This is a genomic window from Pseudomonas sp. PS01270 (assembly GCF_029959775.1).
GTDB lineage: Bacteria > Pseudomonadota > Gammaproteobacteria > Pseudomonadales > Pseudomonadaceae > Aquipseudomonas > Aquipseudomonas atacamensis.
In genome coordinates this window covers 54,136-108,922 of record NZ_JASCPT010000005.1, presented here as the reverse complement: position 1 = coordinate 108,922, position 54,787 = coordinate 54,136, and the positions used below count along the sequence as shown (strand labels likewise).

Annotated in this window: 61 protein-coding genes and 1 tRNA gene (2 of these 62 running past the window's edge); 11 read left to right on the top strand and 51 right to left on the bottom strand. The window is 57.1% G+C overall.

The window, feature by feature from the left end; translation table 11 throughout:
* On the bottom strand, positions 1-585 hold the 5' end (the start) of the coding sequence (locus QMX86_RS03700) for an RtcB family protein (RefSeq protein WP_282381836.1). It extends 642 nt beyond the left edge of the window; 585 of the gene's 1,227 nt are visible here — the first part of the coding sequence; it begins with the start codon at positions 583-585; its stop codon lies off the left edge, out of view.
* Positions 586-781: 196 nt separating this feature from the next.
* Between QMX86_RS03700 and rtcR the strand changes: the two genes are divergently transcribed.
* Complete coding sequence (rtcR, locus tag QMX86_RS03695) at positions 782-2,386, top strand: RNA repair transcriptional activator RtcR (RefSeq protein WP_282381839.1); 1,605 nt, start codon at positions 782-784, stop codon at positions 2,384-2,386.
* 848 nt (positions 2,387-3,234) lie between these two features.
* Here rtcR and QMX86_RS03690 read toward each other — a convergent pair.
* The 9 genes from QMX86_RS03690 to thrS form a co-directional block, all read right to left on the bottom strand.
* Positions 3,235-3,311, bottom strand: a tRNA-Pro gene (locus tag QMX86_RS03690).
* 89 nt (positions 3,312-3,400) lie between these two features.
* On the bottom strand, positions 3,401-3,757 hold the full coding sequence (locus QMX86_RS03685) for a MerR family transcriptional regulator (RefSeq protein WP_282390382.1): 357 nt from the start codon (positions 3,755-3,757) through the stop codon (positions 3,401-3,403).
* Positions 3,738-4,040, bottom strand: coding sequence for an integration host factor subunit alpha (ihfA, locus tag QMX86_RS03680; RefSeq protein WP_002553164.1), 303 nt, complete (start codon positions 4,038-4,040; stop codon positions 3,738-3,740). The genes QMX86_RS03685 and ihfA overlap by 20 nt, the downstream gene beginning before the upstream one ends.
* Before the next feature lie 3 nt (positions 4,041-4,043).
* The gene (gene pheT, locus QMX86_RS03675; RefSeq protein WP_056784444.1) at positions 4,044-6,422 is read right to left on the bottom strand and encodes a phenylalanine--tRNA ligase subunit beta; all 2,379 of its coding nucleotides are present in this window, start codon (positions 6,420-6,422) and stop codon (positions 4,044-4,046) included.
* 26 nt (positions 6,423-6,448) lie between these two features.
* Complete coding sequence (pheS, locus tag QMX86_RS03670) at positions 6,449-7,465, bottom strand: phenylalanine--tRNA ligase subunit alpha (protein WP_003226365.1); 1,017 nt, start codon at positions 7,463-7,465, stop codon at positions 6,449-6,451.
* Positions 7,466-7,574: 109 nt separating this feature from the next.
* Positions 7,575-7,931 (bottom strand): 50S ribosomal protein L20, encoded by a 357-nt coding sequence (gene rplT, locus QMX86_RS03665; RefSeq protein ID WP_002553161.1) that lies wholly within the window; start codon positions 7,929-7,931, stop codon positions 7,575-7,577.
* 27 nt (positions 7,932-7,958) lie between these two features.
* Positions 7,959-8,153: a 50S ribosomal protein L35 gene (gene rpmI, locus QMX86_RS03660; RefSeq protein WP_002553160.1), complete on the bottom strand. Its 195-nt coding sequence runs from the start codon at positions 8,151-8,153 to the stop codon at positions 7,959-7,961.
* Positions 8,154-8,213: 60 nt separating this feature from the next.
* Complete coding sequence (gene infC, locus QMX86_RS03655; protein ID WP_169432615.1) at positions 8,214-8,765, bottom strand: translation initiation factor IF-3; 552 nt, start codon at positions 8,763-8,765, stop codon at positions 8,214-8,216.
* Complete coding sequence (gene thrS, locus QMX86_RS03650; RefSeq protein ID WP_024012407.1) at positions 8,765-10,687, bottom strand: threonine--tRNA ligase; 1,923 nt, start codon at positions 10,685-10,687, stop codon at positions 8,765-8,767. The genes infC and thrS overlap by 1 nt, the downstream gene beginning before the upstream one ends.
* A gap of 370 nt (positions 10,688-11,057) precedes the next feature.
* Between thrS and QMX86_RS03645 the strand changes: the two genes are divergently transcribed.
* Positions 11,058-11,360 carry a hypothetical protein gene (locus tag QMX86_RS03645; protein ID WP_016774048.1) on the top strand — a complete coding sequence of 101 codons (303 nt, stop codon included), beginning with the start codon at positions 11,058-11,060 and terminating at the stop codon, positions 11,358-11,360.
* Between the two features lie 289 nt (positions 11,361-11,649).
* Positions 11,650-11,862, top strand: a complete 213-nt coding sequence (locus QMX86_RS03640; RefSeq protein ID WP_003179963.1) for a cold-shock protein — start codon at positions 11,650-11,652, stop codon at positions 11,860-11,862.
* A 64-nt stretch (positions 11,863-11,926) separates the two neighbouring features.
* Here the strand turns inward: QMX86_RS03640 and QMX86_RS03635 are convergent, their stop codons facing one another.
* Both QMX86_RS03635 and QMX86_RS03630 read right to left on the bottom strand, forming a co-directional pair.
* The gene (locus tag QMX86_RS03635) at positions 11,927-12,244 is read right to left on the bottom strand and encodes an I78 family peptidase inhibitor (RefSeq protein ID WP_016774047.1); all 318 of its coding nucleotides are present in this window, start codon (positions 12,242-12,244) and stop codon (positions 11,927-11,929) included.
* A 166-nt stretch (positions 12,245-12,410) separates the two neighbouring features.
* The gene (locus QMX86_RS03630) at positions 12,411-12,713 is read right to left on the bottom strand and encodes a hypothetical protein (RefSeq protein WP_122751116.1); all 303 of its coding nucleotides are present in this window, start codon (positions 12,711-12,713) and stop codon (positions 12,411-12,413) included.
* A gap of 130 nt (positions 12,714-12,843) precedes the next feature.
* On the opposite strand from QMX86_RS03630, the gene QMX86_RS03625 reads away from it, so the two are divergent.
* Positions 12,844-13,044, top strand: coding sequence for a hypothetical protein (locus QMX86_RS03625; RefSeq protein ID WP_016774045.1), 201 nt, complete (start codon positions 12,844-12,846; stop codon positions 13,042-13,044).
* A 34-nt stretch (positions 13,045-13,078) separates the two neighbouring features.
* Here QMX86_RS03625 and QMX86_RS03620 read toward each other — a convergent pair whose 3' ends face one another.
* The 8 genes from QMX86_RS03620 to QMX86_RS03585 all read right to left on the bottom strand — a co-directional run bounded on the left by QMX86_RS03620 (position 13,079) and on the right by QMX86_RS03585 (position 20,692).
* Positions 13,079-14,107: a nucleoside hydrolase gene (locus tag QMX86_RS03620; RefSeq protein ID WP_282381848.1), complete on the bottom strand. Its 1,029-nt coding sequence runs from the start codon at positions 14,105-14,107 to the stop codon at positions 13,079-13,081.
* A gap of 31 nt (positions 14,108-14,138) precedes the next feature.
* Positions 14,139-14,543: a D-ribose pyranase gene (gene rbsD, locus QMX86_RS03615; RefSeq protein ID WP_122751118.1), complete on the bottom strand. Its 405-nt coding sequence runs from the start codon at positions 14,541-14,543 to the stop codon at positions 14,139-14,141.
* The gene (gene rbsK / locus QMX86_RS03610; protein ID WP_282381860.1) at positions 14,540-15,457 is read right to left on the bottom strand and encodes a ribokinase; all 918 of its coding nucleotides are present in this window, start codon (positions 15,455-15,457) and stop codon (positions 14,540-14,542) included. The genes rbsD and rbsK overlap by 4 nt, the downstream gene beginning before the upstream one ends.
* A 24-nt stretch (positions 15,458-15,481) precedes the next feature.
* A complete protein-coding gene (locus QMX86_RS03605) occupies positions 15,482-16,501 on the bottom strand; it encodes a LacI family DNA-binding transcriptional regulator (RefSeq protein ID WP_282381862.1) in 1,020 nt (339 codons plus the stop codon).
* 3 nt (positions 16,502-16,504) lie between these two features.
* Positions 16,505-17,482, bottom strand: coding sequence for an ABC transporter permease (locus QMX86_RS03600; RefSeq protein ID WP_016774040.1), 978 nt, complete (start codon positions 17,480-17,482; stop codon positions 16,505-16,507).
* Positions 17,479-19,032 (bottom strand): sugar ABC transporter ATP-binding protein, encoded by a 1,554-nt coding sequence (locus QMX86_RS03595; protein ID WP_039762077.1) that lies wholly within the window; start codon positions 19,030-19,032, stop codon positions 17,479-17,481. The genes QMX86_RS03600 and QMX86_RS03595 overlap by 4 nt, the downstream gene beginning before the upstream one ends.
* A 55-nt stretch (positions 19,033-19,087) precedes the next feature.
* Positions 19,088-20,044 carry a sugar ABC transporter substrate-binding protein gene (locus QMX86_RS03590; protein WP_024012403.1) on the bottom strand — a complete coding sequence of 319 codons (957 nt, stop codon included), beginning with the start codon at positions 20,042-20,044 and terminating at the stop codon, positions 19,088-19,090.
* A gap of 198 nt (positions 20,045-20,242) precedes the next feature.
* Complete coding sequence (locus QMX86_RS03585; protein WP_016774037.1) at positions 20,243-20,692, bottom strand: hypothetical protein; 450 nt, start codon at positions 20,690-20,692, stop codon at positions 20,243-20,245.
* A gap of 336 nt (positions 20,693-21,028) precedes the next feature.
* Here QMX86_RS03585 and QMX86_RS03580 point away from each other — a divergent pair, with 336 nt between their 5' ends.
* From QMX86_RS03580 to QMX86_RS03570, 3 genes are all read left to right on the top strand, one after another.
* Complete coding sequence (locus QMX86_RS03580; protein ID WP_122747214.1) at positions 21,029-22,117, top strand: asparaginase; 1,089 nt, start codon at positions 21,029-21,031, stop codon at positions 22,115-22,117.
* A 196-nt stretch (positions 22,118-22,313) separates the two neighbouring features.
* Positions 22,314-22,583 carry a DUF1654 domain-containing protein gene (locus QMX86_RS03575; protein WP_016774035.1) on the top strand — a complete coding sequence of 90 codons (270 nt, stop codon included), beginning with the start codon at positions 22,314-22,316 and terminating at the stop codon, positions 22,581-22,583.
* Between the two features lie 4 nt (positions 22,584-22,587).
* A complete protein-coding gene (locus QMX86_RS03570; RefSeq protein WP_282381867.1) occupies positions 22,588-23,277 on the top strand; it encodes an endonuclease I family protein in 690 nt (229 codons plus the stop codon).
* A gap of 82 nt (positions 23,278-23,359) precedes the next feature.
* On the opposite strand, the gene QMX86_RS03565 is transcribed toward QMX86_RS03570, so the two are convergent.
* On the bottom strand, positions 23,360-23,725 hold the full coding sequence (locus QMX86_RS03565; protein ID WP_024012401.1) for an SPOR domain-containing protein: 366 nt from the start codon (positions 23,723-23,725) through the stop codon (positions 23,360-23,362).
* 250 nt (positions 23,726-23,975) lie between these two features.
* On the opposite strand from QMX86_RS03565, the gene csrA reads away from it, so the two are divergent.
* Positions 23,976-24,170, top strand: a complete 195-nt coding sequence (gene csrA, locus QMX86_RS03560; protein WP_003179932.1) for a carbon storage regulator CsrA — start codon at positions 23,976-23,978, stop codon at positions 24,168-24,170.
* 219 nt (positions 24,171-24,389) lie between these two features.
* On the opposite strand, the gene QMX86_RS03555 is transcribed toward csrA, so the two are convergent.
* Positions 24,390-24,845, bottom strand: a complete 456-nt coding sequence (locus QMX86_RS03555; RefSeq protein WP_282381872.1) for a DUF2214 family protein — start codon at positions 24,843-24,845, stop codon at positions 24,390-24,392.
* A gap of 707 nt (positions 24,846-25,552) precedes the next feature.
* Between QMX86_RS03555 and QMX86_RS03550 the strand changes: the two genes are divergently transcribed.
* The gene (locus QMX86_RS03550) at positions 25,553-25,762 is read left to right on the top strand and encodes a hypothetical protein (RefSeq protein WP_282381874.1); all 210 of its coding nucleotides are present in this window, start codon (positions 25,553-25,555) and stop codon (positions 25,760-25,762) included.
* Positions 25,763-25,955: 193 nt separating this feature from the next.
* On the top strand, positions 25,956-26,570 hold the full coding sequence (locus tag QMX86_RS03545; protein WP_282381878.1) for a hypothetical protein: 615 nt from the start codon (positions 25,956-25,958) through the stop codon (positions 26,568-26,570).
* A 43-nt stretch (positions 26,571-26,613) separates the two neighbouring features.
* Here QMX86_RS03545 and QMX86_RS03540 read toward each other — a convergent pair whose 3' ends face one another.
* From QMX86_RS03540 to QMX86_RS03410, 27 genes are all read right to left on the bottom strand, one after another.
* Positions 26,614-26,766, bottom strand: coding sequence for a hypothetical protein (locus tag QMX86_RS03540; RefSeq protein WP_282381881.1), 153 nt, complete (start codon positions 26,764-26,766; stop codon positions 26,614-26,616).
* A 328-nt stretch (positions 26,767-27,094) separates the two neighbouring features.
* Positions 27,095-28,072, bottom strand: a complete 978-nt coding sequence (locus tag QMX86_RS03535; RefSeq protein WP_282381883.1) for a class I SAM-dependent methyltransferase — start codon at positions 28,070-28,072, stop codon at positions 27,095-27,097.
* Positions 28,073-28,102: 30 nt separating this feature from the next.
* Positions 28,103-32,041, bottom strand: coding sequence for a glycosyltransferase (locus QMX86_RS03530; RefSeq protein WP_282381885.1), 3,939 nt, complete (start codon positions 32,039-32,041; stop codon positions 28,103-28,105).
* A 515-nt stretch (positions 32,042-32,556) separates the two neighbouring features.
* Complete coding sequence (locus QMX86_RS03525) at positions 32,557-32,979, bottom strand: cell wall hydrolase (protein WP_282381888.1); 423 nt, start codon at positions 32,977-32,979, stop codon at positions 32,557-32,559.
* Positions 32,980-33,037: 58 nt separating this feature from the next.
* Positions 33,038-33,376 carry a hypothetical protein gene (locus QMX86_RS03520; protein ID WP_282381890.1) on the bottom strand — a complete coding sequence of 113 codons (339 nt, stop codon included), beginning with the start codon at positions 33,374-33,376 and terminating at the stop codon, positions 33,038-33,040.
* 11 nt (positions 33,377-33,387) lie between these two features.
* Positions 33,388-34,602, bottom strand: a complete 1,215-nt coding sequence (locus tag QMX86_RS03515; RefSeq protein ID WP_282381893.1) for a hypothetical protein — start codon at positions 34,600-34,602, stop codon at positions 33,388-33,390.
* A gap of 24 nt (positions 34,603-34,626) precedes the next feature.
* A complete protein-coding gene (locus QMX86_RS03510) occupies positions 34,627-35,289 on the bottom strand; it encodes a hypothetical protein (protein ID WP_282381897.1) in 663 nt (220 codons plus the stop codon).
* Positions 35,286-35,594 carry a hypothetical protein gene (locus tag QMX86_RS03505; RefSeq protein ID WP_282381899.1) on the bottom strand — a complete coding sequence of 103 codons (309 nt, stop codon included), beginning with the start codon at positions 35,592-35,594 and terminating at the stop codon, positions 35,286-35,288. The genes QMX86_RS03510 and QMX86_RS03505 overlap by 4 nt, the downstream gene beginning before the upstream one ends.
* A gap of 51 nt (positions 35,595-35,645) precedes the next feature.
* On the bottom strand, positions 35,646-39,209 hold the full coding sequence (locus QMX86_RS03500; protein WP_282381901.1) for a phage tail protein: 3,564 nt from the start codon (positions 39,207-39,209) through the stop codon (positions 35,646-35,648).
* Positions 39,210-39,630: 421 nt separating this feature from the next.
* Positions 39,631-40,239 (bottom strand): tail assembly protein, encoded by a 609-nt coding sequence (locus QMX86_RS03495; protein WP_282381902.1) that lies wholly within the window; start codon positions 40,237-40,239, stop codon positions 39,631-39,633.
* Positions 40,240-40,280: 41 nt separating this feature from the next.
* Complete coding sequence (locus QMX86_RS03490) at positions 40,281-40,703, bottom strand: hypothetical protein (RefSeq protein WP_282381904.1); 423 nt, start codon at positions 40,701-40,703, stop codon at positions 40,281-40,283.
* 299 nt (positions 40,704-41,002) lie between these two features.
* Positions 41,003-41,140, bottom strand: coding sequence for a hypothetical protein (locus QMX86_RS03485; protein WP_282381906.1), 138 nt, complete (start codon positions 41,138-41,140; stop codon positions 41,003-41,005).
* Positions 41,141-41,277: 137 nt separating this feature from the next.
* Complete coding sequence (locus QMX86_RS03480) at positions 41,278-42,033, bottom strand: C40 family peptidase (RefSeq protein ID WP_282381908.1); 756 nt, start codon at positions 42,031-42,033, stop codon at positions 41,278-41,280.
* A gap of 1 nt (position 42,034) precedes the next feature.
* On the bottom strand, positions 42,035-42,784 hold the full coding sequence (locus QMX86_RS03475; RefSeq protein WP_282381911.1) for a phage minor tail protein L: 750 nt from the start codon (positions 42,782-42,784) through the stop codon (positions 42,035-42,037).
* Between the two features lie 9 nt (positions 42,785-42,793).
* Positions 42,794-43,132 carry a phage tail protein gene (locus QMX86_RS03470; protein WP_282381914.1) on the bottom strand — a complete coding sequence of 113 codons (339 nt, stop codon included), beginning with the start codon at positions 43,130-43,132 and terminating at the stop codon, positions 42,794-42,796.
* A complete protein-coding gene (locus QMX86_RS03465; protein ID WP_282381917.1) occupies positions 43,132-46,182 on the bottom strand; it encodes a phage tail tape measure protein in 3,051 nt (1,016 codons plus the stop codon). The genes QMX86_RS03470 and QMX86_RS03465 overlap by 1 nt, the downstream gene beginning before the upstream one ends.
* A 27-nt stretch (positions 46,183-46,209) precedes the next feature.
* A complete protein-coding gene (locus QMX86_RS03460; protein WP_282381920.1) occupies positions 46,210-46,512 on the bottom strand; it encodes a DUF1799 domain-containing protein in 303 nt (100 codons plus the stop codon).
* A gap of 17 nt (positions 46,513-46,529) precedes the next feature.
* The gene (locus QMX86_RS03455) at positions 46,530-46,910 is read right to left on the bottom strand and encodes a phage tail assembly chaperone (protein WP_282381923.1); all 381 of its coding nucleotides are present in this window, start codon (positions 46,908-46,910) and stop codon (positions 46,530-46,532) included.
* Positions 46,911-46,912: 2 nt separating this feature from the next.
* Entirely contained in the window at positions 46,913-47,584 is a 672-nt protein-coding gene (locus QMX86_RS03450) for a phage tail protein (protein WP_282381926.1), read from the bottom strand.
* A 69-nt stretch (positions 47,585-47,653) separates the two neighbouring features.
* Positions 47,654-48,073 carry a phage tail terminator-like protein gene (locus QMX86_RS03445; protein WP_282381929.1) on the bottom strand — a complete coding sequence of 140 codons (420 nt, stop codon included), beginning with the start codon at positions 48,071-48,073 and terminating at the stop codon, positions 47,654-47,656.
* Positions 48,070-48,666 (bottom strand): hypothetical protein, encoded by a 597-nt coding sequence (locus tag QMX86_RS03440; protein ID WP_282381931.1) that lies wholly within the window; start codon positions 48,664-48,666, stop codon positions 48,070-48,072. The genes QMX86_RS03445 and QMX86_RS03440 overlap by 4 nt, the downstream gene beginning before the upstream one ends.
* Complete coding sequence (locus QMX86_RS03435) at positions 48,663-49,031, bottom strand: hypothetical protein (RefSeq protein WP_282381934.1); 369 nt, start codon at positions 49,029-49,031, stop codon at positions 48,663-48,665. Before QMX86_RS03435 ends, QMX86_RS03440 begins: the two co-directional genes overlap by 4 nt.
* A gap of 51 nt (positions 49,032-49,082) precedes the next feature.
* A complete protein-coding gene (locus tag QMX86_RS03430) occupies positions 49,083-49,409 on the bottom strand; it encodes a helix-turn-helix transcriptional regulator (protein ID WP_223630346.1) in 327 nt (108 codons plus the stop codon).
* 90 nt (positions 49,410-49,499) lie between these two features.
* Positions 49,500-50,003 carry a DnaT-like ssDNA-binding protein gene (locus QMX86_RS03425; protein WP_223630209.1) on the bottom strand — a complete coding sequence of 168 codons (504 nt, stop codon included), beginning with the start codon at positions 50,001-50,003 and terminating at the stop codon, positions 49,500-49,502.
* Positions 50,004-50,060: 57 nt separating this feature from the next.
* Complete coding sequence (locus QMX86_RS03420; protein WP_282381941.1) at positions 50,061-50,651, bottom strand: hypothetical protein; 591 nt, start codon at positions 50,649-50,651, stop codon at positions 50,061-50,063.
* Between the two features lie 44 nt (positions 50,652-50,695).
* The gene (locus QMX86_RS03415) at positions 50,696-51,658 is read right to left on the bottom strand and encodes a major capsid protein (protein WP_003225242.1); all 963 of its coding nucleotides are present in this window, start codon (positions 51,656-51,658) and stop codon (positions 50,696-50,698) included.
* Between the two features lie 12 nt (positions 51,659-51,670).
* Entirely contained in the window at positions 51,671-52,399 is a 729-nt protein-coding gene (locus QMX86_RS03410) for a hypothetical protein (RefSeq protein ID WP_282381943.1), read from the bottom strand.
* A gap of 137 nt (positions 52,400-52,536) precedes the next feature.
* Between QMX86_RS03410 and QMX86_RS03405 the strand changes: the two genes are divergently transcribed.
* Positions 52,537-53,061, top strand: coding sequence for a hypothetical protein (locus QMX86_RS03405; RefSeq protein ID WP_264365115.1), 525 nt, complete (start codon positions 52,537-52,539; stop codon positions 53,059-53,061).
* A gap of 5 nt (positions 53,062-53,066) precedes the next feature.
* Here the strand turns inward: QMX86_RS03405 and QMX86_RS03400 are convergent, their stop codons facing one another.
* Both QMX86_RS03400 and QMX86_RS03395 read right to left on the bottom strand, forming a co-directional pair.
* Positions 53,067-54,155, bottom strand: a complete 1,089-nt coding sequence (locus QMX86_RS03400) for a minor capsid protein (protein ID WP_282381947.1) — start codon at positions 54,153-54,155, stop codon at positions 53,067-53,069.
* On the bottom strand, positions 54,130-54,787 hold the 3' portion of the coding sequence (locus QMX86_RS03395; protein WP_282381950.1) for a DUF4055 domain-containing protein. It continues 761 nt past the right edge of the window; the window shows 658 of its 1,419 coding nt (coding positions 762-1,419); the start codon falls outside the window, past its right edge — the gene reads right to left on this strand; its stop codon occupies positions 54,130-54,132. Before QMX86_RS03395 ends, QMX86_RS03400 begins: the two co-directional genes overlap by 26 nt.

The following is a 54,787-nucleotide window of genomic DNA, read 5'->3' as shown; positions in this document are numbered from 1 at the left end:
GACGCCACGCGAACCGCTGTGCAACATGAACCAGACACGGTTGGCTTCATCCAGGCACACTTCGACGAAGTGGTTGCCACTGCCGAGCGTCCCCAAATGTGCCCGGTTGTTGGTATTGGCCAGTTTCGGATACTTGTCGGTGATCAATTTGAAGCGCGGCTGCAACCCCGCCCAGGCCTGATCGGCTTGCTGCGGAACCTCGTCCCAGGCGCCTTTGTCTCGCCGCGAACGATTCGAACTGCGGCCGTGCGGCACCGCTTGTTCGATTGCAGTACGCAATCCATGCAGGTTGTCTGGCAGATCTGCAGCCGTCAGCGACGTATGCGCAGCGATCATGCCGCAACCGATGTCGACGCCCACCGCTGCGGGAATGATCGCGCCGACCGTTGGAATCACGCTGCCAATTGTCGAGCCCTTGCCCAAGTGCACATCGGGCATGACCGCCAGATGCTTGAAGATGAACGGCATTTTTGCCGTGTTCATCAACTGTGCGCGGGCTTCGTTTTCAACCGGGACACCTTCGGTCCAGAGTTTGATGGGCTTGCCGTTGGCGACTTCGAGAAGCTGGTAGGTTTGGTCTTTCATATCTTGGTGTCCATGTTCGTTTCCATCAGCATTGCAGCCGCTGTGCCAGCTTTGGATGCGGCAATGGTTCTTTCTGCTATGTTTTTGATTTTATTAGCTTTTATTCTCTGATGCGACGAGTCTCGGTAATCCATGGAAGACAAATCAGACCAGCAAAATTATCATTGCATATCGTCATTTATCTTATGGGATAAGCATGCCCAACAAACGCACGGTCGCCATCGGATTTATCGGAGCCACCCTGGATCGTGTCGGCAAAGGCGCCAGCCGGTGGAATTATTGGCGACCAAGCGTAGGTCTGTGCCAACAAACAGACCTCCCTATCCATCGGCTTGAATTGATTCACGGCCTCGACGCGCGCGACGTCAGCCTCGCCGAGCGCGTCCGAGCGGACATCCAGCAGATTTCTCCAAGCACCGAAGTACGCCTGCATCCAATGTCGCTGCGCAACCCTTGGGATTTCGAAGAGGTGTACGGCGCCCTGCACGACTTCACCACTGCTTACAACTTTGACACCGAGCACGAGGATTACCTCGTCCACATCACCACCGGCACCCACGTCGCACAGATCTGCTGGTTTCTGCTCGCCGAGGCGCGCTACCTGCCGGCCCGACTGATCCAGACCTCCCCCGCCAAGCGCAAGAGCGAGAACGAGCCCGCCTGTGGCACTCACGCGCTGATCGATCTCGATCTGTCGCGCTATGATCGGATTGCTTCACGCTTCGCCAGCAAACGTCTGGAAGGCCTGGAATTTCTCAAGTCCGGCATCGCCACGCGCAACCCGGCCTTCAACCGCTCCATTGAACAGATCGAGCGCGTTGCGCTGCGCTCCAAAGCCCCCATGCTGCTGATCGGCCCGACCGGCGCCGGCAAATCCTTCCTGGCGCGGCGCATCTACGAACTCAAACGCAATCGCCATCAGATGCAGGGCCGCTTTGTCGAAGTCAACTGCGCCACTTTGCGTGGCGACGGCGCGATGTCGGCCTTGTTCGGCCACGTCAAAGGCGCCTTCACCGGCGCGCAAAACGCTCGCGATGGCCTGCTGCGCGCCGCCGATGGTGGCATGTTGTTTCTCGATGAAATCGGTGAGCTCGGCGCAGACGAACAAGCGATGCTGTTAAAAGCAATCGAAGAGAAACGCTTCTTCCCGCTGGGCTCGGACAAGGAAGTCGAGAGTGATTTTTTGATCATTGCTGGCACCCACCGCGACCTGCGCAGCCGGGTCGCCGAAGGCGCGTTTCGCGAGGACCTGTACGCTCGGATCAATCTATGGACGTTCGACCTGCCCGGCCTCGCCGGGCGCCGCGAAGACATCGAGCCGAACATCGACTTCGAACTGGAACGCCATGCTCGAGAACAGGGTGAACGGGTGCGCTTCAATCTCGAAGCACGCCGACGCTACCTGGCCTTCGCCAGCTCACCTGCAGCAGCCTGGCTGGGCAACTTTCGCGAGCTGTCCGCATCGATTACGCGGATGGCGACTTTGGCCGACAGCGGGCGCATCGATGAAGCGCAGGTCGATGATGAGATCGAACGATTGCGATATGCGTGGGGCTTGGCGCATCCCTCTGCGCTATCGACTGAGTTGCCAGGAGATGGCGAGAGCATGGACTTGTTCGATCGCTTGCAATTGAAGGCTGTCATTGAGGTGTGCCAGCAGGCGGACAGCCTGTCGGATGCCGGCCGACAGTTATTCGGGGTTTCCCGGCAGGCCAAGGCGCAACCTAATGATGCCGATCGCTTGAGGAAGTATCTGGGGCGGTTCGGGCTTGAATGGGGTGAGGTAGTTGGCGCGAAGTAACGCTGTGTTCCTGCTTATGCGGCGCTAATGACTACTGTAGAAAAAATGAATTAGCCGCCTGATCTCTCGGTCAAGAATTATGAACGCAGTAAATCTGACGAGGTGACAGCAATGACTATCCAGGCAGAGACACTCGTACAACTGACCGAAGCGCTTCAAGAGCGCGGCATGAAGATGGTTTCAGATGTTCATTTCACTCGCGCGCCGTACCGATACAACCACCGTTGGATCTGCATAGTCGAGTAAACACGCTTGTTGCCGGCGCCTGGATTGATCATTCAGGTGCCGGCGCCGCTCGGCTTCGCCCTTAAAACCCAGATAACCGTCCCCACATAAATCTCGGCTACGTTGGGAGAGGATTCGGTGGCAATAAAAAACCCGGCGCGATGGCCGGGTCTCGTACACGATATGAATTCCATGCGCCTATTTTGCGCCGCCGTTATCGCGACCGGTCTGGGCATCTTGATCTGAACCAGGATTGCCGGGTGGCGGATTCCAGTCCTCTGGTCGTTCGTCGGTACCTTGCTTTGGCTCAGAGTCAGCTTGCTCCAGGCCGGAGTCATGACCCTCGCCAGAATCATGGGCTTGCTCGCTTGGTCCCGGGTATGGGGCTTCAGGGCCATTGTTGTCGTCGATCATCATTCTCTCCCATCAGTGGCGCAGGGGCTGCGCTTAATAAGTGAGAGGAGGCCGGCGCACAGAGAGTGCTATTGGCTCGACGAGCGGACATTCTGACTAACCCAAACACTTGGTGATGCGAGTCGCAGGCGTGATCGAGTAGCCCCGCAAATCTCACACACATGAAAAAGGCCAATGCTGTGAACATTGGCCTAAGTCATTGAAAAATATGGTCGGGACGGAGTGATTCGAACACTCGACCCCTAGCACCCCATGCTAGTGCGCTACCGGACTGCGCTACGCCCCGACTGATACTGCATCTCGCTCTTCACCTCGAAGAGCGCTCAAGAATATATCGCAAGCGTTTGAAAACTGGAAGTATTCAAACGCCGCTTTTTATTTCTTGAGCACCACCAGGACATCTTCCAATTCGGCAATCATCTGCCGAATCATCTGTTTGTACTGGGTGGTATCGTCTTTGGCTTCGTCGCCGGACAGACGCAGACGTGCGCCGCCGATGGTGAAACCCTGATCGTAAAGGAGCACGCGGATCTGCCGGATCATCAGCACGTCCTGGCGCTGATAATACCGGCGGTTCCCGCGGCGTTTGACGGGGTTGAGCTGAGGAAACTCCTGCTCCCAATAGCGCAGCACGTGTGGCTTTACGGCACACAGCTCGCTGACTTCACCAATGGTGAAGTAGCGTTTGCCCGGGATGACGGGTAGTTCGTCGTTATGACTTGGTTCCAGCATAAGCCTCAACTCGGGCCTTCAACTTCTGCCCTGGACGAAAGGTGACCACACGGCGAGCCGTGATCGGGATTTCTTCCCCCGTTTTCGGGTTGCGGCCAGGCCGCTGGCGTTTGTCCCGAAGGTCGAAATTGCCGAAACCGGACAATTTGACCTGCTCGTTGTCTTCAAGAGCGTGCCTGATTTCCTCGAAAAACAGTTCTACCAATTCCTTGGCTTCCCGCTTGTTCAGGCCCAGCTCTTCATACAGACGTTCCGCCATCTCAGCTTTCGTCAAAGCCCCCATACGTCACTTCCTTAACGTGGCGTTCAACCTTTGTTCGAGCGAGGTGAGGATATTTTGCGTCGTCGAATTCACCTCATCGTCATTAAGAGTGCGCGATGGATGCTGCCAGGTCAAGCCAACTGCAAGGCTTTTTCTATCAGGATCAATACCTTTACCCTGATACACGTCAAACAGCCTGAGCTCTGTGAGCCATTCGCCTGCATTTTCACGGATTACGTCCAGTACAGCCGAGGCCGCGACGTCTTTGTGCGCGATCAGTGCAAGGTCACGACGCACTTCAGGAAAGCGCGACAACTCGTGGAATTTCGGCATTTTACCGAGCGCCACTTCCGCCAAAACCAGTTCGAAGACGAACACCGGACGATCCAGCCCCAAGGCTTTCGACAATTCTGGGTGGATCGCACCAATGAAGCCTACTTCGCGACCTTCACGCTCGATGCGCGCGGTCTGCCCCGGATGCAGCGCCGGGTGTTTGCCTGGAGCAAAGGTGAACGAATCCAAGGCACCAGCGAAACCCAGTACCGCTTCCACGTCAGCCTTTACGTCGAAGAAGTCGACGGTATCCCGACCCTGCGCCCAGCCTTCCGGCAAGCGACTCCCGCAAACAACCCCGGACAGCATAGGCTCTTGCTTCAAGCCCTCAAGCTGACCAACGAAGCGCAGGCCGCTCTCGAACAGACGCACGCGATCCTGCTGACGGTTGAGGTTGTGCTGCAACGCCTTGACCAGACCTGGCCACAACGACGAGCGCATGGCGGCCATATCGTTGGAGATCGGATTGGCCAGCAACAGCGGCTCGACACCTGGATTGAACAGTTCGAACTGACGCGGATCGATGAAGCTGTAAGTGATCGCTTCCTGATAACCACGAGCAACCAGCAGACGACGCAGCTCAGGCAGATCACTACGCGCTTCGGCCTTGGCTTGCGGCGCCAGACGCGCTTGCGGGTAGCGAACCGGCAAACGGTTGTAACCGTACAGGCGAGCCAGCTCTTCGATCAGGTCGACTTCCAGGCTGATATCGAAGCGGTGGCTTGGCACTTCAACTCGCCATTGGCCTTCGCCATCAGCGGTAATGCTCAGGCCCAATGCACTGAGCAGACGCTCGACCTGTGCCGAATCCATTTCCATGCCAAGCATCTGGGTGATGCGCTGCGCACGCAGAGTGATCGGTGCAATCGATGGCAGATGTTGCTCGCTGACGGTCTCGATGATCGGACCAGCTTCGCCGCCAGTGATTTCCAGCAGCAGGCCAGTGGCGCGCTCCATGGCTTCACGGGCCAGCTGCCAGTCAACGCCACGCTCGTAGCGATGCGAAGCATCGGTATGCAAGCCGTAAGAACGTGCCTTGCCGGCAACCGCAATCTGATCAAAGAACGCAGATTCGAGGAACACATCACGGGTGGTCGCGGAAACACCGCTGTGCTCGCCACCCATGACGCCAGCGATCGCCAGTGCACGAGTGTGGTCAGCGATGACCAGCGTATCGCTACGCAGGCTGACTTCCTGACCGTCGAGCAGAACCAGCTTCTCGCCCTCTTCAGCCATGCGCACACGAATGCCGCCATTGATTTCGGCGAGATCGAAAGCGTGCAGCGGTTGGCCGAGCTCAAGCATCACGTAGTTGGTGATGTCGACCGCAGCGTCGATGCTGCGCACGTCAGCGCGACGCAGACGTTCAACCATCCACAGCGGGGTTGGCTTGGACAGGTCGACGTTACGGATGACTCGCCCCAAGTAACGTGGGCAGGCCGCCGGGGCCAGCACCTCGACCGAACGGACTTCGTCGTGTACCGCTGCAACCGCAGCGACCACAGGACGGGTTACCGGCACGGCGTACAGCGCGCCGACTTCACGGGCCAGACCGGCCAGGGACAGGCAGTCGCCACGGTTCGGGGTCAGGTCGACCTCGATGCTGGCGTCTTCCAGATCCAGATACACACGGAAATCTTCGCCCACCGGCGCATCGGCCGGCAGCTCCATCAGACCGTCGTTGCCCTCACCGACCTGCAGCTCTGCCTGCGAGCACAGCATGCCGTTGGACTCGACGCCACGCAGCTTGGCCTTCTTGATCTTGAAGTCGCCCGGCAGCTCTGCGCCAATCATGGCGAACGGAATCTTCAGGCCCGGGCGCACGTTTGGCGCTCCGCACACGACCTGGAAGGTTTCCGCGCCATTGCTGACCTGGCATACGCGCAACTTGTCGGCGTCCGGATGCTGCTCGGTGCTCAGCACCTCACCCACCACAACACCACTGAAGACACCGGCGGCCGGAGTAACGCTATCGACCTCAAGACCGGCCATCGACAGACGGGCAACCAGCTCGTCGCGATCTACCTGCGGGCTGACCCAGCCACGCAGCCATTGTTCACTGAATTTCATCCTGCTCTCCTAAGAATTCGTTACGACTAGCGAAATTGCGCGAGAAACCGCAAGTCGTTGTCGAAGAACAGACGCAAGTCGTTCACGCCGTAACGGAGCATGGCCAGACGCTCGACACCCATACCGAAGGCAAATCCGGAGAACTCTTCCGGATCGATGCCGGACATGCGCAGCACGTTCGGGTGAACCATGCCGCAGCCCATCACTTCCAGCCAGCCAGTCTGCTTGCAGACGCGGCAGCCTTTGCCACTGCACATCACGCATTCCATATCGACTTCAGCGGATGGCTCGGTGAACGGGAAGTACGAAGGACGGAAACGCACGGCCAGTTCTTTCTCGAAGAACACCCGCAGGAATTCTTCGATGGTGCCTTTGAGATCGGCAAAATTGATATCGCGATCAACCAGCAGGCCTTCGACCTGGTGGAACATCGGCGAATGGGTGATATCGGAGTCGCTGCGATAGACGCGGCCCGGGCAGACGATGCGGATCGGCGGCTGCTTCGATTCCATGGTGCGGACCTGTACCGGCGAGGTATGGGTGCGCAGCAACATGTTGGCATTGAAATAGAAGGTGTCATGCATCGACCGGGCCGGGTGATGGCCTGGGATGTTGAGCGCTTCAAAGTTGTGGTAGTCGTCTTCGACCTCTGGGCCTTCGGCAATGCCGTAGCCAATGCGGGTGAAGAACTGCTCAACGCGCTCCAGAGTCCGGGTGACCGGGTGCAGACCGCCAGAGGTCTGGCCACGGCCCGGCAATGTCACGTCGATGGATTCGGCAGACAGTTTGGCAGCCAGCTCGGCTTCTTCAAACAATGCCATGCGCGCATTGAGAACGCCTGTAACACGTTCCTTGGCAACGTTGATCAGCGCACCGACTTGCGGACGCTCTTCGGCCGGCAGATTCCCCAGGGTCTTCATCACCTGAGTCAATTCGCCCTTCTTGCCAAGGTATTGAACCCGGATTTGCTCCAGGGCATTGATATCTTCAGCGCTTTGCACAGCCTCTAGTGCTTGAGAGACCAGCGCATCCAGGTTTTCCATGTACAGACTCCAGATACAAAATAGGGGAAGAGCTTGAAGGCTCTTCCCCTATTTATGACGTTTAACACCTGACCCCACAGAGGTGAGGCCGGGTGACTGTCGGGGGTACTTAAGCCAAGGTGGCTTTAGCTTTCTCGACAATCGCAGCAAACGCCGCTTTTTCGTTCACTGCCAGATCAGCCAGAACCTTACGGTCGATCTCAATGGACGCTTTTTTCAGGCCAGCGATGAAACGGCTGTAGGACAGACCGTTAACACGAGCACCAGCGTTGATACGAGCGATCCACAGAGCGCGGAACTGACGTTTTTTCTGACGACGGTCACGGTAGGCGTACTGGCCTGCCTTGATTACCGCTTGCTTGGCAACACGGAATACGCGGGAGCGTGCGCCGTAGTAGCCTTTAGCAAGTTTCAGAATTTTTTTGTGACGCTTACGGGCAATGACGCCACGCTTTACACGAGCCATGAGTTACTTCCTCTATTCTTGACTAAATTAACGAAGGCGCAGCATGCGCTCGACTTTTGCCACGTCAGACGGATGCAGCAAGCTGCTACCGCGCAGTTGACGCTTACGCTTGGTCGACATTTTAGTCAGGATGTGGCTCTTGAAAGCGTGCTTGTGCTTGATGCCGTTAGCAGTTTTCAGAAACCGCTTGGCAGCACCACTTTTGGTTTTCATTTTTGGCATGTTCGGATACTCCGCATTCAGTTGATAAACATAATCAGAAGGCCTGCCGTGCCCTGTTGATTACTTCTTCTTTTTCGGGGCGATGACCATGATCAGCTGGCGTCCTTCCATCTTAGGATGCTGTTCGACCGAACCGTACTCGAGCAGGTCTTGTTCAACCCGCTTGAGGAGTTCCATCCCCAGCTCCTGGTGGGCCATCTCACGGCCGCGGAATCGCAAGGATACCTTGGCCCTGTCCCCGTCACTCAGGAAACGTACCAGGTTGCGCAGTTTTACCTGGTAATCCCCTTCCTCCGTCCCTGGACGAAACTTGATTTCTTTAACCTGAATCTGCTTCTGGTTTTTCTTCGCCGCGGCAATCTGCTTCTTCTTCTCGAAGATCGACTTGCCGTAGTCCATCACCCGGCAAACAGGCGGGACTGCATCGGCGGAGATTTCCACCAGATCAAGCTTTGCTTCTTCAGCGATACGAAGCGCTTCATCAATCGAGACGATGCCAATCTGCTCGCCATCAGCGCCAATTAACCGAACCTCGCGTGCCGAGATATTCTCGTTGATCGGGGCTTTCGGTGCAGCTCGTTTATCTTGTCTCATTTCACGCTTAATAATAATTACTCCGAATCTGGGCGACCACGCCGGGAAACCGCTTGCGCGAGAAACTCAGCGAACTGGGCGACGGGCATCGAGCCCAGGTCAGCACCTTCACGAGTACGCACAGCGACAGTCTGCATCTCGACTTCCTTATCTCCGATAACCAAAAGATAGGGAACCTTGAGCAAAGTATGCTCGCGGATTTTAAAGCCGATCTTTTCATTTCTCAAGTCGGACTTGGCACGAAATCCGCTTTCGTTGAGAGTTTTTTCAACCTCTGCAACAAAATCTGCCTGTTTATCAGTGATATTCATGATCACCGCCTGGGTTGGCGCGAGCCACGCAGGGAAGGCACCTTCGTAGTGCTCGATCAGAATCCCGACGAAACGCTCGAACGAACCGAGGATCGCGCGGTGCAACATCACCGGGTGTTTGCGGCTGTTGTCTTCGGAGACGTATTCAGCGCCCAAACGGACAGGCAGGTTAAAATCGAGCTGCAAGGTACCACACTGCCAGACGCGACCGAGACAATCTTTCAGCGAGAACTCGATCTTCGGCCCGTAGAAAGCACCCTCGCCCGGCTGCAGATCGTACGGCAGGCCAGCAGAATCAAGGGCTGCAGCCAATGCTGCTTCAGCGCGATCCCACAGCTCATCGGAGCCGACACGTTTTTCCGGACGAGTGGACAGCTTCATCTCGACTTCGGTAAAGCCGAAATCGCGATAGACGTCCATGGTCAGCTTGATGAACGCAGCGGACTCGGCCTGCATCTGCTCTTCGGTGCAGAAGATGTGCGCGTCGTCCTGAGTGAACGCTCGCACGCGCATGATGCCGTGCAACGCACCCGACGGCTCGTTACGGTGGCAGGCACCGAACTCGGCCAGACGCATCGGCAACTCACGGTAGCTTTTCAGGCCCTGATTGAACACCTGCACGTGGCACGGGCAGTTCATCGGCTTGATGGCGTAGTCGCGGTTTTCCGACTGAGTGGTGAACATGTTGTCGGCATAGTTGGCCCAGTGCCCGGATTTCTCCCACAGGCTGCGGTCGACGACTTGAGGAGTCTTGATCTCAAGGTAGCCGTTGTCGCGCTGGATCTTGCGCATGTACTGCTCGAGCACCTGATACAGAGTCCAGCCATTCGGGTGCCAGAACACCATGCCCGGCGACTCTTCCTGAGTGTGGAACAGGCCCAGGCGCTTGCCGATCTTGCGGTGATCGCGCTTCTCGGCTTCTTCGATGCGCTGGATGTATGCTGCCAGTTGCTTCTTGTCGGCCCAGGCAGTGCCGTAAACGCGCTGCAACTGCTCGTTCTTGGCGTCGCCACGCCAGTAGGCGCCCGACAGCTTGGTCAGCTTGAAGGATTTCAGGAAACGCGTGTTCGGCACGTGCGGACCGCGGCACATGTCAACGTATTCTTCGTGATAGTACAGACCCATGGCCTGCTCGTTCGGCATGTCTTCGACCAGGCGCAGCTTGTAGTCTTCGCCACGGGCCTTGAACACTTCGATCACTTCGGCGCGCGGAGTGACTTTCTTGATGACGTCGTAATCCTTCTCGATCAGCTGCTGCATGCGCTGTTCGATGGCCGCCATGTCTTCCGGCGTGAAAGGACGCTCGTAGGCGATGTCGTAATAGAAGCCTTCATCGATGACCGGGCCGATTACCATCTTCGCGGTCGGGTACAGCTGTTTGACCGCGTGGCCAACCAGGTGCGCGCAAGAGTGGCGAATGATCTCCAGCCCCTCTTCATCCTTTGGCGTAATGATTTGCAGGGTCGCGTCGCTGCTGATGATGTCGCTGGCGTCGACCAGTTGGCCATTGACCTTGCCGGCGAGCGTGGCCTTGGCCAGACCTGCACCAATGGATGCGGCGACCTCGGCTACGGAAACCGGGTGATCGAATGAACGTTGACTGCCGTCGGGAAGAGTAATAGTTGGCATGGCGCCTCCTCTCCTAGTGGTGACCCCTACCAAAGGTCACGTGGGTTGGGATGAGCCAGTACAAGATCCGATCCAGGCCATTCAATGACGAACGCCTGCCTTACAGCGGCAGGAGCCTTGCGGCCAACCGGAAAACCGAACCAGAGTGACTGGGATTCAAATCGGAAAAATTCGCACGCCGACCGCTTCGGGACTGAAGGTCATCCGAAGCCTGAGAACGCTTGAGCCCGGCATGCTAGCACAGATGAGCGGTCGCTCACGCCCTGATTTGGCAGAAGGCGAAATGTCCGATTTTATGCCAGAGTGCTGAACTTGATCGGCCCTTGCGCCCTCAGATAACAAGACATTGACCCACAAGGAGCATCCTCGCATGCGTCTGAAAAGCTTATTCGCCGTCGTCGCCCCCGTCGTCCTGCTGCTGCCACTGAGCGCCCATGCCGACTGGCCGAAAGGCGAGCGCGAAAAGTACATGGCCCAGTGCACTCAGGCTGCGACCCAGCAAATCGGTGCTGCAGCGGCGAAATCCCACTGCGCTTGCGGAGCTGACGCCATCAAGTCCTATCCGGCCAGCGACATTCAGGCGCTGATGGACAACAAGGCGACTCCTGAATTGCAACAGAAAGCCCTTGGCCAGATCGCCAAATGCAAGGCAAATACCGCCCCGAAAAAATAAGAAAACCGGGTATTAACATCGGCTGAAAGGCGGAAAAAAGTGCTGGAAATGAGCCTTTTCAGACGATTTATGCAGGTTTTACAGGTTTTTTTATCGTCTTTACGTTTCGCTGAAAGCCTTTCAAACCGGGGCTTTCAGCAGAAACGGGTGGTAAAGAAAACACGACTGATTGGCAAACAGCACGTCCGGGGGGCTCCCAAAGCGAACATTTCGACTATGATACCCGGGTGTGCCCAGTTGGCCTGAGCAGCACAGTACACTGAAAATATATGTTTCTTGGAGATACACCATGTCTAATCGCCAAACCGGCACCGTTAAATGGTTCAACGATGAAAAAGGCTTCGGCTTCATCACTCCTCAAGGTGGCGGTGACGACCTGTTCGTACACTTCAAAGCTATCGAATCCGACGGTTTCAAAAGCCTGAAAGAAGGCCAGACCGTCTCTTTCGTGGCTGAGAAAGGCCAAAAGGGTATGCAAGCTGCACAGGTTCGCCCAGAGTAATTTCTCGGCGCACTAAAAAAACCCCGTCCAAGTGACGGGGTTTTTTATGCCTTGAACAAAGTGTTCAGCCGCAATTGACGCGGGTAACCACCAGGTTGTTGTCGGTGTTCAGATTCAGGCGATCGGAGCGGTATTCCAGGGTGATCATGTCGTTTGGCTTGAGGAAGCGCGCATTTTGCGCCCCAGCCTTGGCACGCGCCTGATCCAGCAATTCAGGGGATGCCTTCTTGCCGATGGCGAATTGCGCTGCCGATGCTTCGCAGCGGCTGTTTCCCGATTCAGCAGCCACGGGTTCCTTTGCCGACTCGCTGGAGGTTGTGCTGCAACCAGCCAACAGCGCAGCGGCCATCAGTGCACCCAGTGTCGCGAACTTCAAAGGCATGAAGCCTCCTTGTTTTCAAATGTTTAAGCAGAGATCGTGCGACCGCCAATGCGGCGTTTGGTTTCAAGGCTCAAGCCATGCCCTGCCCCACGAGCGGAAAAATGCCGAGTGTGCCTGAGCTGCGCGCGGCGACTCAGCAAACAATCGTGACTGAATATTAACGACATCAATAAACGTCGATGTAGTCATACGGCGGATTCGGCCAGTTGTCCTTGAGCGCGTTGAAAATCTGCATCACCCAGACTTCATCGCTGGCTGCGACGTTACCCACGTAGCCGGAGCCCTTTGCCCAGGTTTCCAGGCGAAACAGCAGACCGTCGATATCCTGCCCACCGGTCACGGTTGACAAATAGGCGATGCCGTCTTTGGTCACGCGCAATTGGTTGTGTACGTCGTCACTGCCCGAGGCGAGCAATTGGCGCACTGCTTCGAGTGTGAGGCCGTCAGGGCTATTCAGATCGATCTGCACAACAGGGTCCTTGGTAAGCCGGAAAAGACCAAGTGTCGCATAGCGCTCCGCTCATGCCTAAGTCGCAGTGCCAAACGCCGCGCAAAATGGTTAACTCGAAAAACAGACATCCTGACCTTTCGAGCCTCCCATGACCAGTGTAAGCATCGACGCCGCCATCAACGCCAAATGGGCCGAAGGACACAGCTCTTACAGCCCCGGCACGACGGAAGAACTGGCGCTGATCGGCATCGATCTACTGGTCAAGGAGTTGGGAATAGAAGCGGCACAGCATTTTATCAATCAGGTATTCGAACGCTATCCGATCGGCCAGGCCGAACAGCCGCAGTGAAAACCCGCAGGCAAACTGCCTGCGGGTCGACGACTTATTTCAGACGCTTCAAGCGCTCGGTCAGCAGATCAAAGAACCCCTGGGCGTCGCCATTTTCGACCCAGAACGCATTCTTCGGTGCTTTCAAACCGTCATACCAGTCAACGATGGTCTGGCCGAATGTCGGTCCTTCACGACTATCCACCACGACGTTGACCGACCGACCGGTAAACAGCTCAGGCTTGAGCAGATACGCCACAACGGTGGCGTCATGCACCGGGCCGCCGGGAATGCCGTAGTGCTCCATATCGCCCTTGATGTATTCGTTGAGAATGTCGCCGACGATCTTGCTCGCATTGTTGTTCAGCGCGGCGATCTGCTTCAGGCGCGCGTCACTGGTCAAGATCTTGTGGGTCACGTCCAGCGGCAGATAGGTGAGTTTCACCCCGCTCTTGAGCACTACCTCGGCAGCCTGCGGATCGGCGAACAGGTTGAATTCAGCCACAGGAGTGATGTTGCCACCGTTGAAATGCGCCCCGCCCATGATCACCACTTCCTTGATGCCCTGAACGATTTCCGGTTCCTGGATCAACGCCAGAGCCAGGTTGGTCTGCGGGCCGAGCATGGCGATGGTGATGCTGTGAGGTTTGGCCGATTTAAGAGTGTCGATCAGATAATTGACCGCATTGCCTTTCGCCAAGCCTTTCTTCGGTTCGTGAACCGTGACGCCTGACAAACCTTCCTTGCCATGAATGTTCTCGGCGTAGATCGGCGTGCGCATCAGCGGCTTCGGTGCGCCAGCGTAAACCGGCACGTCTTCGCGCCCTGCCCATTCGCGAGCCAGGCGTGCGTTACGCGAAGTCTTGTCCAGGCGCACGTTGCCGGCGACAGTCGTTAACGCGCGGATATTCAATTCATCCGGCGACGCCAGCGCGAAGAGCAAAGCGACAACGTCGTCAGCGCCTGGATCGGTGTCGATGATCAAATCGATTTTTTCAGCGGCCTGAACGCCGGTCGCAGTTATCACAGACAAAAGCAGCAGACCCCGAAGCAGTTGATGGATTTTTTCAGCATAGCGTTGCATAGCGCATTCCTTGTGCAGGTGATATCGGAAATCAGAATGTAACCCCGGCGACCAGAACGATGTTGCAGTACGGCTGACATTCTCCTGTACGAATGATCGCCCTGGCTTGTCGGCTCAGTACCTTGAACTGCTCGTGAGTGAGCAGATCCCTACGGCCCAGCGCGCTCTCTTCGTTCATCGCGTCCAGATCGGCCAGCGCCGAGGGCTGCTTATCGAAGATCTCTCTGGCCAGCACATGGCTTTCCACCTGCATCTCGCTGAGTACGACTTTCAGCGTGCTGACGAAATCAGGGATGCCATGGGTCAGCGCCAGATCAATCAGCTCGACACCCGGCGGCACGGGCAAACCGGCGTCGCCGATCACGACCATGTCACCGTGGCCAAGCGAAGCGATCAGTCGCGACAGCGCGACGTTGAGTAATGGAGTCTTTTTCATGCGGGTCTGAACGCCTGTACTTCGGACATGGTTGGAATCGACGGTTGTGCACCGGCGCGGGTAACCGACAGCGCAGCGGCGATCTGACCGTAGCGGATCGCCTCGGCCTCGGATTTGCCATCGGCCAGCGCTGCGGCGAAACCGCCGACAAAGGTGTCGCCTGCGGCCGTGGTATCGACCGCCTTCACGGTCGGCGCGGGGAAGTGTTCAAAGCCCTTGCCATTGGCGAACAACGACCCCTGCGCGCCCAACGTGACGATGACTTTGCCCGCGCCCATGGCAATCAACTGAGTGGCAGCCGTTTCTGCCGACTGCAGCGAGTCGACAGCGAGCCCGCTCAATGCGGCGGCTTCGCTTTCGTTGGGAATCAGATAGTCGATGGCGGCAAACCAGTCTGCCGGCAAAGGACGGCTGGCCGGCGCCGGATTGAGGATGACGGTCTTGCCCAGTTCACGTGCACGCTTGAGCGCATGCCCGACCGTCGCATCGGGAATCTCGAGCTGACAGATCACCACATCGGCGGCTTGCAAAACCGCATCAAAACGGTCAATTACTGCTTCCGTCATTGCGCCGTTGGCTCCGGCGACAATCACGATGGCGTTCTGGCTGTTGTCATCCACCACAATCAGCGCCACGCCACTGGAATCCTCTACGACGCTGACAGCCTCGCAGTCGATGTGCTCGGCGAGCAAGGCATCGCGCAATCGCACACCGTAGTCGTCATTTCCCACGCAACCGACCATCGCCACCTGCGCGCCCAGACGAGCAGCGGCAACTGCCTGATTGGCGCCCTTGCCGCCCGACACAGTGGCAAAGGAATGACCGATCAGCGTTTCACCGCCGCGCGGCAGCCGTGGCGCCCGGGTGACCAGGTCCATGTTCAGGCTGCCTATTACCACTACATTTGCTGGCATACATCACTACTCATCAATTCGGTTTCAGCGATATTCGGTGAACACGCCGGACAGCGGCGCGGTCGATTCGCGCAGGACGATACTCGGGGTCACGATGCGTTGATCAGTGCCCGATTCCGGCGCAGCAATTCTGCGCAACAGCACTTCGGCGGCCATCTCGCCCAGTTGCAGGATCGACTGGCCGACCGTGGTCAGCGCCGGATAGACATAACGACTCATCTGAATGTCATCGAAGCCGATCACCGACAGCTCGGCCGGCACTTGCACGTTACGTTCGGCCGCCGCACGCAGCACACCGATACCAATCATGTCGTTGCCGGCAAAAATCGCGCTCGGCGGATTGCTCTCGAGCAGCCGGGCAGCAGCGTTGTAACCGCCGGTGCTGGTGAAGTCGCTTTCCAGCATGCGCTCTTCGCGCACCTCGATTCCCGCCTCTTGCAGCGCTCGGCAATAACCGGCCTGACGCATTTGCGCCACGCTGGTACTGGCCGGACCGCCGATCGTGGCGATGTCGCGATGCCCCAACTCGAGCAGGTGACGGGTTGCCAGATAAGCGCCGTATTCGTGGTCGATGCGCACCAGATCGGCATTTACACCCTCCAGGCCCCGGTCGACGATGACCATCGGCGTCTTCACGCCCGCCAGCCCTTGCGCCAGACCACTGTCACCGCCGGCGGAGGCGACGATCAAACCGTCGATGCGCTTTTCCAGCAACACACGCAAATAGCTGCGCTGCTTGTCCGGGTTGTCGTCGGAGTTACAGAGGATCACGCAATAGCCGTTGCGCTCGCAGTAATCCTCGATTCCGCGCGCCAATTCAGCGAAGTACGGGTTGAGGCTGTTAGGCACCAGCAGGCCGATGGTCGCCGTGGTTTTGGCTTTCAGCGAGCGCGCCACGGCACTGGGAACGTAGTCGAGGCTCTTGATCGCCGCCTCGACTTTGCGCCGCACTTCCTGACTGACCGGGCGGGTGTTGTTCACCACGTGCGACACGGTCGTGTAGGAAATGCCCGCGAGCGCCGCTACATCCTTGATCGTTGCCATGGTTCAGCCCCGGCGACTGGCGCGTTGACTGCGATAGGTGTCGAGCACCACAGCGATAACGATTACCGCACCGGTGATGATGCGCTTGGTCGGCTCCGTCGCACCAATCTGCGCGAGACCGGCCGCGAGCACGGAAATGATCAACACACCAAAGAAAGTGCTGATCACCGAACCGCGCCCGCCCATCAGGCTGGTACCGCCGATAACCACCGCCGCGATCACTTGCAGTTCCAGGCCCGAACCTGCGTTCGGGTCAGCCGCCTCCAGACGCGAAATCTGAAACAGAGCGGCAATGCCCGCCAGCAGGCCCATAAGGCTGAACACCAGAATCTTGTAGGGCTTGGGATTGATCCCGGCCAGCCGAACCGCCTCTTCGTTGGTGCCGATGCCGATCAGGTAGCGGCCGAAAACAGTGCGGGTCAAAACTGCCTGCGCGATGAAGATCACCAGCAAAGCGATGATGAACGAGGGTGAAATACCGAACGCGATCGGATTCGACAGCCAGGCGAACGCATCGCCAATGTAGGCAGTGCGCGACCCGGTCATCTGATACGCCACACCGCGGGCCATTTCCAGCACGCCGAGGGAGACGATGAACGACGGAATCCGCCAGGCCACGGTGATCGAGCCAGTGATCGTCCCGGCCAGAGCCGCCACCGCCATGCCGAGCAGCGCCGCGGGCAAAACGCTCCAGCCCCAGCCGAGAATCGCAACGCTGACCGTCGATGCGGCCAGCGCGAGGACCGAGCCGACGGACAAATCGATGCCGCCGATGATCAGCACAAAGGTCATGCCCACCGCCAGCACCATCAGGTCGGGAATCTGGTTGGCCAGGGTGCTGAAGGTGTTGTACGAGAGGAAATGGCTGCTCAGGACCGAGAACAGCGCAATCATCGCCAGCAAGGCACCGGCCAGGCCCAGATAAGTACCCAGGCCAAAGAAATTGCCACTACGTTTACTGGCAGAAGATGCAGTTTTCATGGGAGATCCCTAGGCGCTGCCTCATTGAGCAACGCATCACGTTTCTGGTAGCCGGCGAATGCGGCGGCAAGCAAATCATCCTGGGTCCAGCTGTCGCGCTCGAAGGTGTCGATCAGACGTCCCGCCGAGAGCACGCCGATCCGGTCGCAGATCAGCATCAACTCACGCAAGTCACTGGACACCACGACCAATGCCTTGCCCTGGCGGGTCAACTCGCCGAGCAAACCGTAAATGTCGAACTTGGCGCCGACATCAATCCCGCGAGTCGGCTCGTCGAACAGCAGCACCGAACAGTCGCGCTCCAGCCAGCGGCCGATCACGACCTTCTGCTGATTGCCGCCGGACAGTTCCGAGACCAGCTGCGTCGGGCTAGAACTACGGATACGCATGGCTTCGATCTGACGCTGCGCCAGTGAGATTTCGTCGCCGTTGTTGACGAAACCACCACTGGAGATTTCCGGCATGTTGCCCAAGGCGATGTTGGCGCTGATCGACTGACTGAGCAGCAGCCCTTCGCCCTTGCGATCCTCGGTGATCAGCGCAATGCCGTTGCGCACGGCATCGACTGGCGAGCGAACACTCACGACTTTGGCCGGCGAGCCGAGCGCGATGGTGCCGCTGTCGGCAGCATCGGCACCGAATATCAGCCGCAGCAATTCCGTGCGCCCAGCCCCGATCAATCCGGAAATGCCGAAGATCTCCCCGGCACGCACCTCGAAAGAGACGTCGCGGACTTTGTCCGAACGCGTCAGGCCTTTGACCGTCAACGCCGGAGCGCCGATCTTGCGCGGCCCCATGTCGATGTGTTCGCCCAGTTCGCGACCGACCATCAAGGTGACCAGTTGCTCGCTGTTGTAGTTGGCCATCGGCTCGACGCAGACCAGATTGCCGTCACGCAGCACAGCAATACGCTGCGCCACCCGCGCCAGTTCTTCGAGACGGTGAGAGATATAGATGATGGAAACGCCGCGAGCCTGCAATCGGGTGATCTGCTCGAAGAGCATTTCGACTTCGCGCGCCGTGAGCATCGCGGTCGGCTCATCGAGGATCAGCACGTGGCAATCGCCAATCAGGTTGCGCGCGATTTCGACCATCTGTTGATGACCGATACCCAACTCGCCAACCAGTGTGTCCGGGTCGATCGCATCGAGGCCGACTTGCGCCATGGCTTCGATCGCCGCCTTGCGCAACTGCTTGCGGCTGATCCAGCCAGCGCTGCTCGGCAGATTATCCAGAAAGAGGTTTTCCGCCACCGACAGCGTCGGCAACAGATTGAGTTCTTGCATGACCATGCGCACGCCAAGCTCTTCAGCCTGGGTACGGCTGCCCGGACGGTAGTCCTTGCCGTGGAATTGCATCTGGCCGGTAGTGGGTGTGACCAGACCACCAATGATCTTCGACAGGGTACTTTTGCCGGCACCATTTTCGCCGGTCAGCGCCAGTACTTCACCGCGCATCAGCGTCAGATCGATGCCGGTGAGCACCGGTTGCGCATAGGTCTTGCCGATACCGCTGACCGAGAGGACAGCGTTCGGGGCGGAAACTGACATAGAAATCTCCATGCGCTCGCCCGGACGGACGAGCGCCGTTGTGTCGCCAGATGACTTACTGGGTGACCAGCTCGACCGGTGTTTCGATCACGCCGTTGGCACCGCTGTCGACTTTCTCGCCCTTGATGATCTTCAGTGCGGTTTCGATGCCGAACACGGCCTGCTTGGCTGCAAACTGGTCAGCCGTCGCCAGCACGCGGCCGTCCTTGAGCATTGGCTTGATCGCGTTGATATTGTCGTAACCGACGACTTTCACCTGCCCTGCCTTGCCAGCGGCACGGACTGCGGAAACGGCACCGACCGCCATGCTGTCGTTACCGGCCAGCAGCGCTTTGACATCCGGGTATTCACTGAGGATCGAAGCCGCAACCTTGTTGCCCTTGTCGATTTCCCAGTCACCGGATTGCAGCGAGACCACTTTGATCTGTGCGGCTTCCATCGCGTCCTTGAAACCGGCCGTGCGCGCCTGCGCGTTGGTGGTGGTGGACACGCCTTCGATGATGCCGACCTCGTCGCCCGCCTTCAGTTGCTTGGCCAGATATTCGCCAACCAGACGTGCACCCTTGCGGTTGTCCGGACCTACGAACGGCACGTTGATGTTTTTGCTTTTGACCACGGCGGGATCGAGCTGGTTGTCGATGTTGATCACCGTGATACCGGCGTCTACGGCCTTCTTGATCACCGGCACCATGGCCTTGGAGTCAGAAGGCGCGATCACCAGTGCATTCACCTTGGCCAGGATCATCTGTTCGACGATGCGAGTCTGGCCGGCAGTGTCGGTTTCGTCCTTGATACCGTTGGAGATCAGATCGAAATCGGCGGAGTGTTCTTTCTGGTAGGCCTTGGCGCCGTCTTCCATGGTCAGGAAGAATTCGTTGGCCAAAGATTTCATGACCAGGGCGACTTTGGGCTTTTCTGCAGATTCGGCGAACGCCGACGAGACAGGTAGTGCGGCGGCTGTGGCAGCCAGCATAGCGACAGCAAGAAGACGTGCGGCGAATGGCAGCTTCATGGGTTCACTCCGATCTTATGATTATTGTGAGCAACGTTTGCGCTGACGTAAGCTACGTCACGACTCCGGGAGCAGATGCTCTTCCAAGTCGCGCAAACGTTTGCGTAGACCGAACTATGAGAATCCCGCTGACATTTGTCAACAATCAGAAATCGTCTTTTGTTGTAGGCCGAATCGCTGAATTGGCAATTTGACGCTTCAGGCAGTCGTGTTGACCAGGCCACCGCTGGGAGCGCTTTTCGACATCTCCTTGACCAACGCACCCGCCACCTCTGCCAGTGCGGCGCTGGTTTGCGCGATCTGGCCCTGAATCGACATCACTGCCTGGGATTTCGCTTCGGGAGTCGGATAGCTTGCGGCCTGAGCCGCAGCCAGTTGCTGCTGCTGCTCCTGAAGTTGTTTTTGCAACTCCTTCATCCGCTTGAGCAGTGTCTTGACGGTAATGCTGAGATTGCTGTCAGCCTCGGTTTCACTGTTTTCCTGCACAGGACCACCACCGGTTCTGACCTGATTCTTCTCAGTCTTCTCGGTACCCAGCGCCTGCGCCGATGCCTCATTGGTCGCGTCATTCAGGGTGTTGATCGTGGCTGCTGTTTTACCGCCGATGGTGACTGCAGCGGGATTGGCAAAACCGACCGTCAATGACATGTGAACTCCTAAGATTTGGTTTCCTTGAGGACGCATCGGCCTGGGAGCACATTTCTTTAGCAGGGATTTGTCTCCCGCCTGGCTTTTCAGAGATTGCCTATCGGCGAGCCGAACAAGAATCCCGCTGTCGTTCGGAATCCCGGATGGATGGGTCCTCAACGATGCTCCAGCCACCGACAAATATTGATTTAAATCATCGGGTTAAACATTTTCCGCCAGCACATTACGCATGGTATGAATCCTGCTCCCGTCCTTGCACCTCAAGCATTCAGATCGGCTTGGGGCGCATCTAGATGAACCTGCATCAGCACCGTCTCACGACTAGAGAGAAAAATAATGAAATCTGCTTTCAATACCTTGATTCCGGGCGCATTGGCCCTCCTCCTGCTCCTGCCTACTGCCCTTCAGGCAAAAGAAGTCGAAACCCAGACCAAACTGGCCAACGTCGTTGTTCTCGCCACCGGCGGTACCATCGCCGGCGCTGGCGCCAGTGCCGCCAACAGTGCCACTTACCAGGCAGCGAAAGTCGGTATCGAGCAACTGATAGCCGGCATTCCCGAGCTGAGCAAACTGGCTAACGTGCGTGGCGAACAAGTCATGCAGATCGCTTCGGAAAGCATCACCAATGACAACCTGCTGCAATTGGGTCGTCGCGTTTCCGAACTGGCTGACAGCAAGGACGTCGACGGCATCGTTATCACCCACGGCACCGACACCCTCGAAGAAACCGCGTACTTCCTGAACCTGGTCGAGAAAACCGACAAGCCGATCATCGTCGTCGGTTCGATGCGTCCGGGCACTGCCATGTCGGCAGACGGCATGCTCAACCTGTATAACGCCGTCGCCGTGGCGAGCAGCAAAGAAGCGCGCGGCAAAGGCGTGCTGGTGACCATGAACGACGAGATCCAGTCCGGTCGCGACGTCAGCAAAATGATCAACATCAAGACCGAAGCATTCAAAAGTGCCTGGGGCCCGCTGGGCATGGTGGTCGAAGGCAAATCCTACTGGTTCCGCCTGCCGGCCAAGCGTCACACCATGGATTCGGAATTCGACATCAAAAACATCAAGAGCCTGCCTGACGTAGAAATTGCCTACTCCTACGGCAACGTCAGCGATACCGCCTACAAGGCACTGGCGCAAGCCGGCGCCAAAGCCATCATCCACGCCGGCACTGGCAACGGTTCGGTATCCTCTCGTGTGGTTCCATCCCTGCAAGCCCTGCGCAAGGATGGCGTGCAGATCATTCGCTCGTCCCACGTCAACGCCGGCGGCTTTGTCCTGCGTAACGCCGAACAGCCTGACGACAAATACGACTGGGTTGTCGCCCACGATCTGAACCCGCAAAAAGCCCGCATCCTGGCGATGGTCGCACTGACCAAGACCAACGACAGCAAAGAGCTGCAACGGATGTTCTGGGAATACTGATTGAACATCGCCTGATCACGTCTCGATCGGGCATTGCGCATCACCTGCCAGCTTGGCAGGTGGTGCCCCGCTTACACCCTTCCAATACTTTTCCCACAAAAATCTCGACAAGCCCTACACCAAAATCGGAAACCCGCTGTCAGAGGATTTTCTTGAATTTTAAGCAGTTGCGAAATCGCTTACAGTTAAATACTGTATGCACGTACAGCTTAATAAGGATAACCTCGTGGCCACCTCTCCTGCTGCTCCTGACGCTTACGAACGCATGGGTATGCGCGTTCAGAAAATCATCAATTCCCCCACCGCACAAAAAGCCAAAGCCGCACTAATTTTCCGTCTGCCGGATGAGCCGATGGACGACTGGGAGCGCTTGCTCGAGGAAATCGACGAGAACGACAACGTTACCCTCGCTTATCGCGATGACGGTGGCGTGCAGATTTTTTGGGTTGTGCCGAAGGAAGATTGATTCAATGAGTGTCCGCTGTGTTGCTTTGCTGTTGTTGTTTTTCGCCATGGGTGCCCAGGCTGGCGCCCCACGTACATTTTCCGAAGCCAAGAAAGCCGCGTGGAAACTTTATGCGCCGCAATCCACCGAGTTTTACTGCGGCTGCAAGTACACCGGCAACAAGGTCGACCTGAAGGCTTGCGGCTATGTGCCGCGCAAGAACGCCAAGCGTGCATCGAGAATCGAGTGGGAGCACATCGTGCCGGCCTGGCAGATCGGACATCAGCGACAGTGCTGGCAGCAAGGCGGACGCAAGAATTGCACGCGTTACGATCCTGTTTATCAAAAGGCCGAAGCCGACTTGCACAATCTGGTGCCGAGCATTGGCGAGGTCAACGGTGACCGCAGCAACTTCAGCTACGGCTGGTTGCCGGTGCAGTCCGGCCAATATGGCTCCTGCCTGACGCAGATCGACTTCAAGGCCAAGAAGGTCATGCCCCGCCCTTCGATTCGCGGCATGATCGCCCGCACGTATTTTTATATGAGCAAACAATACGGACTGCGTCTGTCCAAGCAGGATCGGCAGTTGTACGAAGCGTGGGACAAGACCTATCCAGTGCAGGACTGGGAACGTCAGCGCAACCAGAGCGTGGCGTGCGTGATGGGGCGTGGCAACGAGTTTGTCGGCTCGGTAAATCTGAAAGCCTGCGGCTGATTGCAGCGGAAATAAAAAGGCCTCGAGCGTTATGCTCGAGGCCGTTTTAATGTCTGTTCAGCGTGTTTTGAAGGCGCTTCGCTTATGGCGTGAGCGGATGCTCGATCACCACCGATTCGATATTTTGTTTCTTGGCTTTTACCAGCGCTGCATCGACCTGCACCTTGCGCGCCTCGGCGTCAGCCTGGGAATTGAACGGACCGATCAGAATTCGTGTTTTACCGCTGCCGTCCTTGACGACCGTCGGAACGAAAGCATGCTCGATCAACCAGCCGCTCAGGTCACTGACGGCCTGAGGAGTCTCGCCACGCACTTCCAGATCCCACTGTGGCGCGGCGGCCGCCGGCGCTGCCGCGACCTTCGTCTCAGGCTTCGGCGCATCTACATTCTTGCCTTCACCGCAGCCTGCCAATGCCAGTGCCGCTACCAGCCAAACCAATTTGCGCACAACGCTTCCCTCGGAATTCGTAAAGCGGCGATCTTATCATTCAAAAATACTTCGCGAGCCCCGCAAAATGGGCACAAAACAACGAGAATGATGATTGCAGCCTCTGTATAGTTACGCCCTGGGAATTAATGCCGCTTCTGCGCGTCAGAAAGAGGCACCCAAACCGTGAGACTTCGCACTAATCTATAGATACCACCGACCTCTGCACTGTCTGAATCAGGTGCCCTACAAAGCAATCAAGGAGAAGACCATGCTGATACTCACCCGCAAAGTCGGTGAAAGCATAAACATTGGTGATGACATCACGATCACCATCCTCGGAGTCAGCGGCCAACAAGTCCGCATCGGTATCAACGCTCCGAAAAACGTGGCAGTGCACCGTGAAGAAATTTACCAACGCATCCAGGCCGGCCTGACCGCTCCGGACAAGCCGCAAACGCCCTGAGCCACTTAGCATTACGCAGCCAGTCCTATTGCCGTCGCGCAAGACTGGCTAAAGATTCACGCGCCGTTTAGCCATCCGCATTTCACCCCGCTGGGCACGGCGCCTGAAGCATGCTGACGCTCTTCACTTGCCCCCTCCTTCTCTCCTGCGCCGATATTACCTTTCACTCCTGGAGCTGGCTGTCGGACGTTTCCGATAGAGCACGGAGAATTTCGCCTTCTAAGCGAATATCACGCCACGCGCCATGCCTGTCGCCGCGACCACCATCAGGATCAGCAGCAGCGCTTCAACATGACTGATTCGCGCGTACAACTTCGCACGTCCGCTATCAAGCGCCACCCCGCGCGACGATGCGATGCGCCATTTGATCAGCGTGATCATGGGTGCAAGCTCTATCAGCAGGATCAGCACTAACAACGTCATCTTCAGATGAAACAGCGGCTGATGGAGGTAATAGTCAGAGCCTTTCTCGTAACCACCAAACGCACGCATCGCTCCGGTAATAAGCAGCGTCAAAGCTGAAAGCCCCCAGAGGTTATCCGCGAGCAGCACGCGCTTGAGCTCTCCCGTGCCCGCCGAGAGCTGGCTGAACGCTGTGCCGCGCGTCAGTACCGCCCAGAAAGCCAAGGCAAACGCGAATAGATGAATAGCGGCAAGGAACCACTGACTCAGCATCGACGCACTCCCTTATAAAGAGTTGAAAATCGGCCAGTCAGTAGTAGACGAAAAAACCGCGCCTCGCTTGGAGGTGATGGAGGGACAGGCGCTCAAACGCCAAATCGCAGGCAAAAAAAATCCCAAGCAGCTGATGGAAGCTTGGGATTTAAAAATGCATAAACCGTGGTGGTGAACGCGGAACGGATGTTACTTAAATTCCCAACATGCAACAAGGCTTTTTCGATAACCGGTTGGAGAAAAAGAGCTGTAAGCCTTTGGATATTCAGGTGTTTTCAACAACAAAACGGAAGAAGAATGCACCAAAATGGCGCTTGATCATTTTGCGCAAACAGTAATGAATGGAGAGCTGATCAGAGCGAAGCGGAAATGACCGGTAACAGGCGTTGCGCAAATCGCAGCCAACAAAAAAGGGCCCACCTTTCGGTGAGCCCTTCTAGACCGCCCAGCAGAGCGGATTTTGTTTGGTAGGCGCGATTGGACTCGAACCAACGACCCCCACCATGTCAAGGTGACCTCGAAATAACCGTAAGCTACTGATATAAAAGGGAAACCACCCTAAATTTACTTGGTAAAAAATCGCCGTTACACGCTATAAGAATCAACAACTTAGCGCTGTATTTTCCTACAGTGCTTTGCCCTTCCCCGGCGTTCTGCCGACATTGAATCTCCCTGCCACTCTGGTTTCGTCCACGGAGGAAACCAAAATGCCAAACTCAGACCTACTCCCTTCCCTGCTCTTCAAGATCAACGAAAATCAACTCGCTTTAGAAGCCGCCATCATGGAGCTGTCCAACTGGGGCGAGCAGCGCGGATCGGCCGATGTGGCCGAGAATGTCCGCGGCGCGCTCTGGGCGATCGATAAGAACGAAGAGTTCATCAAGATGACCTTGGCAGTTTTAATGACGCCCGACTGACAGCTCGTCGCCTCCCCCTCGCCCACCAGTCTCGCCTCGATTACTGTACATGCATACAGCATTTGTACAGCGAACCCAGCAGCATGAATTTCGACCAGGCAAAAACCCTACGGCTCCAGCGATGGCGCGCAACTCTCGATGACCAGGACTTCCGCATGCAGAACCCGGAGGGGCAAGGGAAACCCTCCATGAGATGGCAGCCACGCTCCGCGACGAGGGCCTGATCAACCAGCTTGAGCAGTTCGACATGAACGAGATGGCAGACGCCGCATACTGGCACGCAGTCGAGGAGTTGCAGAACTCGCCCGGGCACTACCGTGGTGCCTCGACCTATAACGTCGTTCAGATCGACAACGGGAATCTGCTGGGCACTATCAGCCGGTCAATCTTTAACTTCGAAAGTGATGAACCGCGCGGCGCTTCCTTCGCCTACGACGGCAAGGTCTACTCTGACGCGAATGGTGTGCGGTTGACTTTGGGTCTTTCTTCGAAGATTGGGCGGATTTCAGGCCTAGTGCTGGAAATGAGTGGCCGCCGATATCAATTGGTAGAGACCGAGCGGATGATCGCCGGCGTAAACCACCGACCACTATCTGATGCCGATGCTTACCGGGCGCTTATAGATGCAGCACAGGTCGCTCAGGAGGAGCGGGATCTACGCGCTTTTGAAAAAGTGCGACCTCACATTGAATCGGCAGCTTTCTGTATTTGCCCGGATTGTCTCGATAACTTTGGTGCGCGTGAAGATTGTTCGACCTGCACCGGAAAAGGTTTTGTGACAAAGATAGCGCCTGCGGGCCCACGCTAAGAGATCGTGCGAAGAACTGGCGACCGGATCAATACGGCACTGATTAACTACGCGCCAGTGTTTTCAGACGCTCCACCAGAGCGGCCTCAAAGATGATGTAGAGTTTTTCAGCATCACCGGCGCGCAAGGCCCCGCTGGTTTCCAGTCCAAGCACGAAACCATCCGCACGCGCCCCCGCCTTTACCGCGATGACCATCGAGTCCGTCCGGACGATTTGCGCCAGGAGACGATCGGCCTCTCGCTGCTTCTGTCGCCCATCACTACGCCTTCCACAACCATTCACCCTTTGTATTCAGTGCGACATGCAATACATCAGTCACAGGGCGGTCGTAATCCAAACGAGGGTCATCAGAAAGAAAGCCCGGCGAGTCGCTTGTCCACGTACATAACACCATCATCAAAAAAGGAATGATGGCTCAGGAGCCTTCGCCTGCGCAAGTTTGGCGGCAAGTCATTAATGTTGTATGGCACACAGTCCTGACATGCCTACAGTGCTACCAATTTCGCTCCCCTTGAGACATCAATTAAAACTTTGTGAACAGCACCATACCTTCGATTAGTACGTCTTCCTTGCAATCATCGGACATTGAATCGTCTATGTTGCGGATTATGTTCCATGCCCATATCGGCAACGCACTGCTGTCGAGAGATAAACCCAGAGACAGCAACATAGCCATCTGATTCTCGAATAACTTAGTTGGTGAATGTAAGGAGCGAATCTGCAATGAACCTTGGGCGGAAGGAAAACTTTCGAGCAGATAATTACGCGTAAACATCCACTTATCGTCGAGATTTTTAAAGCATTCAGCTGTCTTGTCTCTCCCGATTCGGGATTTTCTGTCAGCAATGATGTTTCGCAAGAATTCCTGGACATTTTCGGCAATCTGCTGCTTACGGTCGTCCGCTAGAATGATCCCCATCGCTGCCGACAAAATCACGTTGCCATTTTCGAAGGGTTCCATGAAGATCGCGTTGCCGCCAGGCTTGAGTACGCGAGCGACATGCCTAAACATCTCATCCGGTCTATATAGATGATGCGCAATTGCGTAGCCAACAACCAGATCCACGGATGCGTCATGAAAATCAAGTTGCTCGGCATTGAGCTGAAGCACATCAATTTTGCAGTTGAATTGAAGGTCGACCATTCCCTGTCGCAAGAGCGCAAGCATTTCCATAGAAAGATCGGAGCAAATGATGCGCACGTTTGGCAGGTGGCCAAACATTTTTATGAGGGTAAATACCGATCCGCCGGCGCCGGAACCAACGTCCAAGATAGTGAAATCTCCAGTCGTTGGTGGAGCGCCAACTCCCAATACCCGCAAAGCCTGCCCGATTATACCATCGCAGTGATCCGAGTTGTAATGCGTTTTGACATACTCTTGCGCTCGGCTTTTGAACTGTTCCGTCATATACGAATCGACGAAGCCGCTATCGTATCCAGGAGTTAATACTCCAAACTGCTCAATTAATTCGCCACGAAAAATCCCCTTCAGATTGTTCAAGCTCGCACTCCTATTTGATGGAACGTTGGGCTAAATAAGCGCTAGAAACGGTGTTCTTGCGGGTGCTTTTATCCCCGCGAACCGACGCGTGACAAGTTCATATGCAAATACCGGCACTTCAGCACCACGAGTGAACAAGCGCATCTTGCAAACGTCGCTGTATGACAATCGTAGGTTATCCAGATTGAAGTCGACTGGCCGCCCCGCTTCGGTGCTAGAAAGAGGAATAGCGTAATGGTAAACAATTTGTCCGGCAGCATTGACAATTTCAATGCCGAACGTCCCTTGCGCGTTCGCTGCCGGTACATAGATAGATGCACTGATACAGTGGTAAGGCTGACTCGCTGTGAGTTCGTACTCGATGAACGGCACTTGACGCAGATCTCGCGACAGCACGAGTTTCGTAGCACCTTTTGCATATCGTTCTTTGCAAAAGCGCTTGATGGTGGAGAACGGATGCCCTACCAGTTCCCATAGATCATCTTCTAGCCAAAAGCGGCGACGAATCTGGGCAGTTAGCCCGTTGAGAACCGTTGCAGTGACGTTGGCATTATGAATCGCGTGCTGGCGATGCACTTCCGCCGCGACTCTTTCAAGTTCGATGCTTTGCTTTAGTCTGACGGCCTGCGTCTCCAAGGCTACTGTTTGCGTCTCCAAATTGCCGGCTTTTGCCTTGAGCTCGACTGCCTGCATCTCCAAACTAACCGCGTAATCAAACAGCGCTTTGTGATTCCAACCCGACCCACGAACCCCAAGCGCTGAAGCGATCGCGACGGAATAGTTTTTCAGGGATAGAGTCACATCTGGCCAGGCGATAGACTGTCGTGTGCCAATGAAATGCAATGCAGCATGACGCTTATTAAGAAGCTGCGTTGCCGTTACTTCTGGAAAGATCTTCGTTAAAACATCGCAATAGATGTCGGCGAGCACCATGATATCGAATCGTTGCTCGACGGCCGCACGCGCGCTTGCACCTACCTGAAGAGCGAATGAGTTTTCCTCATGGAGTAATTTCATCGAGCGCGCCAGCGCAGCGCTGTCATTTTTATCTATGAGAAAGCCCGTTTTTCCATTTTCGATAATAGCTTCTGGCCCCCCACATCGAGTAGAAATAACCGGGCGACCGCGACTCATTGCTTCAATTGTAACGAACGAGAACGACTCTAGTTGGCTCGTAACAACGATCGCACGCGATCTATCGTAAACTTCGTTTACATCCGCAGTTTTTGAATGAAAGAACACATCATTCTGCAGCGATTTCTCATTGACCAATTCGTTTAAATATTCAACATACTCGCCGCTTCCAGCACCGTAGATATGAAACTCAACTGGCTTCGATACGGAGTTCTTGAGCTGCTGAGCCGCCTCTAAAAACATTGGTACGTTTTTATTCGGTTCGAGCGTACACAACATTGAGAACCGCTGCGGTTGAAGGTCGGTTGACAATGGCTCCCATGCTCGACAATCGGTGCCATTGGGCACCACGTGAAATTTTTCGCGAGGTGTTAGATACAGGTCGACATACGCATCGGCGACCAGTTGGGAGGGACATATTACTCCACTCGCAATGTCCAACTGTTCAGCATCATCGTGTGGCCATCGCTTTGCGCACAGCAACGTATCTAAACGCGAACTGATAACTCCATGAGAGTGGAGTACTACCGGGATCAAATTGACGGCAGCCGCGAAAACGGCGCTTTGCAACACGTTGGTGTTAACCACAACGCCGTCAAGCTCAAGTTCCCTGAACACACGCCCGAATCGTCCCACACAGTCGTGGTATCGAGCAGATTCAAGCTGAATATGCCAATGATCTCCGACTCTCGGAACTGCGAAATCGTAGTCCACCTTAATAACAGGCAAACCACTCGCCAGAACTATGTCATGCATCGGCCCATCACTAAGCGGGAACAATACGATTGGATCGATTGATGCGCTGTGATTAGAAACGAAGTTGACTAGCGCTCGCTCCGCTCCAGCCTGATACGGCGAGTGTGATACGAACGCCACGCGTTGTCGCTCTAAGGAGAGGCTTTCACTCTTAATCCGGCGAGCTTGCTGCAACAGCATTTCGAAATGCGGTAATACATTTTCCGTCGAAAACGTCTCACGCACTTTCCTGTGCGCGCGTCCCTGAATATCAGTGCGCAGAGCGTCGTCGTCCAACAAACGCTCGATCGCGTTTTCCCATGAGGTCTGGTTGGAATCAGCGAATAGCCCCGTCTTCCCATTCTCAACGACTGAGAGGTATGGTTCTACATTGCTAAAAATGCCAGCCGCGCCAACCGCGCTTATCTCTAAAAACTTGTTGGGACACTTCGATGCGTCAAAACGAGTTGTACCCAGCGGCGCCAGTAGCACATCTGGTGCATAGCCACTAAGGATGGCGGCATAGCGGCGATACCCGAATACGTAGGGCTCCCGTCTAAGGCGATTAGCGGGAATGTTGGCGAAACAATCAGGCAGGTCAGCTCCCATGTACATGACATCGAAATCTTCGCGTCGGAGCGCTACGTTTACGAGCGCACGGAAAGCTACATCATCAGGGCGCGGCGAGCCAACATACCCGACGATCTTCCTACGCCCTACGAGCTTCGGTCGGGGATTGAACTCAGACAGCTCGATATTTGTAGGGAGCTGCACCACCATGCGTGAATGCGGACGCATATCATCGTTGAGATACTGATTATAGGTGAGCGCGAAGTCTGCCCTTTCGAGACAATATTTAAATGATTTTACAATCGTAGAGCTCTCGCTGAAAAGCTCGGCGTAAACGGGCCAGTCTTTTCCAACGGTGAACCAGTTGTCATCGAGCATGTAAATTGTCGGGATACCGGTAGAGACGCAAAAGTCCATCAAACGACAGCCTTCTTCCGACTTGACCCGACTGAAAATGACAATGTCGCTATTTACCAGATCTGTCGTATGCGCTGCGGTGTCGAGCACCGTACGCCACGTCAGTTTATGATTCCTCTCAAGCAAAGCGAAATAATTGAAGAAGCACAGTTGGTTGTGGGCCGGTTCGCCAGGGCCGCCCAGTACGGTAATTCGAAGAGGCTCAGGCGCCGTTTGGGGCGGAAGCTTTTCTTGTTTGCTGAAAAAATCGTTAACTGCCGTTGAAGAAAAAAAACTGATTTGCTTGTGAAGCCATTCTCTTGTTCTCGAGTTCAAGCTGCGCGAAAACGTCAGTGCGTCGTCGAAATCGACTTTATCGCTTGGTAGAACATTTTCCGCCAACGTTGCACGCATCACGCGACGGGCAACCAAGTCTCCAGAAAGCATGACTTCATGCGATAGCGGATATTCGTGCCAGGACCATACGGATGAGGCGCACGGTACCCCTTCAACTGCGCGAATGCGTCCAGCACGGCCGTAACGAAGCGTGAAGTCCCACCAGAATCCACGCTGTAGCAGAATAGAGCTAGAAAACCCACCTGCTTTTAGAAAAGACGCTCTTTCCACAAGGCAATTGGCCATTGGCAGATAGTCGCTAAGCTCCAACCAACCTGTTGGATAACTGTTCGGCATGCCCGCTGTGGGGTTACATAGCCAAGAGCCGGGAATGCCTGGACGCATGGACGACTCATCTACTTCACCCGCGAGAAGGAGATCACCGGGTTCAATATGACCAACAAGCTCGCTTATTGAAGCCAGCCATTGCCCTGCTTCGACGCCGGGCCAAAGAAATGCTAGGTATTCACCCTTTGCTAGTTCCGCGCCCGCATTGAACAGACAGGCCGGCATTGAACTCTGTGCTACCGAGACAAAGCGAACATGATGATCCTTACGTAAACCCGCAATGTCGGCGACCTGGGCCCAATGATGGCCATCACCGACGAAAAGCAAATCGATAACCGTATCGTTGATCGGCCAATCACCGGCCATAGCACTCACAAGGCTGACGATGAGAGGTTGTACCTGACGGTAGTCCCCCATCAGCGGGATAACAGCGGTTATTGTCGCGTTCATGCACGGTCGCTCAGGTCTATTGTTCGGTGCAAATTGAAGCAGCCGAATTGCAGGTAAATGGAGTCGAGAGTAGTGCCGTCGCGGATCCCAAACACCCGTAAAATCGCGGGCTGGAATGATCAAGCGAATAAAAATTGAAGGATTCGATCAGAGAGGATTGACTGACTAGCTCAAAATGTCCGCTACGTCTTCCATAACGTCACCAGCAATACGGCAGAGGCTCAAATGGCACATAGTAATAAGCGACTGGCAGTCGCTTGTCCATAGACTTTTTCTTAGATTAATCAGTCAAATAGCAATCCGCCCAGCGCTCACAAGGTCCAAGCGTGAATCGATAAATCTTACAAATCCGCCTCCCGCCTATACTGCTCATCTTCAAAGCTGTGCATGTACACAGCAACCAGCGAGACATTTTTGTGGATTGCCTCTTTATCAAACACACAGAAGATTCGCTAGGTACCTCGACATAGCTTGTCTATGGCGGCACGCTCTAACCGTTCTCCATGGTACGGCAATCACGACACATCCTTGTAGAAAACGTGGTGACCCAGCTTCAGTGTCTGCTTGGCTTTCGCCGCCCAGGCTGGCGCCTTGATGCTGGTGGCGTAATAGTGCGTGGCGCCGCCGGTGGGATCTAGCACCTTTCCATCTATTACCTGGTCGGCAGCAATTCGGCACTGCGTCAGCTCGCGGAACGGAATCTGTTTCAAGCCGATCAGGAACTGATAGTTCAGGTCGGTCTTGTTCCAGCAACTGAACTGCCACGGCTTTTGGCACACGCCGGCATAGCCCTCCCCCCACCATGACTTCTCCTTTCCATCAAACACGTGGTTGCGGATCGTCCAGGCCACGGCGATCTGGCCGGCCGTACCTTCTCCGCGTGCCTCACCCCAAATCGTTCGGGCGAGAATGTCTCGATCTTTATCGGTTACAGGCATCACTTTTCTCCAGGCAAAAAAATACCCGCTCGATGGCGGGCTGGTAATTTCGGGTCTATCAACTCGGGCGGATGGGGCGATGTTGATCATCAGGGAATTCAGAATGCCCGTCTTTCCATGCGCGCACTTCGGTGCGATACGCTCGCCACTCCGCCTCGGTACCAGGCAGAGCGCTCGGGTCACCGTCCTCGATACCGATCAGTTGGTCCGTAATGAACGCTACCTCACGCACTCTCCAGGAGTCCTCAGCTGCCTTCTTGTCAGCGAGCGCCTGCTCTGCCTCCATTTTGTCGTAAGCCCACTGGGGAACATCTTCAAAATATTCCTCCCCTTCCAGCAGCTCCATATCAATGGTTACAGCTCGAAAGGTGCCGTTTTCCTTGATCGCATATCCCATAACCATTTCTCCTAGCGCTCGTAGAAGTAGGTGCCACACCGATAAATCGTGGCGCCTGAAGGGGTAATGTCGTACGCGATGTTGAATTGCTGAGTCGAATTCAGATAAATCGACAGCGGTGCATAAAACGGCGAGATATACACCTGAAGATAATTCTGTGTAGTGACCAGCCCGATGTCTGGGCTACCGATAAATAGTGTTGCCCCAACGGGCGTACTGATAAAGGAGCCTTCAACCGAATATGCTGTGACCGGAGCAATCGCGCTCGCTGACACGTTAGTTGATGAATTCCCGACATTGCTTGCGATCAAGACAAATGGCGCCACGTTGACAGAGGTCAAATACTGAACTTTACCGCCCGGAAAAAAACGCACCGGATACAGGTTTCCGCTTGAGTCTGATTTGACCGATCCAATGTAGCGCCGACTGGTGTCTCCAGTCTTGGAACGGGCCTTACCAGCGTACGGTGCTGCGGGGGCTGTGGTGACTGCTTCCACAGCCGCGCTTCCTGCATTGTCATAAAGGTAAACGTGATACCACGTAGAAGCGGCAATGCTCAGCCCTGCCAAGGAAATTGGAAGATCCGCAAACCTAACGAGTCCGCTCGATTCAATATGCGCAGCTCCGGCCGTCACGGTCAGTGCCTTCGCGCCGCCCCACTGAATGATCAATCCGTCGATGTAGCCCACACCAGTTTCGCGCACTGGAGTTTTCTTACCGGTGCCTCCCTGATTGGCTGCCAGCGCGGTGGTCAATCCGGTGATTGAAGTGATGTCGTTGTTTACACCTGACTTGGCCGCCTCAAGCGTGGCGCGTGCCGCTGGTGGGTCCGCATCATTCAACAACCCTTCAATGAAAACGGAAAGATCGGTGATCCCCGTGCCACCCTTGCTTGGCGGCAAAATATCGTAATTACCAGTGGTCCCGAGCGCCGCCAGCTTCTCGCCGTAATCATTGAGTATCTCGCGCACCTGGTCGGACAGGTCTTTCTGATAACCCTGCACCGGCATGATCGCGTAGAAGCCGCCAGCCGCTGTCGGGCCTTCGTAGTTCGGCGAGATCGACAAAGCGGTATTGCTGGCGATGTTCGTCACCTCGTACCAACGGCCGTCCGGGCCGCGAAAGCCGTCGCCGACCCGGCTGTTGGCGATAAAAGCAGTACCCGTGCCGATCACCGCGTTGGAATTTTGGGTAACAGAGACCGTTCCCGTCTTGTACCAGGGCATTGTGTATCTCCAGAAATGAAAGACTCAGGCCAGCAATTTGGCGCAGAGAAAGGGGCGGTGGCCCTGATCGGTCCAAGCGGTGAACGCGAGGCTATACATCATGATGCGGTTGTTTGCGTAGTCGACCCCGAGAGCGCATCCGCCGCCGGAGCCGTCGTTGTGGCAGTTCATCGTGAACGGGTTGAGCGAAACGAATTCCCCTGCGCCAAGGCTCTTGCTGATCCCCCACAGGTATCTGCGCCCAACGCTCAATTGCTCAGTGCCGAGGTAGGTCCAATTGCCAGCGGCAAACGTCACGACCACAGCCGGCGCTCCGCTGTCGTAAACGAGCGTTCCTGCGCCGTCCCACAGTCGCATCCCATACGCAGCTGTGCCCATCGAAGCCCAGGCGGCAACGAAATATTGACCGCTCAGCGTTTCGTTGACCCTCGAAGCGTTCATGGAGAACCCGGTCCAGTTACCCGGTCCGCCGGTGAACCAAACGGAAATCGGAACCTGAATCGCTCCTCCCTGATCAGGTCGAATGAAGACCATAGGCGGGTCCACGCTGGTGACTGCCCTAGCAAATACGCCGGACGCGCTTGCCACCCCTGAATACGTGCCTCTGGTGAGGACGCACAGCCTTGGGGCCTCCGAGTCAATCTGGACAAACGAATTGTCGTTGATGCTCTGAAAGCCGTAGCTCATGTCGAATACCTGATTGCGTAGCCTTTGGCGACGACCCTTGATTGAATCGTGGACGCGCCGGCGGAAGGGTTTTTAGGCAGAACAACGACCTGACCTGCCGACGTGGTCACATAGGGGTAGGACTTCTGATTTCCAGAACCGTCCGCTTCTGACGATTGCACGTCCTGTGCTCTCGTCGGGATGATCATGAACACGCAATTGGCAGGATTGAAACCGGGAATCGCGATTGTGTAGCTGGGTACGGTCCCGCTGAAGTCAATCACCCCCTGCCAGAGCACCTGATAGGTGAAGCTGTTGGTGTCCATAGCGAGCTGACCGCTCTCGTTAAAGACACGCAGTCCAAATAGCGCCATTGATTACCCCAGATAGCCGAGACGAACACGCAACACGTTGTTGGCGTCGTAGACCGAAACGTTCAGTGAATTGATCACCAGACGCCCTTGCCCTGGGACGATGCCGTTTATTTCAAGCGTGCCGTCTTTGTTCAGGAGCCAGCCTTGCTGGCCGGCGATGTAGTTAGTGGAGCTGATGTAGCTGCCGATCTTCGCGTTGGTGATCGTTCCGTCTTGGATGAACGCCGAGTTCATGAACACCTGGCCGCCCTGCACTGCGAACGGCACCGCAATGGCGCCGCCGGCAATGGTATTGACGATGGCAAACCTGTCAGCGCTGACCAGGAACTGGCTCTGCAATCCTGCCCCGGTATTCTCGATGCCAAGCCCAATACCCGCCGCGACGTACTGCCCATTCGCTGTGACCTGCATCTTCACCGACCACATCGTGTTCAGCTTGCCCGCCGTGTCCGCGTAGGCGTTCGAGGTCTGCTGAATGGCAGCCGAGTTTTGCCCGACAGAAACATTCAATTGATCGATCTTCGTCGCGGTCGCCGATTCGTTCGTGGCTACCACCTCCTCCAGCTCGGTGATGTTCGCCGTGTTCTCTCCGATTTTTGCGTCGAAGGTCGTTACGCGCCTTGCCATTGCCTCGTTCTCGGAGGCACGTACCTTGGATTCGGAGGCAATCGCCGCGGTACTGGTGTGGCTCTTGATTGCGTCCGCCAGATCTCCAGCGCCGTCATCGTCTCGATAAGAGGCGCGAAGGGCTTCGAAGGCAGTGGCTTGAGCTGTGACCTCTCCGTCGAGTTCGATTATCTCGGCGGTGTTGGTTGCCACCTGCTGGGCCAGGCCGTTTGCACTTTCAACGGTCTGCCCAACGTCGAGCCAGTACAGCGGGTTCGGCGGCGGCATGTTGCGCGGGACAGGGCCGGTGGCCTGGTAGATCCGCTTGCCCTGCACCACCAAGTCGTACTCTTCGTAGGTGTCGTCTGGGTTGTAGCCTTTGAGCCCATCGAGCGCATCAATCTGCGCCTGCAAGCCCGGGATTTTGTCGATCTCATCGACGATGTCCTGACCCAATTCCGTGCGGCCGATTTCTCCCTTGATCATCTCCAATATCGGACTGGATTCAGAACTGGATTGCCCCTGTACGCCAAGTCCGATCGGATACCACGGCCCGATGTTGCCGATCTTGTCGACGATTCGCCCCCAGAAGTAGAAGGTCACGCCGGCGCGCAGGCCGAGCATGGAGAAATCGCTCTGCGGATAGGCCAGGTCTGTCAGCTTGGTCGCGGCCTCAAGATCGGTCGTCGGCCCGTACCAGATCTCCGTGCGCTGGCTGTCCTCGGCGCCAGCAGGGAAGCCCCACTTGAGATAGATGCCGAACAGCAACGGTGTTGCGGTAAGGAACGCCAGCGCCGGCGGAAGCCCCTGCTTTCCGCTGAGGTTGGTCAGGATCGAGTTGCGCCACGTCGACGTGATGTCGAACGCGCTAACCGCTCGCACCCGGGCCACATAAGCGCCGGCGTAGATGCCGACAACGTCGACGTTGGTCATGCCGGTGCGCTGGAGCTTGATCCAGTTGCCGCTGTCCTTGCGCCATTCGACGTCGTAGCCGTTCGCGCCATCCACGGCCGGCCAAGTGATCGTCATGGTGGCCACGGCCAACCCCTGGACAACCGATGAGGTCGACGAAAGCGTAACGCTCGCCGGCGCCGGGACGACGGTGATCGGGATCACGCTGATCGGGCGTTCTTCCAGGCGCGCACCGGTGTCGATGAAAGCGAACTTGCTCGGCTCGAACTGGAGCGCGCTGATTTCGTAATCGCCCTCGGTGGTGCGCTTGGTGCGCAGCACGCGATACAGCGGGATCGCCAGATCATCGGCATCGAGCGCCCATTGCAACTGCACCACCGGCGGTTCGCTGTAGGCAACCGTGACAGTCACGGCGCGGCCGTTGACGCTCTGCACTGTCCGACCTTCGGCGCGGCCGCCCGGCAGGTTGATGATCAGTCGATCACCGGCCTTGGCCTGGGTATCGCGATCGAGCGTGATCACCCGCCCCGCCACAGCCGAGATCCGGCCGCCCACTTCGCGACCAGCCAGCAGCGAATCCGCCACTGGGATGATGTGCCCGGGCAGCGGGATCACCCCTTCCATGCCTGTCTTGAACGAAACGGTGCGGTCTTGGTTGTTGCTGAGGATCGCCCACTTTCCCCGGCGCTGGGCCTCGGATGCGCGGGTGCAGCCAATGGCGCTCAGCTCGGTCGGCCGGTCGCCGTAGCGGCGTTGAAGATCTAGGTCAGCGAAGGGAATGACATCGGTGTCGTAGTTGTTCGCCGGGTTGTCGTAGCTCACCAGCGCCCGGGTGTAACGGGTCTTCGCCGAGGCGCTGCCATAGGAGAACTTGCCGTCGATCACGTTGGACCGGGTGAAGACGTAGTCGAAGTCCTGCGCACGCGGCATGTCCGCCTGCATCACCAGCTGGCCCTGAGCCCAGTACGTCATGCCCCGGTAAATCGCCGAGATATCGCGCAGCAGCGACCAGGCGTCAGCCTTGCCCTGCAGGTTCATGTCGCAAAGGAAGCGCGGTTCCTGGCCCCCCAGTCCGTTCGGCACCAGCTGATCGCAATACTGGGCAATGCGGTACAGCTCCCACTTGTCGACCATGAACGGCTTGATGCGCTTGCCCAGGCCGAAGCGGTCTTCGGTGCAGATGCCGTAGGTGATCCACGCCGGGTTATTGGTCCAGGCCGACTTCATCGAGCCGTCCCACGTCCCTGTATAGGTGCGCAGGATCGGGTCGTAATTGCTCGGCACCATCCAGCGGCGGGCCTTGCACTTCACGGTTACAGCCGGGATGTTGGTGAACTGCTCGGCGTCGAATTCGATGTAGAGCAGCGCGGTGTTCGGGTAGCGCAGCTTGGCGTCGATGACTTCGGTATAGCCGGCCACGAGCATGGTGTCGGCGATCTTGTTGGTGTTCTGGTTCGGCGTCAGACGGCGCACGCGGATCTGCCAGCCAGTGGTGGCGTCGGGCAGATCGATGCGGCGGGAGCGCTCGTAGCGCGTGGTGGTCTTGCCGTCGACTGCGTCCACCAGCACCTGCTGATAGGCGCCACCATCGGTGGCCACATCGATTGCGTACTCAATTCGGTACCCGCCGACGTTGCCCTGGTCATCGGAGCGTTGCAGCGCCAGCCAGGCCAACCGAATGCGCACGGCGGAAAGCTGGGTATTGGTGATCGAGCGCACCCACGGCGAATCGCTGCGCAGTTCAATGTTCAGTGACGTCTCGTTCTCCACGGACGGAATGCCGGGAATGTACGTCTGATCCACCGACCCCGGGCGCCAGTCCCACTTCACGTTCGGGAAGTTGTAGTTGCCGCTGGCATCGCGGATCGGCGTGTTGTCCAGGTAGATGTCGTAATCGGTCGGGACGCTGTCGAATTCACCCTCGCCCACGGCAATCAGCAGCTTGGCCAGGTTGGTCGAGCGCAGGCTGTCGCTGGCTTCGGTCGGCGACTTCGGCTTGCTGCTGCCGCCCTTCTCGCCGTGGATATCGATCTGTGCTGCTGCGCCCATGCTTTCCTCCAGGCATAAAAAAACCGCCTATTGGGCGGCCTAATGGCATTTCTGTAAAAAGTCGTGATGATAGAATTCGCATGCTGCGCCCTCCTACGATGAGGCGCTCGACTCAGTCATCAAGGAAATAAGTGCTGATGAGAAAAGCTCCAACTTGGCTACGAACAACCCTTTCGCTTCCGGTGTACGCAATTTCAGCCGTGTTGTGGATTTTCACTGCATACACAATCATCACCTCTTCGGTAAAAATGCTCTCCAGATATGTAACGCCCCAACAGATTGGTCAGGGATTGGCCGAATTGATTTTCGCTCTAGTGTTTGCCGCTGTTGGTAGCGGACTATGGATGCTTGCTAGATACATTCGGACGTCAAACTTTAAGAAGCAACCGCGGCTTTCCGCCTCCCCCCAGCCATAAACTTTTTACACTTTGTCCTCCGCCAGGATCGAGGCCGAGATGATCATCCCGCCCCACCGGCGCTCTCCGATGCAGATCGGTACTGGGTTGCCGCTGGCCGTGGTGTTCTTGGCGCTGCCGAAGGCGTAGGACGGAGAGTTCTCGGGGGATGCGCTTTGCTTCAGGCCGGAGGCTTGAGGGCTTAGCATCTGAATGACTCCGCCAATCGCCATCGACGCACCGGCCGCATACAAAAAAGGTGATGCGGCTGCAAACGGAGTGAAAGACAGCACATAGGCTGCGGCGATCATCACCGTGCCGATGATTGTCTGTAGGCCGCCGGCGCGCTTGCTGCCACCAATCACCGGAACAATGCGGATTTCCCGTGTGCCGCCGAGATCGAATCCGACCATCCCTATGTTCGCGCGGTTCCGGAAAATCGCGAACTTCAGGCCAAGGCGCTCCAGCCGCTTAATTTCCTCGGCAAAGCCATCAATCGTCGCATTGAGCGCACGAAAAACCTCCACGGCCGACCCGCCGTCGAGGAGGAATTGCTTGCTTCGAAAAAACTTTTTCGCGAGCGAACCGGACAGCATCACTTTCGTCATCGGTGTGTAGGTGATTGCTGAGCACATGCCATTCTCCAGGCAATAAAAAACCGCCGGAGGCGGTCTGTTCAAAGGGTCGTGGGCAGTACGTCGATCTGCCCATCGCCCCCGGTGAAAATTCGATATTTCTTGATCGCGCCGCCTTTCACGATCGCTTCCCGCTCGACTCGCGCAGCCCCCATGGAGCAAATGCCAGAGCCGGTGTAAGCCGCGCCCACTGAAACCGAATCAGGCGGCAGATAGAATGATGCCTTCTGGCCTGGCTTGAGCTTGGCGGCTTGTTTGCCATCGATAAAAACCGCCACTGAGCAAAGGCTTCCGGTCTGCCCAGAGTCACGGATAACTTGCAGTGTCCCGTATGCCCCTGATGGCCTGGCCTGGTAGGCCGACAGCTGACTCGTCGGCGCCTGCTTGGCTTCACTGGAAGGCGTTGGCGAAGTCGCACACCCCGCCAGCATTGCCATCGTTACCGCCGCTATCAAAATCCGCATATCGTTCCCTCGTTGGTTTGGCAAGACTGTAGCATCTACAGTTCAAGCTAATAAATCGGGATCAATTGTTAGTCTTTCGAGAAGGTCTCCATAAACAAGCACCCATTCGGGCGCTTATTTATGGAGTGGATCATCAAAACTCGGGTAGGTCTGTAATCTTAAACTTATCGTCATTCTTGGCGATGCGAAGCTCAATCTCTATAGCGGCACCAAGAGCGAGTCTCGTTACTACTCCATTTTCCTTAAGCTCCTTCCCTGAGACAACTTCGTGACCAGCAGCGAGCAACGCGGCCACGTAGTTAAGCGTTTTTTTTTCCGAGCGGAAACCACTGCCATTCTTTTTTATCGTTCTGCTTGTATTCCCAAAGCTTGAACTCAGAGACGCGGTCATCCTTGGTGCTATTACGGTTAGCTGCCGTTACGCAGTATTTGGTCATGCTTATGTCCTTGGCCTATGCAACAAGCTCATCCCATTGCGTTTGCTACATGAGGGGGGATGCGTAGGATTTCAAGGGCAATGCCGATGAGCAATCCTCGACTATGACTGTGCTGTAGATGGCCGTCAGTGACAAAATCACCTTAGGCTGTGGTGCCTCAGAATCAGGCGCGTGCGGTCGAGCCACGGCCCACCGAAAACAATGACCTCCGATGGCCGGCCGTATAGGTGGTGCAGCAGGAACGGGCCGGGCCCGAACGTCGCAGCATCCTCACCTGGCAGTGCAGGATCAGCGCCAAGGAAGATCCCGGCGTGATTCGGATAAACCGTGCGCCCAACTTCCATCACGATCATGTCTCCGCGCTGCAGCTGGTCGACTCGGTAGAAGCCGGCGGCCTCGTAGTTTGCTTCGTACAGGCTGGTGTTTTCCTTGCTCTCCCACCAGCCATCCGTGCGCTTGAACGCTTCGAATTCAAGCCCCCACTCGCGCTTGTACCAATCGGCGCACACCTGCCAGCAGTCCCACGCCCCGTGCACAAATGGCCGTTTCAGCAGCGGCACTTCACCGGTGGGAACAATGGTGCGCAGGTCGCCTTCCGGCCAGCTCAGAATGTGCCAGGGCATCGCCGTCGCTTCGCACATGGCGAGGTCGCGCGGTGACGGCCTGCTGGTGGCGTCCGGATGCGAATGAATTATGCCGATGACTTCGCCTTCGTCTTCGGCCGCGGCGTACTGCTCGGGGTCGATTCGGAACTCTTCGTTCGGCTCCGTCGAAACGTTGATGCAGGGGAAGTATTGCTGCTTGCGCCCGATCGCCAGCAGCAGCCCGCAGCACTCTTTCGGGTACTCGACCGCCGCGTGCGCCTGGATCGCGTTCAAGATGTGCTTTCGCATGTCAGCTCCGTGCGATCAGGGATACGGCCGGGAAGCCACCGAATGGCAGCGGGTTGCCTTCGCCGAAGCGCGGGAAGCAGCCCTTGCCCAGCGTGGCGTCGCATTGGTCGAGTTCGGGATTGTCGGTGATGACGCCGTCCTTCGTGACGTACGGGCCGGTGTAACCGCAGTTCGGCCCGCGATACCCGCCGGTGAGACACCAGTGGCAAAGGGTTGTGGCTTGCCGTCCGATCGACTCATTGCCCACGTCGCCCGGGCTCGCCAACTCCCAACTGACCGTCTCCCCGTCCTCGTTCGTCTTCTGGTCGATGTACCAGACCTCGATCGTCTCTTGGGTTGGGTCGGCCGTCGGGTTGCCGGCGGGGAAGTTCGCCGCGTCGAGGTAGCTGCCGAGTGTGTGCCGCATCGTCAGCTTGAACTCGAGCAGATCCTCGAAAGCCAGACAGAGCGCAGTGATGCGCCCGTTGACGTTGCCAACCGATAATGTCGGCCGGACCGCCGTGCCGTCGCCGTTTGCCTCGATGCCGTCGATCTGCATCGGCCAAGCGCTGTATTCGTTACCTTGCCAGTAGATCGCCTTAGCCGGCAGCTGGTCGGCATTGGCGCCAGCGGCAATGAGCTCGGCTGGCGTGTGCGGTATCGCGTGCCCGTGGAAGCGCAGCACGTCCGCGCCGTATTCCGTGCCGTCCAATTCAAAGAGCAGCACTTCGCTGCCAGGCTCAAGCACCTGGATGTCACTGATCAGCGGCATAGTTGCCCCTTATGGATGGAATGCCCGCTCGAACGTTGCGGTGAGTTTGAACACCCCGCCGCCCATTGGTGTGGGAGCGGGATTTTTGCAGGTGAACAGCCCGAGCTCGCCGAGCGGCGTTGTCCACAGAAAAGCCTTTGCGCCGGCGTGCCGGTCAAGGAACCCCATGATCTCCTGCACTTTGGCCTTTCGACCGGAGCAGGTGATTGGATAGGAGTCCTCCTTGTTGTTCGGGCCGTCGCCAACGTTCTGCGCGTAGCCGCCGCCGAAACTAGAGGTGCGCACCCGATAGGTGATTTCGGGTGTCTCACCGCGCTCGGTTGGCCAAGTGAATTTCTCGATGGCCATCAGGCCCTCCCATTAGCATTTCGAAAGCTGGTGCCGCCCGCTCGCCAAGAGTCAGCGACAGCCTTCTCGGCCACGGCCTGCATTTGCGATTGAAGGTTTTTCGATAGCGCTTGCTGGTCGATCTGCATGCCTTCAGACCCACGGTCCTCAGTTACCACCGTGACCGGCGCGCTTATGCTGATCGTTGTCCCAGAGCCGCCACCAGCAGCAAGAACGCCGAGCTTGCCGCTGGAGGTGCGGGTCAGTGGCATGATCGCCTCCGGCCCTGCCTCCCCCATTACGCCCGCCCTGCCGCCGGCCATCCCGAAAGCTGTCGGCGTGCTGACGATGTTGTTGGTGAAAGCGCCGCCGTTGGCAAACATTTGCACGCCCGACGACCAGGCACCGCCGAGCGCCTGCGGAAAGTAGCTGCTGGAATAGCCCGCCGAGGACGCTCCGAGATTCGATGACGTAGCACCCGCTGACCCAGATGCCAGTCCATTGCCGCCCCCGCCGCCAGTGAAGTAGCTGGTAGCCGCACCAACGAGACTGCTCAGCAGCGCCGAACTGGCCTGACGGGTTGCAATCCGCGCCATGTCCGCCAGAATCGACTTGGTGAAGTCAGCGAACGACAGCTTCCCGGTCATGGCGAAGTTGACGACTGCGTCTTCCATCGAGCTGAAGGCGTTACCGAACAGAGTTTTCGTCTGGCCGGCGATGTTGCTCGCCGAGTCCAGGTAATTGGCCCACGCCGACGTTGCGACCTTGGTCCAGTCCCCTTGAGCTTTCTCGACATCTGCGTAGTTTTGCCGGATCTGATCGGTTGCGGCTTTGTTTGCATCTGCGAGCGCCTGCGACTTCCGAGCGAATTCCTCTTCCGACATGTTGCGGGACGGGTCAGACCGTTGGTTTTCCAGTTCCAGCGATTGCTGAGCAAACCGGTCTTGCTGGCTGTTCAATTCGCCGTTTAGGGTGTTCTGTCGATCACCCTGGCCAACGCCAACTACCGCCCGCAGCCCTGCCAGTTCCAGTGTTCTCTGCTGCTGGCTCAAGGCCTGAACGTAGGAGGAAATCGCTCGCTCCTGCTTCGCCAGCCTTCCGGTTTCGCTGGTAGCGAGCACTTCGAGCTGGCTGTCAGCTTCCTTTTGAGCCTTGACCATGCCGGCGCGAGCATCGGCAATCTTCTGATCCAGCTGGATGCTTTGCGCGGCAGATGTGGTCTTTTTGGCTTTCGCGGCTTCCAGCGCGGAGATCTCCGCCTCATAAGCTGCGGTCACTTCGTCGCGCTCGTTGCCGATCAGCGCTTCACGCTTCAGGGCGTAGTCGGCCTGAGAAACAAGTCCAGCCTTCTGCGCTGCGTCCAGTTCCTTCTGAGCGTTTTTGTATTCAGCGCTGATGGCTACCAGGTTGTTTTTGGCGTTGTTGAAGCTGGTCAGATCGACCTGTGAACTGGCCGTTTTTGAATCCTTGAACTGGTCGTTGATGTTTGCCAGGTTCTTGTCGATCGCCGCCTGATTCAGGCGAGGATCGTTCGGCGCTACCTCGCGGATGTCTTCGAGTTGCCGCTTGTACTCCTTGATCGCGTCGTTACGTTTCTGCTCATTCGTCCACGCCGACTTGGTGAGAGCGTCGACCTTCGCCATGGATGAGACGGCATCACCTTGGGCCTTTGCCTGCTCACCTTGCCACTTGGCAATATCGGCTTCTGCAGCCTGCTGATCCTCCAGCATGTTGAGGCGATTTTGATAGAGATCGATCATCTCTTGCTTGTTCTGGAACAGGCCTACGTCGCCCGCCTGAGCGCCCGCCAAGTCACGGCGGGCTTGCTCGATATCAGCACCGATATCGCTGCGCCCGATATTCTTCAATCCATCAGCAGCGCGAGCAACTGCGTTGTATCCCCTCTCCCAAAAGCTCAGATTCTCGAGGATCCGCGGCGTGCGCTCGTTGATCGCATCGGCGAACGACTCAGTAGCCAGCTTCACGGCGCCGGCATGGTCGCCCTGCTTCTCCAGTGCGGTGATCTGCGAGTAAACCGACGCGGTGAGATAGTGGTACTGCTCATTCAGCGCAGCAGATGCCTTGACCGGGTCGTCGGCGAGCTTGGCGAACTCCGCGACAGTCTCGCTAACGGCCTTGCCGGTCGCTTCCTGCATCGACACCGCTGCTTGAGTGATGCCCGTAAAGCTTTCGCCAGCAATCTTTCCATTGCCGGCCAGCAGCGCGAGAACCTCAGCGGCTTGCCCAGTTGTGCCGATAGCAGCGCTCACCTGACGCGCCACATCGCCGAGCTGTCCAGCACTCACACCGGCGTAATTGCCGGTCAGGATCAGCGATTTGTTGTAACTGTCTTGCTCCTCGCTCCCCTTGTAGAAAGCGTATGCCAACCCACCCACCGCGGCAGTGGCCAGCGCCAGCGGGCCGAGAATCGCCAGCAGGCCCGCCGCGCCCTCACCCGCTCCGGCGCCCAACTGACCAACGGCACGAACACCGCTTCCCCAGTCGCCGGACGACAGCGCGTTCCCCAGCTGAACCACATTTTCCTGCGCCTGACGCGAGCCGAGGCGCAACTTTTCGAAGCCGGTGGTGGTTTTATTGAGCTTGTCGTAATCCTTATCGATCTTGCCCAGCGCGGCGTTGTACTCATTCTGGCTGATGCGGCCGGCGTCCAGGTGCTTGCCCAGTTGCTCTACCTGAGTATCCAGCTTCGCCAGCGCCGCGCGGGCCGGGTCAATTGCACCCAGCAGACTGTTCAGGGCCTTCTGCTCATCCATGGCCGACTTCGCCAGCGCAACCTGCTGCTTGTCGAGCTGAGCCGATATCTTCGCGGCCTCAGCCTCGCCATAGGCCCCGGTCTTGGTCAGCTTCGCCAGCGCTTCCCGCTGCTTCGCGAGATCCTGCGTGGTTTTGGCGTTGGTAGAGAGCGACTTCTCCAACGCCTGCATTTCGTTCATCAACGAAACGGCGGACTGCTCTGCGCGGCCGCCGGCCTTCGCCATTTCATCCAGGCTGGTTTTGGCCTGAATAGCGTCGGCCGAGTCGATCTTGACGCCGAGTTCTGCAATGTTCATCGACTCACCTTGAATAGATGCCCGCGTTTACGGGCTGTTTTCCCTTTCCTCTGCCATGACGCGCAGGGCTTCGCCTTCCAGCACCTGAAGGTCTGGGAAGATTTCAGCGAGTTTCTTTTTCTTGATGCCGAGGAAACCGGCCACGTCGCGGATGCTGCTGTAGTCGAGACCAATTGCGCCGCCGGCGCCGACACGCCACTGAGTGGACATCCTGTTAAACAGGAGGAAAGCAGGCCAAAGGCACGGCCAAACTTCGAATTCCTCTTCGAGGTCCTCAGCGTCCAACCCAAACGCGGCAAGTTGCTCCGCATTCGGAGGAGGCTCATACATGGCGCGGGCGGCGCGAATCAGTTTCCCGTGCGGGCCTTGGCGTAGGCAGCCTGGTAAGCATCCACCACGGCCTCGGTCGCGCCGTGGCATGAGTTCACCAGCGCCTTGATGCCCTCATCGTCGAACTTGTCGTCGAACTCCCAGCCAACGACCAGATCCTTGATCTGCTGCACTTGATTTTCGGTGTCGACCGCAACGATTTGAGACATCGTAGGCTTGTCGCCGAATTGCTCGAGGCTTTGTTTTTGTCGCTGGTTCCACCCATCAAACAGCGCCGCCAACTCGATGCGGTCCCGATATTTGAAAATGAATTCCACCTTCACCGGGTCCTGGCCAACTACCGGGACCATCACTGCGCCGGGAAAAGTTGGCGCTTGCGCAATCTTGAATTTCGCCATGATCAGGCCCCGCCGCCAGCAGCAACCGGCGCGCGATACGCGGTGATTTCGGCGTTGATGGTGAAGCCAAAGGAAACGGCCGCACCTTCGTTGCGCACCAGCGTCGGAGTTTTGTTGAAGGATGCATAACCGGCGTAATAGATCGTTTTGCCGTTGGGCAGCGACATACGCAAGATGCGCACCTCCTTCTCTCGATCGGCTTTATCCAATTCTTCATACCAGGCCAGGCTGTCATCGTCAGCCAGCTGGAAAGCGAACGCCTGCGCATTTTTGGTGGTAGGGATCTGCTTGTCACGCCGCGCTTCGAGCGGCGCGTAAGTCCAGTATTGCTGCTCGCCGCCGGACATGGAGTTGCCGATCACCTGGTTGACGGCTACCCAGCCGGTCACTTTCTTGGCGGTACCGCCGCTGATGCCATCGGGAAAGAAAGCCACGTTGGACGTGTCGATGCCCTCCAGAGTGAATGCGCCTGCCGCCGCGTTGGATACACGCCCTGCGCGCTCGTTGATGTCCTCCCAACCGGAGGTGATCAGAAGGATGTCGCCATTGGCAAAGCCGTTTGCGGCACTGGTAGCGACACCCGGATTCGCGTTGCTGATCGCAGAAATCAGCTTTGCGGCGGCGAATCCGCTGGAAATTGAAAGCGTCGCCCCGTTGGGGAAGTAAACAGACATGGGTTTTCCTCTTTGCAGAAATGACAAAACCCGCGCAGAGGCGGGTTCAGGATTTGCCCAACGGGCGGGTTATGGCGTGGTGTCGGACCGGTACGTGAACGACAGCGGGACGGTGTAGGTTGAATCGTCTGTGATGCCTGGGCCGACATCTACAGGCGTCATGGGCGTAACTTCGAAACCATTTTTTACGTCGCGCACATAAAGCGGAAATAACGCGATGATCTCGGCGGCAATAGGGTTGGTTTTTGCCTTACCGGTGCCGGCCGGGGAAACGATGCTGATCTGAAACACACCGGTATACAGCCGGTGATCGCCGCTGAGCGTGTTGCTCGCCGTGTCGCCCGGGATAGTAAACGCCCGCAGATAGGTCTCGCCTGCCGCCGGGGTGTAGGCCATGTTCTCGAAAACGATCTTGAGTTTGTCCGGCCTGGCATTGTTCCAAGTGATCAGCTTTGCCTCGTACATTGAAGCGATGATGGCGTGACTCATACCTGGTTGTTCCTGATGGCCTCCAACACGATCTGCTGGAAGCGAGCCACGGTTACCCGAACCATTCCGCCGGGGGCCTGGGTCGAATGGCCGAACTCCAGCGGAATCGCATAGGGCAAGTTGTTAATGATGTAGGCGATCTGCCCGGCGGTGAAGTCGCTCATTGCGGCGACCAGAGCGGCAGTGGTTTCGGCGCCGCTTGGGTCCACCTCGTCAAAGGTGACGTTCTCGACTACGCCGAGGGAGATGTGCCAGTTCGCACGGAACCGGCCGCCGACGTAGCCTTCTGGCGCCTTGACGTCCATGCCGTCGTTGAGCTTCCGGCCTTTCTTGAGCCTGCCACCCTTGGTCAGGTTGGCAGGGTCGCTGCGCAGCGCAGTGTTGTGTTCGTCGACAGCCTTGTTGTACTCGGTCGCCACTGCGTTTTGCGCCCATATTTCCGGGTTGCCAACGGGAGACATGCGGATCAGGCTGCTGCCGACCTCGATGATGATCTCGCGCACACTTGCGTCGATGGCTTCGCGGGTCTGGGCCGCAAACTCGGCGAGACTCAGCGCGAAGCTGCCGGATTGACCGGCGCCAGCCCGGCTCATACCCGCACCTGCAGCTCGTAAAGGATCGGCGTACCGGCGGGATTCACCTCTTTCAACGGCGGCACAATTGACCAGGTGCGCCCCTGAATGATCACCTTGTTCAGCAGATCCGGAATCCACTCAAGCCCCTGCGCGGCAATCTTCAGTTTTTTGTCGCCCTGCTTGATGAGGCTGTTGTTCTGGAACTCCTGACCGGTAAAGTCGAGCAGGATGCCTTGGGCGGTCTGTTCAATGGTGGCGCCCGGCGTGTCGCCACCGGTCTCAGGGTCGTACTCGCCCGGCTCCGTCTTAATGATGGTCACGGGCTGGCCGAATTCTGTGATCATCTCCAGAGCGATCACGGCCATTTCGTCGTAGAAGGTCATGACCACCTCATAAAAAAGCCCGCGCAAGGCGGGCTTGAATGACTGGGAACGTTATTCGCTTGCGAGCGTGACCTTGGCGAAACCACGCTTCTTCAGTTCTTCAATAATTTCCTCTACAGACGCTTCACCCAAAGCAATTTCGGTGAAGTCGTCTTGAATGATTGCCTCCAGCTCGCTTTCGTTTACCTCAGCGAAGAGCGCTTTGTTCAGCTTCGCCCAAGTGCTCATTTCTGGACTGTGCATGCCGCGCTCATAACGGCCCGCCATCACATTCGAAATATCAGCAGCGATAGAAAGCTCCGCTTGAGTCATTCCAGCCGCCTTGCGAGCGTTACGTAGAGCCTCTGGAAAATTTTTGTGCTTAGGATTAGGTAGCATGTGACACCTCACGTTGGTTTGTGCAAGCATAATGCATCACCAATAAGTAGCACGCAAGTATCATTTAGTATTTTTAATGATCTTTTTAGATCATGCACGAACAACAAACATTCCCCGGCGCTGTAAATAATCCGCAAACTGCGTCGCGCTTGGGCGATCTGGCGCTGCCGGCAGCAGTCGGCCGCTGGTGTTCGGGATCGTTGCGTACTCGCGAGTTACCGCGCCTTCGACTCGTTCCAGAGTTACCGCGCCTTTGCGCTTCTCGATCGGGTCGACGTCGTCAGTGTGGATCTCAGCGGCCAAAGCCATTTGCCCGTACTGGATCCGCGCAGGCAGGTAGTTATCAGGCTTGATCTCGTAATCAAGCTCGACACCGCGGCGCGGCCAGGACAGAGACTGCTCGCTGTTAAACTTCCGCCCTTTCCACGTCATGCCATCCATTGCCAGCGCGGCCCGGCGCAACAGGGCTTCCTGTGCTGGCACTTCCGCCGGGATGGTCACGCCGAACTTCACGGCGTACATGGCCAGATCCTCAGCGGATGCGTAGCTTTCGGCGTCAGGCTTGCCGGTACCGTCCTCGATGATGAGAGTCATGAATCAGCTCGCTATGGTGTTCTGGATCGGGCGCCACATTGACGGGCACCCGGATAGTTACGCCTGCTGCAGGTCAGCAACTGCCTTTTCCAGCGATTCTACCGAAGCGTTCGCCCGATACGGCACTTTAGCGGCGTCGAGCTGGGCTTTGAGGACCGCGATCTTCTCGGCATTATCGACCGGTTCCGCTGAAGCCTTGAGACGGGCGACTTCAGCGCGGAGGGATTCAACCTCGCCCGCCAAGTTGTCACGTTCACCCGTAAGCGTTTCGAAACCCTCATGAATGGCTTTCAGCGCACCGAACAGACGGATCGGCAGCTCTCCCGCGCCCGGATGTTCCAGCTCCGATTGCCCCTCGGCGGCGTCGATCAATCGCAGGATGCCGTCGCGCTCGGCGCGCAGCGTGGCGTTGTCCTGCTCAAGATTGGCAATGACCGCAGCGCCACCTAAATCAACCGGGTCGCTGATCAAAGGCTTCGTCACCGAGACCTCAACGCCAAGCGCCTCATAAGCGTCGACCACCTTCGGCCAATCGCCAATCACAACTGCGTGTGTCACACCCGCTTCAGGCCGATCAAAGTGCGCCGGATTGCGGTACCGCTTTTCCGGATCGAAGTCCGAGTTTTGAGTGGAGTAAACCAGTTCCATAAAAGTCTCCGTAGCGGCCATTGCTGGCCGCTGTCAGGCCAGTATCAGCCGCCGGCTGGTGGCGTAGTGGTCAGAGTGATCAGCACGCCGGCAGTCACCTTGTTGCTGTTGGAATGCTTGACCCAGTTCGCAGCCGAACCCACGGCGGCAAGCGTTGGGTTCGCACCACCAGCGGCTTCCTTCCAGCTGTAGCCGAGAACATCGATGTTGACGGTGCCTTCAGCGCGGTAGCCGATACCCAGGTTCTCCTCGTCGTTCACCGCGTACGAACGGAAGCCGGGCGCCTGGGATTCAGTGATCACCACAGCGTTTGGCAGCAGGCCGAAGATCACATCTGCGGGCGCGGTGTCGGTGACCAGCACCGGCTTGCCGAGAGTGCCTGGCAGGCCGCCGTAGATGACGACACCCGCCTCTTCGTAGACCTTGTTCGCGATCGCCTCGTCCACGATGTCGAAGTAAGCGCTGGAGTGCATGACCCACAGCGCGATGCGGCCGAACTTGTCGCCGAACTTGCGCATACCGCGGGTCAGGGTCTTCTTGCCGTCGGTCTCGATGTTGGCCGAAACCACCATGTCAGCGTTGGAGCTGATCGACGCGCGCAAAGCAGCAGTGGCGTACTGGATGAAACCTTCCAGAGTGGCATCAGCAACGTCGGCACCGATGATCTGAGAGAACTCGTCGACCGGGCGGCCGCGGCGCTTGAAAGCTTCTTCGGTGGTCTGGTAGGGGCCGTACTTCCATGGAGCCTTGACGCCAACGGCTTCGCCCGCGCCGATCTTCTTCGCGGTCACCTTGCCGGTAGAGTTGACGTCGCGATGCTCCAGCGAGCCGCCGATCTTGTAGAACGAACGCTTGCGGAAGTCGCCTTCGATCAGCTCGTTGTCGAGCACGATCGCGCCGTTGGAAGATGCGTTGAATACGTCGAGGTTGTCCTGGACACGCTCCAGGTATGCGGTTTGCGCCTCATCGTTGTAGATGATCAGGTCGCTGTTCACAGTCGTTGCCATGGGTGAATCCCCTTACTTGGGCAATTGCAGGTATGCGGTTTGGCCGTGCTTGCGCTGGTAGTCGCGCTTTTGCTCGGCAGTCATTTCGGAGCGCTTGAATGCAGCCTGGCCGCCACCCCCGCCCGGGGCTTGTGTTCCTGAAGCCCTTGGCCACAGATGAGGTGCGCTTGCGCGCAGGGATTCCGCCCATTCGAGCGGAGTCAGAGGGGTCTTGCCGTCTTTACCGAGGATGACCTGACCGGATTCATCAACGGCGACCGCTTCACCCTCTTCGTTCAGCGAGAACACGCCTTTGGCGCGCAGGATGATGTCGTCGGTTGCTTCCGGCAGTGCACCGGCTTTGAGTGCCGCACCGCGTACCGAATCGCCCAGGACTTTGCCCTGGAACTTGGCGGCGAATGCTTCGGCCTTTTCGGCTCGCGCGGTGAGCGCCTTCAACTGCTTATCGTTGTCGGCGCGCAAGCGCTCGGTGCGACGATTGAACACCTCGTCCACCTTGCCCTCAGTCAGCAGCTTGGTTTCCTCGTCTTGGCCGGCCCGGCTGAGCAAACCTTTTACGGCGTCGATGTCGATACCCTCGAACTGCGTTTCGAACTGGGTCAGCTTGCCGGTGGTGTCTTTCAGTTTGCCCAGCAGCTCCGTGTTCTTGGTTTTCAAACCCGAAACGGAGGCTTCAACGGCAGTCGCGATAGCAGCCTTGATTGCGGGATTGTCCAGGTCGATTTCGTTTTCTTCTGCCACGTTGATGCACCCCTTGGGTATGTGTCGCCCGCTTTGCAGGCGTAAAAAAACCGCCGAGGCGGTGGGAATTTGAAAACTGGCCGTTAGGCTGTATGTGCTGCCTTAGAGAGCAGACCTTTTTAGCAATGGGAAAAAAAATGAGACGTGTATTTCGTATCAATGCAAGCAACGCCGCTAATGAAAAAATCCGAGCCTTTGAAGTTATATATGCGGCAGTTATCACGGGTTTGGTCGCAGCCGCCGGAGCAGGGCTTACGTGGTTTGCCAGTCACGAATCAACTAAGCAGGCCGTAGCTCAGAGCTGTATCCAAAGAATCGACAATCAAGAAATGAAAATCCGAGAAAAAACCGAAGCCTTTTTGGGAAACATTGCAGATCTCATAAGTCGTGGGTCTAACAAAAAGCTGTCATTTGACGAGTCGAGACCTGACGCAGAAAAAGTGATTCGCTCGGGATTTGAGCTAATCGCATATGCTCCGCCGGACATGGCCCATTCAGCTCTAAAGGTGACAATTGCGGTAAAAGCAATGCTTGATGTGGAAAGCAAAGCAGATGTCGATTTGGTCGCACTGCAAAGCAAAAATGCCATGACCGAATGGCCGAATCAGTTCTTCAAGCTCATGGACAACTTCCGTGACCAGAAGGCCAAATGCCAAGAGTGAAACACTCATAAAAGTGACGCTTTTTGGAATGCCAAAGGCTCCAGAATCTTCATCTGCGCTAGCGTCAGCGGGGCGAAGTTGCGATCCAGTTGCAACTCCGCGAAGCGTTCGACGCTCAGTCCGCCCTCGCGAAAAAGCTTCGCCCGCACCGGTCCGATTGCCACATCCTGAAACGACGTTGGCTGTTGCTGAAGCCAATGGTAATAGTCGAGACTCGCACTGACCTGCCCTGCTCCATCTGCGCCCACGGAAGCCCGGGTAGCGCCCTTGGCGAACATCTCACTGAGCCTGGTCAGTAGGACGAACGTTGTGCGGCAATTCGGGTGAAACGGTGGCCGCGGGCCTGAGTCGACCGGAAACCGTCGCTTATCCATTGATCGACACTGCTGACTGGTCTTGCTGTCCAGCGTGGCGACCATCTCAATCTCGGACACGATGTCCGTGTTGGCCTTGGCCACCTCCACTCGCGCTTGCGACGACACATGCTGAATCGCTGTGTGCACCACCGTGCTGGCATTGCGGTTGGTGGTGGCGAGAATGCCGTCCTTGTAGCCCGCCGCCTTGGTGCCGCGAATGTTTCGGATGATCTGGAAGTTCGTCTGCCCTTCGAAGAAGCCCTGCCGGATGGTGCCGGTGACACGCTCGCGCTCGGCACTGGTCCAGCCCTTGATAAACGACTTCAGCAGCTTACCGCCGCCGGTGCCGCGCACACTGAGGGGGTTTGTCAGCACTGCGGTTCGGATAGCCGCTGCCGTTGGCGCGACCACATCCAATGACACACCAACCGGCGCCGACCGGGCCAGGCTCGACGCTTCAAACTCAGCCTCGTAGTTGGCGATGTCGATCAGGTCAAGGTTCAGTTGCGCGCTGTAGCGGTTGAAGATGCCCAGCAGCAAGCTGTCGACCTCCTTCAGCAGCGCTTCCAGCCGCCTCACGTTGTACTCGGTCAAATCCGACCGGGTGAGCCGGTCGCGGATTGAACGGTCGATCTCCTTCAGAAAGGGCGCAAACTTGCCGACCTCCCCAGCCTTCAGCTTTTCCAGGAAGACCGCGTGCCGGATCGTGGCGTCAAGGATTGCTTGGTTTGCCGCCATCTATTTTGTCCTCGTCGTCCAAGCCCAAGCCGTCGCCCTGCTCTGCCAGCTCGCCATCGATTTGCTGGTCTGTGCGTTCTGGCGCGATCAGGCCCAACTTGCGCAGGTACGCTCGAAGGTCCGCTTTGGCGAAGCCGCCGTTCTGCCAGAGTCCAACCAACGCTGTGATCATCTGCGGATCAGCCGTCAGCTCCACGAATTCCTGGTTGATCTGATAAGCGACCTTCGCGTCATCGACGCCCATGTAAGTGCAGCACCACATGATCGCCCGGGTGTAGGCCTCACTGACGTTGGCCACGCAGCCGGCGAGCACCGATGTCGATGCCGATTGATCACCACGGGCTTCGGTTGCCGTTTTCGACGAGAGGGAAGCCACGACCATTCGTGCGCCCAGCTCGATCATCATCTGGTTCTTGTCAGCCATGGCCTCCTTCACCAGCGTGTTCGGCAGTGGCTGGGCATAACCGAAGGCGCCACCTGCTGGCAGCATCATGGGCGCGCGGGAGCCGACGTATACGCCGTTCTTCTCCATCCAGTCTCGCCACTGCTCATCCAGACCGGAAATCCAAGGCTGGGCTTGGCCGCACCAGAAGACGCTGTCTTCGTAATCAGCGCTGTTCCGGTAGTGGCCC

What these genes read in the sequence shown, in the direction of transcription:
- QMX86_RS03530 (WP_282381885.1), bottom strand. Translation starts at nt 32,041, where the DNA reads ATGAACGCGACAATAACCGCTGTTATCCCGCTGATGGGGGACTACCGT.
- QMX86_RS03480 (WP_282381908.1), bottom strand. Translation starts at nt 42,033, where the DNA reads ATGCGAAAGCACATCTTGAACGCGATCCAGGCGCACGCGGCGGTCGAG.
- QMX86_RS03465 (WP_282381917.1), bottom strand. Translation starts at nt 46,182, where the DNA reads ATGAACATTGCAGAACTCGGCGTCAAGATCGACTCGGCCGACGCTATT.
- QMX86_RS03550 (WP_282381874.1), top strand. Translation starts at nt 25,553, where the DNA reads ATGCCAAACTCAGACCTACTCCCTTCCCTGCTCTTCAAGATCAACGAA.
- QMX86_RS03405 (WP_264365115.1), top strand. Translation starts at nt 52,537, where the DNA reads ATGAGACGTGTATTTCGTATCAATGCAAGCAACGCCGCTAATGAAAAA.
- QMX86_RS03400 (WP_282381947.1), bottom strand. Translation starts at nt 54,155, where the DNA reads ATGGCGGCAAACCAAGCAATCCTTGACGCCACGATCCGGCACGCGGTC.
- QMX86_RS03460 (WP_282381920.1), bottom strand. Translation starts at nt 46,512, where the DNA reads ATGTATGAGCCTCCTCCGAATGCGGAGCAACTTGCCGCGTTTGGGTTG.
- QMX86_RS03445 (WP_282381929.1), bottom strand. Translation starts at nt 48,073, where the DNA reads ATGAGTCACGCCATCATCGCTTCAATGTACGAGGCAAAGCTGATCACT.
- QMX86_RS03500 (WP_282381901.1), bottom strand. Translation starts at nt 39,209, where the DNA reads ATGGGCGCAGCAGCACAGATCGATATCCACGGCGAGAAGGGCGGCAGC.
- QMX86_RS03510 (WP_282381897.1), bottom strand. Translation starts at nt 35,289, where the DNA reads ATGAGCTACGGCTTTCAGAGCATCAACGACAATTCGTTTGTCCAGATT.
- QMX86_RS03495 (WP_282381902.1), bottom strand. Translation starts at nt 40,239, where the DNA reads ATGTGCTCAGCAATCACCTACACACCGATGACGAAAGTGATGCTGTCC.
- QMX86_RS03435 (WP_282381934.1), bottom strand. Translation starts at nt 49,031, where the DNA reads ATGACCTTCTACGACGAAATGGCCGTGATCGCTCTGGAGATGATCACA.
- pheT (WP_056784444.1), bottom strand. Translation starts at nt 6,422, where the DNA reads ATGAAATTCAGTGAACAATGGCTGCGTGGCTGGGTCAGCCCGCAGGTA.
- QMX86_RS03595 (WP_039762077.1), bottom strand. Translation starts at nt 19,032, where the DNA reads ATGTCAGTTTCCGCCCCGAACGCTGTCCTCTCGGTCAGCGGTATCGGC.
- QMX86_RS03635 (WP_016774047.1), bottom strand. Translation starts at nt 12,244, where the DNA reads ATGCCTTTGAAGTTCGCGACACTGGGTGCACTGATGGCCGCTGCGCTG.
- QMX86_RS03420 (WP_282381941.1), bottom strand. Translation starts at nt 50,651, where the DNA reads ATGGAACTGGTTTACTCCACTCAAAACTCGGACTTCGATCCGGAAAAG.
- QMX86_RS03440 (WP_282381931.1), bottom strand. Translation starts at nt 48,666, where the DNA reads ATGAGCCGGGCTGGCGCCGGTCAATCCGGCAGCTTCGCGCTGAGTCTC.
- QMX86_RS03575 (WP_016774035.1), top strand. Translation starts at nt 22,314, where the DNA reads ATGCACGTACAGCTTAATAAGGATAACCTCGTGGCCACCTCTCCTGCT.
- QMX86_RS03625 (WP_016774045.1), top strand. Translation starts at nt 12,844, where the DNA reads ATGACCAGTGTAAGCATCGACGCCGCCATCAACGCCAAATGGGCCGAA.
- QMX86_RS03585 (WP_016774037.1), bottom strand. Translation starts at nt 20,692, where the DNA reads ATGTCATTGACGGTCGGTTTTGCCAATCCCGCTGCAGTCACCATCGGC.
- QMX86_RS03545 (WP_282381878.1), top strand. Translation starts at nt 25,956, where the DNA reads ATGGCAGCCACGCTCCGCGACGAGGGCCTGATCAACCAGCTTGAGCAG.
- QMX86_RS03425 (WP_223630209.1), bottom strand. Translation starts at nt 50,003, where the DNA reads ATGACTCTCATCATCGAGGACGGTACCGGCAAGCCTGACGCCGAAAGC.
- QMX86_RS03490 (WP_282381904.1), bottom strand. Translation starts at nt 40,703, where the DNA reads ATGCGGATTTTGATAGCGGCGGTAACGATGGCAATGCTGGCGGGGTGT.
- QMX86_RS03450 (WP_282381926.1), bottom strand. Translation starts at nt 47,584, where the DNA reads ATGTCTGTTTACTTCCCCAACGGGGCGACGCTTTCAATTTCCAGCGGA.
- QMX86_RS03540 (WP_282381881.1), bottom strand. Translation starts at nt 26,766, where the DNA reads ATGGTCATCGCGGTAAAGGCGGGGGCGCGTGCGGATGGTTTCGTGCTT.
- thrS (WP_024012407.1), bottom strand. Translation starts at nt 10,687, where the DNA reads ATGCCAACTATTACTCTTCCCGACGGCAGTCAACGTTCATTCGATCAC.
- QMX86_RS03525 (WP_282381888.1), bottom strand. Translation starts at nt 32,979, where the DNA reads ATGCCTGTAACCGATAAAGATCGAGACATTCTCGCCCGAACGATTTGG.
- rtcR (WP_282381839.1), top strand. Translation starts at nt 782, where the DNA reads ATGCCCAACAAACGCACGGTCGCCATCGGATTTATCGGAGCCACCCTG.
- QMX86_RS03640 (WP_003179963.1), top strand. Translation starts at nt 11,650, where the DNA reads ATGTCTAATCGCCAAACCGGCACCGTTAAATGGTTCAACGATGAAAAA.
- QMX86_RS03555 (WP_282381872.1), bottom strand. Translation starts at nt 24,845, where the DNA reads ATGCTGAGTCAGTGGTTCCTTGCCGCTATTCATCTATTCGCGTTTGCC.
- QMX86_RS03430 (WP_223630346.1), bottom strand. Translation starts at nt 49,409, where the DNA reads ATGCTACCTAATCCTAAGCACAAAAATTTTCCAGAGGCTCTACGTAAC.
- QMX86_RS03580 (WP_122747214.1), top strand. Translation starts at nt 21,029, where the DNA reads ATGAAATCTGCTTTCAATACCTTGATTCCGGGCGCATTGGCCCTCCTC.
- QMX86_RS03600 (WP_016774040.1), bottom strand. Translation starts at nt 17,482, where the DNA reads ATGAAAACTGCATCTTCTGCCAGTAAACGTAGTGGCAATTTCTTTGGC.
- QMX86_RS03455 (WP_282381923.1), bottom strand. Translation starts at nt 46,910, where the DNA reads ATGGCGAAATTCAAGATTGCGCAAGCGCCAACTTTTCCCGGCGCAGTG.
- QMX86_RS03475 (WP_282381911.1), bottom strand. Translation starts at nt 42,784, where the DNA reads ATGCCGCTGATCAGTGACATCCAGGTGCTTGAGCCTGGCAGCGAAGTG.
- QMX86_RS03590 (WP_024012403.1), bottom strand. Translation starts at nt 20,044, where the DNA reads ATGAAGCTGCCATTCGCCGCACGTCTTCTTGCTGTCGCTATGCTGGCT.
- rbsK (WP_282381860.1), bottom strand. Translation starts at nt 15,457, where the DNA reads ATGCCAGCAAATGTAGTGGTAATAGGCAGCCTGAACATGGACCTGGTC.
- QMX86_RS03685 (WP_282390382.1), bottom strand. Translation starts at nt 3,757, where the DNA reads ATGCTGGAACCAAGTCATAACGACGAACTACCCGTCATCCCGGGCAAA.
- pheS (WP_003226365.1), bottom strand. Translation starts at nt 7,465, where the DNA reads ATGGAAAACCTGGATGCGCTGGTCTCTCAAGCACTAGAGGCTGTGCAA.
- QMX86_RS03515 (WP_282381893.1), bottom strand. Translation starts at nt 34,602, where the DNA reads ATGCCCTGGTACAAGACGGGAACGGTCTCTGTTACCCAAAATTCCAAC.
- QMX86_RS03570 (WP_282381867.1), top strand. Translation starts at nt 22,588, where the DNA reads ATGAGTGTCCGCTGTGTTGCTTTGCTGTTGTTGTTTTTCGCCATGGGT.
- ihfA (WP_002553164.1), bottom strand. Translation starts at nt 4,040, where the DNA reads ATGGGGGCTTTGACGAAAGCTGAGATGGCGGAACGTCTGTATGAAGAG.
- QMX86_RS03605 (WP_282381862.1), bottom strand. Translation starts at nt 16,501, where the DNA reads ATGGCAACGATCAAGGATGTAGCGGCGCTCGCGGGCATTTCCTACACG.
- QMX86_RS03505 (WP_282381899.1), bottom strand. Translation starts at nt 35,594, where the DNA reads ATGGACACCAACAGCTTCACCTATCAGGTGCTCTGGCAGGGGGTGATT.
- rplT (WP_002553161.1), bottom strand. Translation starts at nt 7,931, where the DNA reads ATGGCTCGTGTAAAGCGTGGCGTCATTGCCCGTAAGCGTCACAAAAAA.
- QMX86_RS03620 (WP_282381848.1), bottom strand. Translation starts at nt 14,107, where the DNA reads ATGCAACGCTATGCTGAAAAAATCCATCAACTGCTTCGGGGTCTGCTG.
- QMX86_RS03470 (WP_282381914.1), bottom strand. Translation starts at nt 43,132, where the DNA reads ATGGCCATCGAGAAATTCACTTGGCCAACCGAGCGCGGTGAGACACCC.
- csrA (WP_003179932.1), top strand. Translation starts at nt 23,976, where the DNA reads ATGCTGATACTCACCCGCAAAGTCGGTGAAAGCATAAACATTGGTGAT.
- QMX86_RS03645 (WP_016774048.1), top strand. Translation starts at nt 11,058, where the DNA reads ATGCGTCTGAAAAGCTTATTCGCCGTCGTCGCCCCCGTCGTCCTGCTG.
- QMX86_RS03485 (WP_282381906.1), bottom strand. Translation starts at nt 41,140, where the DNA reads ATGACCAAATACTGCGTAACGGCAGCTAACCGTAATAGCACCAAGGAT.
- QMX86_RS03520 (WP_282381890.1), bottom strand. Translation starts at nt 33,376, where the DNA reads ATGGGATATGCGATCAAGGAAAACGGCACCTTTCGAGCTGTAACCATT.
- rpmI (WP_002553160.1), bottom strand. Translation starts at nt 8,153, where the DNA reads ATGCCAAAAATGAAAACCAAAAGTGGTGCTGCCAAGCGGTTTCTGAAA.
- rbsD (WP_122751118.1), bottom strand. Translation starts at nt 14,543, where the DNA reads ATGAAAAAGACTCCATTACTCAACGTCGCGCTGTCGCGACTGATCGCT.
- QMX86_RS03415 (WP_003225242.1), bottom strand. Translation starts at nt 51,658, where the DNA reads ATGGCAACGACTGTGAACAGCGACCTGATCATCTACAACGATGAGGCG.